Source organism: Streptomyces sp. NPDC001513, assembly GCF_042894695.1.
GTDB lineage: Bacteria > Actinomycetota > Actinomycetes > Streptomycetales > Streptomycetaceae > Streptomyces.
The window spans coordinates 54344-109539 of sequence record NZ_JBIAVU010000006.1; the positions used below are offsets into that span (position 1 = coordinate 54344).

The window sequence follows — 55196 nt, forward strand, 5'->3', positions numbered from 1 at the left end:
GGGTGCCGCGCCAGCGGTGCAGTTCCACCGCGCGCGCCACCGCCTCGCGCCGCAGCGCGGTCGGCCACCGGGGGTCGTCGATGCCGCCCACCCAGGAGGCCAGCCAGGGCAGGAAGTCGGCCGGGGCGAGCCGGGGGTCGAAGTAGGAGGGCAGGTTGTCGAGGGTGGTGAACACCGGGGCCAGGACGGTGTCCAGGCCCGCCGTGAACCGCTGGGCGAAGTCGTCGTCGGCGTACAGCGCGGGCAGCTGCTCGCCGATCGGGTGCGGGCTGGGCAGGCCCGGGACGGCGGCCCGGCTCATCCGCGCACCCCCGGCTCCGGCTCCGGCTCCGTCACGACGACCTGGTGCTGGTAGGAGAAGACGAGCGCGCCCGCGCCGATGTCGATGCGGTCGACGGGGGCGCCGCGCCGCCCGGTGATCGGGTCGGCGGCGAAGAGGCGGATGTCCTCCACCAGGACGTCCCCGATGGCGCGTTGCACCACGCCGAACACCTCGCCGTACTGCACGGGCCGCCCGAACGGCCAGCCGGCGCCGTCGGGTCCGCCGTGCAGCGGGTTGAGGTGGCGGAACAGCGCGGCGAGCGCCGCCTCGCGCACCCGGTCGGCGTCCGCGGCGGGCGCCGACAGCCGGGCGACGACGGTGACGCCCTGGTAGACGGGCGGTTCGACGACGAGGCGGGTGCCGATCAGGCGGCGTTCGTCGAGGGTGGTGGTGATCGCGGCGAGCACCTGGTCGGAGGGGATCAGCTGCTCGAAGCGGAGCCGGTCGTCGCCCTCGTCGGCCACCGCGTCCGGCACCACGAGGACGCGTACCGCGCCCGCGCCGGCGGAGCCGTCCGCGGCGGGCAGGCAGCGGACCCGGCGTACCGAGGGCGCCGCCTGGCGGGCGATGATCTCGTAGTCCTCGGCGGTCACCGCGCGCTCCTGCATGCGCAGGGTCTCCGGCGCCCGCAGCTTGGCGTTGTCGATGGTCTCCCCGGCGACTCCGCCGCGTGCCGCCTCCCGGTTGGTGACGCGGGCGACGTAGGGGACGGAGCTGCGCAGTACGGAGATCGCGCCGCGGGAGACGTTGCCCGCGGGGCCGCCGCCGGTGCGGTAGTGGGCCACGCGGACCTGGGAGCCCTTGGGCGGTACGGCGCCGCAGGCGCGCAGGGTGCCGTCGGCCTCGCGCAGCACCGGCGGAAAGCCGAACTCGCCGGTGGTGGCGTTCACGCGGACGTGCCGGTCGTCGGGCGCGGAGCGGCCGAAGTGGTCCACGACGTCCCAGCGCTGCCATCCCTCGGGCGAGGACACCTCCACCACCGGGGGTTCCCCGTCGAGCAGTACGGGCGGGCGGCCGAGCCGGAAGGTCTGTCCGGCCACCCCCTCCGAGGCGCCGAGCGGTACGTCGGTCACGCGCTCGGCGTGTTCCACGGTCATGGTGCCGCCGACGGTGAAGACGGCGGCCTCGCGCACGGTCGGGGACTCCGAGTAGAACGGCTGGCCGGGCTCGGGTTCGGTGACGCGGCAGCGCAGCCAGCCCGCGCGGGTGCCGCTGATCAGCGACGCGGTGTGCCCGGCCGGTACGTACACGATGATCTCGCCGGGCCGGTTGAGGCCGCCGGTGCTGTCGGAGTCGGTCTCGCACTGCTGCCAGCGGCCGCCGTCCCACGCCTCCCACACGAGCGGGGGCTGGCGCGGGTCGACGCCGACGCCCTCGACGCGGCTGTCGAGGCGGACCGCGACCACGCAGCGCGGTACCGCGGTCGGCAGGCCGAACAGCAGGGCGTCGCCGGGTTCGGGCGTCGCCTGGAAGCACGGTATGTCGCGGCCCTCGGCGAGGGCGCCGGTGCGGTCGGTCTGCTCGCCGGTGCGGGGGGCGGTGACCAGGCGCGTCAACTCGCTGGGCACGATGCGCAGATCGTCGGTGGTCGCGAAGACCACGGCTTCCTCGGTCTCGCCGGCGGCGGTCGTCACCTCGGTGCCGGCGGGCAGCGTCAGCGTCTCGGGCTGCGGGGCGGACAGCCAGAAGTCGACCTCGGCGACGGCGGCCGACGGCGGGTACAGCTGGATGTCCAACAGGTCCAGGAACGCCAGGTAGTTCTTGTCGGGGACCCGGTTCAGCCGGTACAGCAGCTGGTCCACGAGGTAGGCGAACGTCTCGATCAGGGTGACGCCCGGGTCGGAGACGTTGTGGTCGGTCCATTCCGGGGCGCGCTGCTGCACGTAGCGCTTCGCCTCGTCGACGAGTTGCTGGAACCGGCGGTCGTCCAGGTTGGGGGAGGGCAGGGCCATCAGTCCGCGACCATTTCCTCGGCCCCCTCCTCGGAGGGGATCGTGTAGAAGGGGAAGACCAGGTTGCGCCGGTCGTTGGTGGTGCGCACCGTGTAGTGCACATCGATGTAGAGGGTGCCCGCCTCGACGGCGTCGAAGGCCACGACGACCTCGTCCACCGCGATCCGGGGCTCCCAGCGCTCCAGGGCCTCGCGCACCTGCTGGGCGACCCGCCCGGCGGTGTCGCCGTCGCCGGGGGCGAAGACGTACTCGTGGATGCCGCAGCCGAATTCGGGGCGCATGGGCCGTTCGCCGGGGGCGGTGCCGAGGACCAGCCGGATGGCTTCTTCGAGCTCCCGTTCCCGTTCGACCATGGCGATCCCGCCGGTGGGTCCGACCCGCAGGGGGAAGGCCCAGCCGCGTCCGATGAACCGTTCGCTCATCACACACCGCCGATCAGGACGGTGGGGGAGCCGGTGAGGATCATCGCGCCGCACGAGGTCTGGTCGCGTGCCCGGGCGGCGGGCAGCCCGCCGATGAGGACGGTGCCCGTGGCGAGGCCGGCCGGGTTGGGCATGATCACGTTGCCCGGGCCCAGTGCGGCGTGCGGCGGGACCACGCAGACGTGCAGGCTGCCGACGACGGCGGCGGGTTGGCCGCCGATCAGCACCGTCGCCACCGACGCGGCGGCGCCGGGTGGTGGCGTGGCGATCCGGCCACCGTGGTTGGTGGGGTCGCCGGTACGGGCTGCGGCTGGCATCGGGTCCTCCTCGGGGAAAGCGGTCGTGGTGAGAGCGGCTGTGGTGCGCGTGGCTGTGGGCGGGGGTCAGTTGATGCGGATGAGGCGGGCCTTGAGGGTGGCGAGCAGGCCGCCGTTGACGGTGACGTCCGCGGTTCCGTTCACCTTCACCGAGCGGCCGCCGATGCTGACCCCGGCGGTGCCGTCGATGTCCACCTGGCGGCCGGACACCTTGACCGTGCCGCGCCGGGCGTCCAGCGTGATGCCGTTCTTGTCGAGCAGGACCGAGGTCAGCGGGCGCCCCCGCCCCGCGTACACGGTGAGCTCGATGCGGTCCCGGCGGTCGTCCATGCGTACTTCGAGCCGCTCGTCCCCGGTCACCAGCCGCAGCCCGGAGGGGCCCGGCGCCGCCGCGTCGAGCAGTTCCACGCGGTGGCCCGAACGCGAGACGATCGAACGGCGGTTGACCTTCCCGCTGGTCTTGTCGATCAGCGGTACGTCGTGCGGGGAGGGCTGGTCCACACCGTTGTAGAGCCCGCCGATGACGTACGGGCTGTCGAGCAGCCCCTGCTCGAACCCGACGAGCACCTCGTCGTTGACCTCGGGGCTCACCACGCCGCCGCCGCCCTTGCCGCCCCACTGGACGGTACGCACCCAGTCGGTGACGTACGTGTCGTCGAGCCAGGGGAACTTCAGGCGCACCGCCCCGCGCTGGGAGCCGTTCGGTTCGCGCACGTCCGTGACCACGCCGATCGCGAGACCCGGGATGCGGGGGCCGCGTCCCGGCGCGTTGGCGCCGGTCACCAGGCCGGCCAGGGAACGGTCGGGGCTGGAGCTGACCCACACGGTGGTGCGGTAGCCGCCGTGCGGCTCCAGGACGTGCTGCACGGCCGTCGCCGTGTACCGGCCGGAGAACGCCTGCCCCACGTTGCCGAGCGCGATGGCCTTGCCCGCCCGGAGCAGCGGGTTCCCCTCGGCGACGGCCTCCAGCTCGCCGAAGCCGGAGCTGACCTCGTCGGCCGCCGCCTTCGCGACCGCCGTGGTCTCGGCCTGCGTACGGTACGGAGTGTCGGTGACGGCCACGGCCGACTTGCCGAAGCGTGCGGCGAGCGCCGGGCTGAGGCCCGGTACCACCGTGTCGCTGACCACGGACGGCTGCTCGGCGACCAGCGGCCGCTTGGTGGTCACGTCCCAGCCGCGGACCTGCACCTTGGAGGCGCCGTCGGCGGCCGACAGCGCGGCCCGCAGGGCGAGCAGGTTCCTCCCGTACTCCAGGACCATCGGATTGCGCACGGCCGACGTCGACGGGGCGGGCGCCCCGGACGCCTTCACGGGCCGGGTGAACTGGAGTAGTCCCTTGTCGTCCACGCGCACCTGCGCGCCGCTCTCGCCCGCGAGGAACTGCAGGAAGTCCCAGTCGGAGACGTTCGCCTGGGACAGCTGCTTGTACGTCACGGGCGCCGCCTCCACCTTCCCGACGGCGAGGCCCGCTCCGGCGGCCACCTTGCGGACGATGGCGGCGGCCGTCATGTTCCGGTACGCCACGACCTTGCGGCCGCGCTGGAGGCGGTGCGCCTTGGAGTAGGCGCGCACGACGGTGAACGAGCCGGTGCGGTCCCGGTCGATCTCCAGGGCCGTGACCTCGCCGTTGAACAGCCGCTCCCGCGCCTGCCCCTTCACCGTCATCACCGAAACCCGCAGCGGGGAGCCGATGGTGATGCCGGTGGCGCGCAGGAACTCGTGGTCGGGGTCGCGGTAGGTGAGCACCGCCGTGTCCGGCAGGCCCACGTTCTCGTCGACCACGCAGCTCACCAGCTGCGCCGCCCAGATCTGCGGCAGTTCGCCGGGGGCTTCCACGATCGGGTCGGCCGCGAACGACCGGCCTCCGGATTCCGATCCGCTCACCGCTGCTCCTCCTCGCCGTGCTGGTCCTGCAGGGCCGGCACCACGAGTTCGGTGCCGGGGACGAGCGCCATCGGGTCGTCGATCCGGTTGGCCTCCGCGATGGCCCGCCAGGCCGTCGCGTCGCCGTACTCGCGCCAGGCGAGCATCGCCAGGCTGTCGCCCGCCACCACGATGTGCGTGCTGCGGGCGGTGCGGGCGCCGGAGGTCGGGTTCTGGCCCGGCGGGTCGACGCTCGCCTCCTCGATGGACAGCGAGCAGGTGGCCCGTAGCGGCTTGCCGTCCACGTCGAAGAGCGTGTACGACACCGACAGGTTCGACAGGACCCCGTCGAACGACGTCGTCCGCGCGCTGCCCCACTCGAAGCGGACCCAGGGGCTCGCCGGCTTCTTGCGGCCGAGGCTGGCCGGGGTCGGCACGCACGCCTTCATCAGCTTCTCCACCGCCTGCTCCACGGAGTTGTCGTGGGTGGCGGTGGCGTCCAGGAACACCTCCAGGCTCAGCGTGCGCGGCCCGCTGCCCACGAACTCGGGCAGGGCCGACTGCCCCGCCATCCGGGACGGGGAGCGCCGCCACTCGGTGGTCTTGCCCAGTTGCAGGGTCGAGGGGTTGAACTGGAGGTCGAGCTTCGCGATCGTCCCGCCCGGCTTGGCCCCGACCGAGGTCGGGGGCTCCTTGAGGGTGAGCTGGGCCCTGGCGCGGCTGGCGCGTGCCGATGAGGCCATGGCGTGGGCTCCCTTCCGGAGCGGGGACGAAGGTCAGGACGGATGTGGGTGGGCGGGCGGGTGCGGGGCGGGTGCCCGGCCGGTGCCGGGCGGTCAGGAGGGCAGCAGGCCCTGGTGGGCGATCTCCAACGTCTCCACGGCCGCAGCGGAGTTGGCGGGGTCGAAGGAGGGCCCCTGCCACCGCACCGGGACGATCCCGAACACCTGCCAGCTGATGATCCGGCTCAGGTCGGGCCGCAGGGCCACGATCTCCCCGTCCTTGGGCTCGACCCGCCGCAGCGTCTCGTCCAGCCAGCGGCCGATCTTCGCGGTGTCGGCGGTGACGGGCCGGGTGAGGGTGATGTTCGACCAGGTCACGCGGCCCGGCAGCTGCCACGTGAAGCCGTTGTTGCCGCCCTCGGCGTAGGTCTCCATCTCGACTTCGGCGCCCATGCCGGAGCAGGTGTGGAAGGCGCCCAGGTCGTTGCCGCCGATCGCCAGCCGGAAGAACACGCTGGTCGCGAAGATGTTGTCCGTCATCGGTCCGTCGTCCGTTTCTCGTTCTTACGTGGTCTCAGCGACGGCCGTCGAAGGGCCGGCCCGCGCGTTCCCGGCCGCGCCGCAACTCGGTGCGCAGCAGGCGGGAGACCGGATCCAGCAGACGGCGCGCGAGATCGTCCAGATCGGCGTCGGGGACCTGAGGGGCGGCGTGCCGGTCGGCCGGGGCGGACTTGGCGCCGCCGCCGCCGCTGCCGGCCGGCCCGGGGCCGGTCCGGCTGCCGCCCGGGGCGCGCTGCACCGGCGGCGGGCCCGCCGGGTGGGGGACGCCCGCGGCCGGCGCGGGGGCGCTCGTACCCGGGGTGGCGGCGGGGGCCGGTGTTCTGGGGCGTACGACGGGTACGGGCTGCGCAGGCGACGCGGCCGGGGCCGGCTGCACCACGACGGGCGGTGCCTGCGGGCTCGTCACGGGGAGGGGGGTGGCCGCGGCGCGGGCGGGGGCCGACGCGGGCGCGGGACGCGGGCCGGGCGCCGGGCGCACGACGTGCGGCGGGCGCGGGCCGTGGCCGCCGCGCGGCCCGTCCACCGCGGCGCGCTGGACCTGCTGCGGTGCGCCGGACGGGGCGGGCCAGCGCGCCGCCACCACGGGACGGCTCGCCGGGCGGGGAGCGGGCGCGGCCGCGCTCCCCATGTCACGGGTGCCGAGGGACAGGGGCCGCGCCGCCAGGAGCTGGAGGGTGCGGGGCGCGGAGGGCGCTGCCGCCGTGTCGCCCGCGGTGGTGGCGGTGACCGGGCGGGCGACGACCAGCGGGACCGGGGAAGCGGAACCGGAGGGCGTGCCGGGCGTGCCGGGCGTGCGGGGCGGGGCGGATGCGGACGTACGGCGCTGTACGGCGCCCGTGCCGCCCAGCACGGGTGCGTGGCCGGCCGGCGTCGACGCCCCTTGTGCGAGTACGCGCTGGATGTCGGCGGTGGACATGGGCCGAGCCGCCGCCCGGTCCCGGGACGACGGGGAAGCGGGCGGAGCCGCGCTCGGCGGCAGCGCGGCCAGCGGCGCCCCCAGCCCGCTGCGCACGCGCGGCGCGGACCGCCCCGCGGGCTCGGCGGCGGCCGAGGACTCGGCCTGGCGCTGGACCATGGGCAGGGCCGGGGCGGGTGCGGGGGCCGGCGCGGGTCGGCCCGACGGCACGGCCGTGGGCGGCAGTTCGGTGAGGGGCGCGCCGAGCGGTGCGCGGCTGCGTGCACGCTGCACGGGCGCGTCCGAGGCGGCCGTGGCCTGCGCGGGGCGCTTCGGCCCACTGCCGTGCTCGGCCGAGGGCTCGGCCTGGCGCTGCGGGGCGGGCTTCGTCCCCGCGCTGTCTGTCTCGGCCTGGCGCTGGACGATGGGCATGGCCGGGGTGGGCGCGGAGCCGGGGGCCGTTGCCGGGCGGTCCGACGGGGTGGCCGTGGACGGCAGTTCGGTGAGCGGGGCGCCGAGCGGCGGGCGGCTTCCCGCACGCTGCACGGGCGCGTCCGCCCCGGCCGTGGGCTCGGCCTGGCGCGGCCGGGAAGGGGTGGGCTTCGGCCCTGCGCTCTCGGGCTCGGCCTGGCGCTGCACGCTGGGCTTCGCCGGGGCGGCGGGCTTCTCCGGGCGGTGCTGCGGGGCGGGCTTCGTCCCCGCGCTGTCGGTCTCGGCCTGGCGCTGGACGATGGGCATCGCCGGGGCAGGCGTGGGGGCCGCTGCCGGGCGGTCCGACGGGGCGGACGTGGGCGGGAGTTCGGTGAGGGGGGCGCCGAGCGGCGGGCGGCTTCCCGCGCGCTGCACGGGCGCGTCCGAGGTGGCCGCAGGCTCCGCCTGGCGCTGGACGATGGGCAGGGCCGGGCTGGGCGCGGATACGGGGGCCGCTGCGGGGCGGTCCGACGGCACGGCCGTGGGCGGGAGTTCGGTGAGGGGCGCGCCGAGCGGTGCGCGGCTGCGCGCACGCTGCACCGGCGTGTCCGGCCCGGCTGTGGGCTCGGCCTGGCGCTGCACGCTGGGCTTCTCCGCGCGGTGTGCCGGCGTGTGCGAGGTGGCCGTGGCCTCCGCCTGGCGCTGCACCATCGGCATCCCCGGGGCGGGCGCGGGGGGTGCTGCGGGGCGGTCCGACGGGGTGGCCGTGGACGGCAGTTCGGTGAGCGGGGCGCCGAGCGGCGGGCGGCTTTCCGCACGCTGCGCGGGCGCGTCCGGGGCGGCCGTGGGCTCCGCCTGGCGCTGCACGCTGGGCTTCTCTGCGCGCTGCGCGGGCGCATCCGGGCCGGCCGTGGGCTCGGCCTGGCGCTGCACCATCGGCATCGCCGGGGAGGGCGCGGGGGCCGCTGCCGGGCGGTCCGACGGGGCGGCCGTGGGCGGGAGTTCGGTGGCGGTGGTGCCGAGCGGGGCGCGGCTCCCCGCGCGCTGTACGGGCGTGTCCGAGGCGGCCGGGGCCGCGGCCGGGGCCGTGGGTACGGGGGCGGGGCGGAGGGCGGGCACGCGGCGCCTGGGCGTGGCGGGGACCCGGGCGACGGTCAGCGTGCGGCCGACGGCGCGCGGCCGGACCACGGCGGGCGGCTCCTCGCCGGTGCGGCCGGGACGGGCCCCCGCGGCCGCCGGGGCGGACGCGGACCGCTGTACGGGCGGACCCGACGGGGCCGGGGTCGGGGCGGTACCGCCGGCCGACGCTGCCCGGGTCGCCGATGCGGCGGGGACCACCGCGATACGGCGGGCCAGCGGGAACCGCGGAGGCGTCGGCGCACGGTCGGGCGCGGCAGGGGGAACGGCCGCGCCGCTGCCCGTCGCCGCGGCCCGCTGTACGGCGGGAGCGGGCGTGCCGAGTACGGCTGCGGAGTGCGTGGACGCGCCGCGCGTGCCCGGGCTGCCCGGACGGGACGCCGTAGCGCGGGACGACGAAGCACGGGACGGCGACGGGGCTTCGGGGCGCCCCCGGCGTGCGGTCTGCGGGGTGTCGCCCGCAGCGGGCGGCTCCGCTTCCTGCGGCTGCCGCAGCGCCCGCAGGAGCAGCGGGCCGCCGCCACTGGGGGCGGGCGTGGGGAGGGCTCCGGCGGGGCGGGTGACCCCGCCGACGAGACCGGCCGGGGCGGACGGCAGCACGGCGTGGCCCATCCCGGTGTCGAACGACGGGTCGCGCCACGCGGCCAGGCCGGAGCGGAAGGCGAGCCCGTCGCTGACGCCGATGGCCGCGCGGGACACGGTCAGTACGGGCTGCGCCGTCATGCGCCAGCCGCCGTCCCAGTCGCCGGGTGCACCGGTCACCGGTGCGGCGGCCTGCGATGCGGCGGCCGCACCGCCGGAGGGTGCGCCGCCGGAGGGCGCGGACGGCTCCGCTGCCCGGCCGTTCGCGGCCTCCGGCACGGCGGTGCGCCGACGCAGCCTGTCCCGCCATGCCATGCGTTCAACCGCCTTCGTTCACACGGGTGTTGATTCGAGCTATCTCGGTGACCCAGTCCTGGCGCTCGCCGTGGGTCAGGTCGAGGATCTCGTCGCGTTGCCAGTGGAAGTGGTAGGCGATGTACGCGATTTCCTCCCTGAGCCGGGGGAGGGCGTACGTCACGATTCCCCCAGGCGCCCACCGGACAGGTCGACCTCGAAGCCGCCTTCGCAGTGCGGGCAGGTGACCGCCGCGCGGGTGTGGCCCTCGCTGTTGACGCGCCGGTAGAAGTCCTGGAGGAACGCGACGTCGGTCGCGTACATCCGCTCCACGATCCCGGCGTGCACGTCGGTGATGGTGCCGAGCCGGGTGATCACCTGGCTGAGCAGCACCACGCTCAGGTACGCCGGGTTCTCCTTGACCCGAAGGTCGATCTGCGGGCGCAGTTCGTCGCGGGCGGTGGCCAGGCGCATCGAGCCGTGCCGGTGCACCGTGCCCGCTTCGTCGACGTACCCGCGCGGCAGCTCGAACTCGAACTCCGTTCGCAGGCCGTGGTCCTCGCGCGCCGCCGGAGCGGCGGCGGCCGGGGGTGCCGCCACCTGCTCCGGGGCCGTCGTGGGCGCCGTGACCTGGAGGATCTCCTCCAGGCTTCCTGCCGTCACCGTACGACGTCTCATTCGACGATGATCTCCTCGAACACGATGGTCACGGACTCGGTGGCCGCGGCGGACTCGCCGGCCTTGAGGGAGGGGCCCTCCCACTTGGAGGCCCAGCCCTGCATCAGCTGGATGCGGCGGATGGTCGCGCCCGTGGAGTCCTTGATCTCGATGGTGAGGTTCTGCCGAGCGGTGTCGACGGCCCCGTTGTTCAGGGTCTCCTTGATCCACTTGGTGAACTCGCTGCTCTTGTCGAGTCCCCGGGTGATCGTGACCTCGCCGGCCTGGCGGGCGCCGGGCTGCTTGCGGATGATCTGCTTGCCCTCCGCGCTCACCTGGCGGACCTCGACGACCTCTTCCTCGACGGTCAGGCCGCTGATCTCCTGGATCGATTCGACCAGGTAGCCACCGAGCTGGACGCCGAAGATATGGGTGGAAAGAGCATCGCCCTCTGCCATGACTGTCCTTCACCTTTCCTTGCTGCTGCGCTGCTGGTGCCGCTGACCGGCAGGGTCACTCGTCGACGAGGCTGGTGCTGTCGGAGAACTGGGCCAGCCGGAAGACCACGAACTCGGCGGGCTTGACCGGCGACACGCCGATCTCACAGACCACGCGGCCCTGGTCGATGGACTCCTGCGGGTTGTTGTCGCGGTCGCACTTGACGTAGAACGCCTCCGCGGCCGTGCGGCCGAACAGCGCGCCGCGGCGCCACTCCTCGGTGAGGAACGCGGTGACGTTGCGCCGGATGCTCGACCAGAGCCGGTCGTCGTTGGGCTCGAAGACCACCCACTGGGTACCCAGGAGGATGGACTCCTCCAGGTAGTTGAAGAGGCGGCGCACGTTCAGGTAGCGCCAGGCCGGGTCGGAGGAGAGGGTGCGGGCACCCCAGATCCGGATGCCCCGGCCGGGGAAGGCCCGTACGCAGTTCACGCCGATCGGGTTGAGCAGGTCCTGCTCGCCCTTGCTCAGGCGCAGTTCCAGGTCCACCGCGCCGCGGATGACCTCGTTGGCGGGGGCCTTGTGGACACCGCGCTCGGCGTCGCTGCGCGCCCACACACCGGCGACGTGACCGCTCGGCGGGACCGTCGTGTTGCGCCCGGCGGCCGGGTCGAAGACCTTCACCCACGGGTAGTAGAGGGTGGCGTAGCGGGAGTCGTAGCCCGCCTCGTCGTTGCGCCAGTTGCGCACCTGCTGCGCGGAGAGCCCGGGCGGGGTGTCCAGGACGGCCACCCGGTCGCCCATCTGCTCGCAGTGCGAGATCACCGCGAGCTGTACGGTGCGCACGCCCTCGGAGTCGATGTCGCCGCGCTGGTAGGCGCTCATCAGGTCCGGGACCGCGACCATGGTGATCTCGTCGATGGTCTCCAGGCCGGCGAAACCGGTGCGGGCGGCGGAGTCGCCGACGTACTCGGCGGGGTCGAGGCGGGCCACGCCGCCGCGGCCGGCCGGTGCGGGCGACGCGGCGGGGGCGTCGGGCACGGCGACGGTCTGCCCGGCGGGCCGGGTCTGGGCCGCGCCCCGCTGCTCGGTGACCTCGATCAGCTTCGAGGCGCGGGCCTGGGTGACGAGGTAGCCCTTGACGTTCTTGCGGGCGGACACCTCGTAGGTCTCGGCCACCTGCTCGCCCTGGCGGACCAGGACCTTGAAGCGGTCCTCGGGCGGGTTCTCGCCGTCCGAGTCGGCGATCTCCACGGACACGCCGGTGACGCCGGGCCGGGCGGTGATGACGAAGCCGCCGAGCTCGACGCGCTCCACGGCGCGGGGCTGCGGGGCGGAGCCCGCGGCGGCCGGTGCGGAGTTGTCCTGGGCCTGCCCGCCGATGCGGACCACGTAGGCGGCGCCGCCGCCGTTGGCGAAGTACCCGTAGACGGCGTGGGGCAGGTAGGTGCCCTCCGAGAAGCCGCCGAACCGCTGGGAGTACTGGTCCCAGCTGGTGACCAGCGTCGGCTCGTGGAACGGGCCGCTCTGGGCGAAGCCCACGAACGCGGCGACGGCGGTGCCGACCCCTTCGATCGGGCGAGCACCGGACTGCACCTCCTCCACGTACACGCCCGGGGTGAGGTACGTCGGCATGCTCGCTCCTTCGGGTTACGGCTGCGATCAGTTCTGATCAGGTCTGTCCACAGCTTTTCCGGAGGGCGTCGTCGTGGGCAGAGACGTTCGGCCCTGGCCGGGGGCAAGTGCGCTGCCCTCCTGGTCGCCCCCGCCGGACCGGCCAGGCAGCGCGCTCACACCTCGGTGATCTGCCCCAGGTACGGACCGAACTCGCTCTCCAGGACCAGCCGGCCGAGCTTGCGGTACTCCTGGGCGACCGCCGTCACCACCTGGCGCATGGTCAGCGGTTCACCGGACGCGGCCGCGAAGTAGGCGGCCGTCACGGCGCAGGCCCGGATCGAGCCTCCGGCCAGTTCGAAGCGGTCGGCGCAGAAGGCGAGATCGACGTCGCCGGCCCGGGGCAGCCGCCCGCTCAGGCAGCGTTCCCACAGGGCAAGGCGCTGGGTCGCGTCGGGCACGGGGAAGTCCGCGACCACGTCGAGGCGGCGGGTGAACGCCTCGTCGAGGTTGGCCCGCAGGTTGGTGGTCAGGATGGCGATGCCGTCGAAGGACTCCATCCGCTGGAGCAGGTACGCCGATTCCATGTTGGCGTGCTTGTCGTGGGCGTCCTTCACCTCGGAGCGCTTGCCGAAGATCGCGTCGGCCTCGTCGAACAGCAGGACCGCGTTGACGGCCGACGCCTCGGTGAAGATCCGCTCCAGGTTCTTCTCGGTCTCGCCGACGTACTTGTCCACCACGGTGGACAGGTCCACCACGTACAGGTCCATGCCCAGGTCGGCCGCCACCACCTCGGCGGACATGGTCTTGCCGGTGCCGGAGGACCCGGCGAACAGTGCGATCACCCCGCGGCCGCGCCCGCCGCCGGGCCGCATGCCCCACTGGCCGAGGACCTGGTCGCGGTGGCGGGCGCGCACGGCGAGTTCCCGCAGCCGGCGGTGGGTGGGGGCGGGCAGCACCAGGTCGTCCCAGCCCACAGCGGGCTCCACCCGGCGGGCGAGGCGGGCGAGCCCGGCGCCGTTCTGGGCCCGTACGGCCGTGCGCAGGTCGTCGGGGGAGAGCGGGCGGCCGTCGAGTGCGGCGGTGCGCACCGCGGTGTCGGCGGCGCGCCGCAGCTGTCCGGCGTCGAGGCGGTGCGCGGACACGGACCGGGCGAGCGCGTCGGTGTCGCCGGCCGCGCCGTGTTCTCCGGCGGCCCGCTCCAGCGCGTGCCGCCAGCGGGTGGCGTGCCGGTCGGGGGTGGGGGCCGTCACCGTCAGGGTGACGGGGGTGGCGGCCGCCCAGGCGGGTTCCCAGCCGCTCGTTCCGTACGTGAACAGCGGGATGCCGCGCAGCACGGTGCACAGGGTGCGCAGGACGCGGGCCCGCTCGTCGGGTTGGTCGGGCAGTTCCTCCAGCGGCCCGAGCAGGACACCGGCGCCCGTCAGGAGGGCCTCGCGGGCGACGGCGCGGGCGAGTTCGGGCAGGGCGCGGGCGTGGTGGGCCAGGGCCGCCGCGTCCAGGGCCAGCGGAGTGCGCCCGCTCGCGTACAGGGCGGAGACCGCCAGGCCCGAGGGGTCGCCGCCGCGGGCCCGCAGGTGGACGTGGCGGGTGCCGCCGGCGGCCGCGGCGACGGCCCGGTCCAGCTCGGCCGGTTCGACGGCCGGGTCGTCGGTGGCCGCGGCGAGCACATCGGCCAGCCGCGGGTCGGGCGAGGTGGCGCCGAGCAGGTGGGCGGTGACCCGGTCCGGGACGGCCAGCACCCGTGACAGGGGCGGCCGTTCGGGCTCGGTGACCTCCAGCAGGCCGCCCGCGACGAGGGGGGCGGTGGGGGAGAGGCGGAACCGTGCGGCCGCCACGCCGGCGTGGCCGCACAGTTCGAGGGCGAGGCCGACGGTGGGCCGGCGGCGCGTCAGGTCGTCGTTGAGGTAGCCGTAGAGCCGTTCGAAGCGGGCGTCCAGGTCGGGCGCCAGGGCCACGAGGAGCAGGTCCACGTCGAGGGGCTCCAGCGCGAAGCGCGTGGCGAGCACGTCGAGCGGCGAGCCGGGCGGGGGCGCGTCCGGGGCGAGCGCGGGCAGGCCGGGGCTGTGCGGTCCGTCCAGGACGCGGGCGGCGGCCTCGGGCGTGAGGTACTGGCCCCGGTAGGGGTCGTCGGGGTCGGGGTCGACGGCCCGGCGGAGCTCCACGGCCCGGCGTACCCGCTCCTCGACGAGCCGGAGCCGGGTCCACAGGTGGGGGGTGGTGTCGGCCGGGGCCGCGGGCGCGGCCTCCGGCTCGATGGTGTGCGTCATGGCTGCCGTTCTCCCCGTCGGCGGCGCGCGGGTTGGTTCGGCCGTTGCCGGGAGCCGCCGAAGCCCTCCGGTCCCGGCTCGTTCAGCCCGACGTAGCGCAGGCGGCGCCGGCTCTCGGCCTTGTCGGCCTCGGTCCCGTCGGCGTCGGTCCCGTCCGCGTCGGTCCTGTCCGCGTCGGTTCCGTACGCTCCGGGCCCCTTCGGATCGACCTGCGGTACGGAGTTCACCACGAGCCCCTCGGTGACCGGCGGGGCCGTGATCGTGCTGATGCCGGCCAGCGGTGCCTTCACGCGCAGCCCGAGGGACGGCTTCAGGTCGCCGCCCAGCGCCGACCACACGTCGGAGGCGGCGGGTGCGTCCATGCCGGTGCCGCCCGCGTCCACGTCGACGATGAGGCCGAGGTCGGCGAGGGTGCCGGTGAGCAGGCGCGGGGGCAGCGTGTCGGTGTTCACGAGGCAGGAGAGCACCTGGGAGAGCAGCCGGTGTTCGTCCTGCGGCCTGCTCGCCCACGCGGTGACCAGGTACGTCAGCTCGAACCAGCGCGGCGGGGTGCGGCGCGCGACGACGTAGCCGTCCGCGTCGTACACCTCGCCCGCGCCGCTGCCGCGCCGGGTGTGGTCCTCGCGGATGTCGTACAGGAACACGCAGACCGTGGGCGCGCTGCGGCGCGCCGCCCAGTCGCTCGTCGGGGCGTCGAAGACCACCTCGATGCCCGACGCCTCCAGGCCGGACTCCGTCAGCAGTCGCCGCAGCGCCTCGTCGACTTCGTGGATCACCGGCGGCTCACCTCGTCCGGCGGCTGCACCGAGCCGTTGACCACGAGGAAGTCGGTCTGCACCGGCGAGAAGCCGGGGCCGCTCGCGGTGATGATGCGGGGGCCCGTCTGGTCCTTGGCCAGGATCAGCAGCTGGCCGATGAACGTGCCGTCGCGCTGCGGGAACGTCGGTGCCGCGGCCGCCGTGATGCCCGGCTTCCACGCGAACCGCACGGGCACGCCGGGCGGGAAGTCCTCGCCGCGCACCGAGGTGACGAAGCCGGGCTTGCCGATCGGGGGCACTGCGACGATGCGCGGCTGGAGGATGCGCAGCTGCTGCCGGGCGGTGTTGTCGCCGGGGTCGGCGTCCGTGCCCGTCGTCGTCAGGTTGCCGGTCACCTGGGCGGTGAGCGCCTTGTCGGGGTTGAGGACGACCCGCAGGACGGTCCGGGCGCCCGGAGCCAGGTCGGGCAGGGAGCACTCCCCGCTCGTGTCGCAGCCCGGCGGCATCCCGGCGTTGGGCACGCCCTGCGGGAGGCCGATGCGCAGCCGCAGGCCGGTGGCCAGGGCGTTGCGGCCGTTGCGGACGGTGTACGTGACGACGACTCGGCCGCCCACGTAGCCGGGGTTCGGCTGCGCCGTGATGCTCACCCCGGGGCCGGCCGGCGGCGCGGGCGGCTCCGGCTGCGGTGCGGGCGTCGTCGGCGGGGCCGGGGTGGGAGTCGGCGGGGTGGGGGTCGGCGGGGTCGGCTTCGGGGGTACGGGTGCCTCGCGCACCGGCACGAGGGTCCGCCCGGAGTTGTCGCTGGGGCGGGGGTCGATCACGGTGCCGGTGACCGACCAGTCCACGGGCTGGTCCCCGGGGGTGACGCCGGTGAGGGTGACGGTCACCGGGACGGTGGTGCCGGGGCGGACCACGCCCAGGGTGCAGGTCAGTGCAGCCGCGTCACAGGTGGCGCCGGGCGCGGTGAGCGCGGTGACGCTCACGCCGAGCGGGGGCGAGACGGTCAGCCGGGTTCCGGGCGAGGCCGCGGGGCCCTGGTTGACGACGTCCACGCGGACGGTGGAGGAGCCGCCGACGGTGAGCGGCGGGGCCTTCTCGGGGGCCCGTACCGCGAGGTCCACGGACTGCTGCACGCCGGGTTCCTTCTGGCGGCCCGGCAGGCCGGTGACGAGCAGGCTGTGGTCGCCGGAGGCCACGTCGACCAGCTTGAGCTTCTCCGGGCTGTTGGGGGCCCGGGAGCCGCGGGCGCTGAGCACCAGGCTCTTGCCGTCGGCGGTCCACGCGGCGTCGCGGGGCTGGAAGGGTCCCTTGGCCGGGGGCTCGGGCAGTTCCCGGCCGCAGGCCCCCGGTACGTCGCGGGCGGCGTCGGGCAGCAGGACCCGGCAGGCGCCGCCGGCCGCGGAGGCCAGCAGGATGCCGTTGCGCTCGTCGACGCGGCCGCCGCCGTTCTTGCGGTTGAAGGCGATGGTGGCGCCGTCGGGTGAGAACGCCGGGCTGTCGTCGATGACTTCGCAGGCACCGAAGCAGATCGTGGCGCTCAGGTCGCGCTGGCGGTCCAGGCGGTCCACGGGCACGGTCCAGATGTGCTTGTTGCCGCCGTTGCCGTTGATCACGAGGTTGCGGGTGAAGGCCAGGGTCGTGCCGTCGGCGGACCAGGTGGGCTGGGCGTCGCCGCCCCGGGCCTGGCCGGCGGGCGGGGCGATCTCGCCGCGGATCGCGCCGGTGGCGGCGTCCGCGATCAGGATGCGCGCGGGGCCCGCGGCGTCGCCGACCCCGCCGGGCGAGGTCCGGGTGAAGGCCAGGAGCTTGCCGTCGGGGGAGAACGTCGGGTCGGTGTCCCGGTCGCGCGGGCCGCGGCCGGCGAGCGGCAGGGCCGATGCGTTGGTTCCGTCGGCGTCCGCCATCCAGATCCGCTGGATCCGGGCTTCGGGCGTGCCCTCGAAGCGGGTCAGCACGATCCGGCGCCCGTCGGGCGTGTAGTTCTGCCGCTCGGTCCACGGGTCGAAGCCGGGGGCGGGCTGGAACAGCGGGTCCTTGGCCGGGTCGGTGTTGGTGTCGGCCGCCGGGTCCTCCTTGAGGATCTCCAGGCCGAGGTCGCGCGGGTCGGAGCCGTCCATCCGGGCGTCCTGCAGGGTCACCACGTGCGGTCCGGCCGCCGAGGTCCGCTCGACCAGGACGCCGCCGCCGTTCAGCGGACCGATCCAGGTGGGCGAGCCGACCTCGCGGTCCTCGCTGAGCACGAGCTGGGGCGTGTCCGCCGAGTGCGCGGGCACCCGGAAGACGTGGTCCCAGTCGCCCTTGCAGTCACAGGTGCGGTCGGGGCTGAGGAACAGCACACCGTTCCCGTCGGGCAGCCACGCTGCCCCGCGGGTGCGCCAGTTCGCCTGGGCGCCCGCCAGCAGCGGACCGCCGCCGCCGCGCCCGTCGGTCCAGCGCAGCCGGGGCCCGGCCGAGTCGGCGGTGGTCGGGGTGGCGGTGTAGGCGATCACGTCCCGGTTCGCCTTGTCGTCCACCGGGTTCCACACGGGCTCGGTGGCCGCGCCGTTGGCGGGGTCGGTGACGCGGGTGGCGGCGCCGCCGCCCAGGGGACGTACGTAGACCTGCCGGCCGGCGGCCCCGTCGCTGTCGGAGGAGTACGCCAGGCGGCCGCCCTCCGGCGAGACCGTGGGGTGCTCCTCGTTCGCGGGGGAGTCGGTCAGCCGGGTGAGGCCGGTGCCGTCGGTGCGCACCAGCCACAGATCGCGCTGGATGCCGCCGGCGGGGGCGGGCTGGGCCGCGTCGAAGACGACGGAGCGGCCGTCCGGGGTCAGCCGGGGGTTCGCCGCGTCGAGGCCGCTGGTCAGGCGCCGTACGGAGCCGTCGGCGGCGCGCAGGTAGACCTGCGGGGTCCTCTCGTCGCGGCGGCCGGCGAAGACCAACTGGTCGCCCAGCGCGGAAGGCTGGGTGTCCAGGTGCGCCGGACCCTCACCGAACAGCGGTGTGCTGGACGTGCCGGTCGCCACCCGGCCGAGACTCCGGTGGCGCGTACCGGCGTACACGACCCGGCCGTCACCGGCGTCGGCCGCCAGGGGGCGCGCCTCGGCGTCGCCCGGGTCGGCGGCCGCCGTCACCGCGAGCAGGGGGACCAGCAGCAGCAACGGCGCGCCGGCCCTCCCCCAGCGGCGTCGACGACTGCCGGAGCCACCCGTGCCCATCACGGTCCACCTCACAGTCCGGTACAGCATTCACGTATGACTTCGTCACCCTGCTGCCCGGCGCGTGCCGCCGGCAGGGCCGAGGGGCCGCACCCGGGGGAAGCGCGCGGTGCGCTTTCGGGCAGTGGGGGTGCGGCCCGCCCGGGCCGGCGGGCCGCCGGCTCCGGTGCGCGGGGTCAGATCAGCCCGTTGCGCAGGGCGTAGCCGACGGCGTGCGTGCGGTTGCGCAGGTGCAGCCGCGTGATGATCTCGTGCAGCACGTTCTTGACGGTCCGTTCGGAGTACGAGGTCTTGCGCGCGATCTCCGAGGTGTCCAGGCCCTCCGACACCAGGCGCAGCATGTCGGCCTCGCGCGAGGTCAGCGTGGACAGGGACACGGAGTGCGGGTCGAGCGTCGAACGCTGCAGGCTGCCCACGTGGTCGAGGAGTTTCGCGAGCAGGTCGCCGGGGAGTACGCCCTCGCCGTTGGCTATCGCCAGGACCAGGCGCAGGAGCCGGTCCTGGTCGGCCTCGGAGCGCCGCAGCACTGCGGTGACCCCGCATTCGATGGCGCGCTGCAGGGCGTCCCCGGACTCGAACGTGCCGACCACGAGCCCGGTGCGGGTGCGGGAGTTGTGCCGCAGCCGGTACAGCAGGGCGGCGGTCTCGTCGTCCACGCTGTCCACGGCGACGAGGGACACCTGTGCGTCGTCGGCGTCGGCGAGGTCGACGAGTTCGATCTCGGGTCGCTGGCGCAGCTGGTGGACGACTCCGACGTGCAGGACCGGGTCCGGCGCATACACGGCCACGGTGACCCGTTCGCCGGCGCCGGAGGAGGAGGCGGGTCGGTTGTTCTCAGGCTGGGTCATGTGTGTCGTACCTGTTCCGTGATGCGTATGTGGGGTTACGAATGGATGGGAAGGTCAACGAATGGATCGGAGCGGTGAGTTGGTGGGCGTCCCCGGGGGCATCAGGGCTGCCCGGAGGCTTGCCCTCGCGTCCGTGGAAGTGGCCGGAGCGGCGCCGTAGCGTCGTGGTGTGATATCCCCAGCAGCCTCTTCCAGCCCTGGCGCGCCCGGCCTCGACATCCCGCCGGTCTCCGTGACGCCTGGCGGTACCGCATCCACGAGCCTGACCGTCCGCAACGACAGCGACATCGTCGAGGCGTACCGCCTGGAGGTCGTCGGCGACTGCGCTGCCTGGGCCACGGTGGAGCCCGAGCGCGTCTCCCTCTACCCCGGCACCTCGGAAACGGTGACGATCCGGCTGGCGCCGCCCCGTTCGCCGCAGGTGCGGGCGGGCGACGTGCCGCTCGCCGTGCGCGTACTGCCCACCGAGCAGCCCGAGGCCGTGCGGGTCCCCGAGACCACCGTGCACGTCGAGGAATTCCGGGAGCTGAGGGCTGAGAGCGCTCCCAAACGGCGCCGCGGCTGGCTGCGCGGACGCTATCGACTGGCCGTGCGCAACGAGGGCAACTGCCCCGTACAGCTGGGCTTCACGCCCGCCCAGCCCGGCGAGGAGCTGAAGTTCGCCTTCACCCCCGCGACGCAGAAGCTGGAGCCGGGAGAGTCGGCCGAGGTGGGACTGCGGGTCCGCACCGGCCAGCCGGTGTGGTTCGGGACCCCCGTGACCTGGCCGTTCACCGTGGACGTGGCCGAGGTCGAGGCCGAAGCCCGCGACGGTGCCAGTACGAGTGCCAGTGCCAATGGCAGTGGACGTGCTCGTGAGGAGGGCGCGGAGCGGCCCGAGTCGGAGCGCGTCCGGGTGCCGCTGGACGCGGAGTTCGTCCAGATCCCGATCTTCCCGAGGTGGCTGCTCGCGGTACTGGCCGCGCTGCTCGCCCTGCTGCTCGCCTGGTTCCTGCTGGTCCGTCCGGCCGTGCGCAGTACGGCGAAGGAGGCGGCCGAGGCGGTCCAGAAGAAGCCCACGCCCAGTGCGGACCTGAACGGGCAGACCCCGGTGACCGGCGACGGCAAGCAGCCGGCCGGCGGCGGCAAGGGCACCCAGCCCGGTGCGGGCGGTGCCGGTACGGGAACCGGGACCGGCACCGGAGCGGGTGGCGGCGGGGGCGGTACGGGAGGCGGCGGCCAGCAGAGCTCGGCCACCATCGACCTGCAGACCGGCACCGGACAGTCCAAGACCGGCACCTACACGGTGCCCGCGGGCAAGGTCTTCGGGATCACGGACATCGTCGTCGCGAACTTCCAGGGCGACGAAGGGGTGGTGACCATAGACTTCGGCGATCGCAAGATCACGACGATCGCGCTGGAGACGTTCCGCAACCAGGACTACCACTGGGTCACCCCCATCAGCATCACCGAGAGCCAGACTGTGACCGTGCAGGTGACCTGTGCGAAGCCGGGCACCCCGGCCACCGGCCGTCAGGCGCAGGAGTGTCACGAGGTGCTCAACGTCAGTGGTGTGCTGAGCAACCTCCGGTGACCCGAGCGGCACGGACATAGTCGGTCAGGTTCCACGCCGGGGCAAAGGAGGCCTTTGCCCCGGCGTCCGGAAATCGTTACTCCCGGGTATCGATCGGACGTTCTCCGAACGTCTGCGCGCTTTCGTTTCGAGCAGTGCCCAGAACGGTTAACCCCGGTACGCACGGCACCGGCTGACGGTGCGCCAAAGTTGGCTTGATTTCGACTCTCTCTTTTGGTCCGGTCGGTGCGTAGGGACTCCCACCCGCTGACCGGACTCCAGGACCACCGCGGCCCCGCCGAGGCCGATGTCCCGCCCCGTCAGGGTGTTGGCCGCAGCCCCCGCGCCGATGTCGAACTTCCGTACCGGCAGCGTGAATCCGGGGGAGAAGCCGTCCTCGCGGGTGTTCGGCCTGCTCTCCGTCCGCGCCGGGTCCCCGGGCCTCGCCCGTACGGTCGGGTACGCGCGCCGCGCGAAGTCGCCGAGCAGCCCGGTCTTGGACTTCATCTGCCCCCGGGCGACCATCGCCTCGGCCCGTGACCTGCCCGTGTAGTGGCACAGCACGCTCCGCTGGAGCGCGTTCGTCGGCTTGGTCCGGACGTCGGGGACCCAGTTCCGGCCACCCGGCCGACAGCGTGGGACCGAGCTCCTCGGGCCCCGTTGCTGGATCACATGGGTGGGCTCGTGGGCGAGGGTGTGCGGGTCACCGCCACCCGCTCCGAGGACGACGTCCCCCGCCGGAGGTGTACTCCCGGGCCCCGATCTCGGCCGCGGACCGCTGCGCCAGGGGACCGGAGTGCACCCGTACGTCGAGAAGTCGGCGCCGAGCCGGCTCTCCATCTCCTCGCGCACCGGCCCGTCGGGGGGCCGCACACCTGCCTACCCGCGGCGGTCCGACGCACGGGACGCCCCTTCGGACACACCCGGGGGAGGACCGCCCGTTCCCGGGGCGTGCGGTCGGGTTCGGCCACCTACGCGCCTGGCATATTGCGCAGAAACCTGCACCGGATCGCGGCGGTCATACGGATGTGCAGCCGCTCCCCGCCCGACTCGAAAGACCGTGCACGACACGGCGTGGAGGCCGATCCAGCAGCTCCCGGCCGTGACAATCTGCTGGCCAGCACAAGGTGTTGGAGCGGAGGAGAGCACGTCCCGTGGGTGTCACTGTCAATCCCACCGTCAGCAGGCGCCGACTGGGTTCGGAACTGCGCCGGCTCCGGGAGATCAGCGGTATGACGACGCAGCAGGTGGCGACAAGGCTGCTGATTTCCCAGCCCAAGATCAGTCTGCTGGAGAACGGCCGCCGCCTCATCAAGCCGCGCGATGTGCGAGATCTGTGCGGGCTGTACGGACTCCGGGACCAGCGACGTGTCGACCATTTGATGCAGCTGGCCAGGGAATCGGGCCGGCAGGGCTGGTGGAACACCTACGACGACATCCCGTACGGCGCCTACATCGGCCTGGAGGCCGAGGCCGCCGCGATCCGCGTCTACGAGCCCTTGGTGATCCCCGGCCTGCTGCAGACCCGCGCCTACGCCCGGGCGGTCATCGCAGGAACGATCCCGCATGCCACTGCCGAACAGGCCGCCACACGCCTCCAGGTGCGGATGCGGCGCCAGAACCGGCTGCGCGAGCCGGGCAAGCCGCTGCGCTTGTGGATCGTGCTGGACGAATCGGCGCTGCGGCGCGTCGTGGGCAGCCGCGAGGTCATGCACGAGCAGCTGGACCATGTGACCCGCCTCAGCGCCCAGCCGCGCGTCACCCTTCAGGTCCTCCGCCACGATGAGGGGGCGCACCCGGGTGTCTCGGGACAATTCTCGCTGCTCGAGTTCGCCGATGCCGCCGATCCGACCGTGGTGTACCTGGAGAGGTTCACCAGCGACCTCTATCTGGAGAAACGATCCGACGTGCGGCGGTACAGCGACATGTACGCGCATTTGCAGGCCCGGGCGCTGAGCCCGGACCGTAGCCGGAGTTTCATCGAGGAAGTCATCGAGGAGCACGCGGGCCCGGAGTTCCGGCCGGACGCCCGCTGAGCCCCTGGACGGCGCGTCCAGGGGCTCAGTCGCCGAACGGCGGACCGGATGGGAAACGGTCACGCCTGCGACAGGCTAGTCCTGTCGGGTTGTTGCACCTCGGCGGGTCCGCTTCATGGCGAAGAAGGCCGAGCCTCCGATGAAGGCCAGCGCGACTGCCGTGGCGGTCGCGATGCTCGCCTCGCTGCTTGAGCCGGTCGTGGCGAGGTTCTGCGACGCCGCCTTCGGCTGCTGGTCGGTCGCGGCGCTCACGGGCGCGAAGTTGACGCTCTTGGCGGTGTGGTCGGGGCGGAATTGCCCCAGAGCGTCGTCGAGGCCGCCGGGCAGGAAGTCGGCCCACGGGGGCTTGCCCTGGTCGGGGCCGTCGTGACCGTGGCCGGGAGGCTTGCCGTGGTCGTCGTCGTGACCGTGGCCGGGCTTGCCGTGGTCGTCGTCGCGACCGTGGTCCTCGTCGCGACCGTGCTCGCCCTCGTCGCCCTCGTCGCCCTCGTCATCGTGACCGTGGTCGTGGTCGCCCGAGTCACCCTTTTCGCCCTTGTCACCGCGAGGCCCCTTGGGACCGGCGGGTCCAGCCGGTCCGGCAGGTCCAGCCGGTCCGGCGGGTCCAGCGGGTCCCGCAGGTCCTACGGGTCCGGCAGAACCGGTGGGTCCGGCCGGGCCGGGGGCGCCGGGGCTACCGGACGGGCCAGGGGCGCCGGGTGCGCCGGGGGCACCGGGGCTGCCGTCAGGACCGGGTGCGCCGGGGGCACCAGGGGCGCCGGGGCTGCCGGACGGGCCAGGGGCACCGGGGGCACCGGGGGCGCCAGGCGCGCCGGGGCTGCCGGACGGGCCGGGTGCGCCGGGGCTGCCGTCAGGACCGGGTGCGCCAGGGGCGCCGGGGGCACCGGGTGCGCCGGGGCTGCCGGACGGGCCGGGGGCACCGGGTGCGCCGGGAGCGCCGGGTGCGCCGGGGCTGCCGGACGGGCCGGGTGCGCCGGGTGCGCCGGGTGCGCCGGGGCTGCCGGACGGGCCGGGGGCACCGGGGGCGCCAGGTGCGCCGGGGCTACCGGACGGGCCAGGGGAGCCCGTCGGGCCGGGGGGGCCGGGCTCACCCGTCGGGCCGGGAGAGCCGGTGGGGCCGGGAGAGCCGGTGGGGCCAGGCGAGCCCGTCGGGCCAGGCGAGCCCGTCGGTCCGGGCGGGCCGGCGGCGCAGGTCGGCCTCGTAATGGTGTTGTTGTCCATCGTGACCGCGGCCTCACGCGCCAGGGCGCGGCCTTCGATCACGGCGCTGTTGTTCAGCGTGATGGACTGCATGGCCAGGATGGTGCCCTTGAACTGGGTGGTCGTGCCGAGGGTGGCGGAGCTGCCCACCTGCCAGAACACGTTGCAGGCATTTGCTCCGTTGATGAAGGCCACGGAACTCGACGAAGCCGTGGTCAGGGTCGAGGGGATCCGGAAGATGAAGACGGAGTTGGGGTCGTTCTGGCCGTCGAGGGTGACCGTCCCGGTGAGTTGCAGGGACGGCGGGGACGCCGGGGCCGTGTAGACGCCGGGCGCCAGCGTCAGTCCGCCGATCTCGTCCGAAGCGAGAATGGTCCCGGGCCCCCGGCCTGCCGCGTCGTCGTAGGCGACGACGAGGTCGGACTTCGCCTGAGCGGCGGCGGCGTTGGGGGCTACGCGCGTCACTCCGTTGACGATGCCGGGCGGGAAGCCGGTCACCGATGTGCCCGGATAGAGGCCCAGGTCGCCGTTGATGACGGTGGGGTTCGTGTTGGTGACCGTCGAACCGGCCAGGACCCCGTAACTGGCGGTGGTCCCCAGCAACACGGGGGCTTCTGCGGCGTGGGCAAGGGTCGGGACCAGGGCGGCCGACGCCACGAGCGCTGCGGGGAGGAGGGCAAAGGCTCCCCGTTTCAGCATGGTGCGGTGAGGTCTTCTGTCGGGTGGACCCGACCGGATGACATCCGATGCCATAGCAGGACCTTTCTTGTTGCTTCGGGTCTCAGACCTCCCGAAGGAGAATCCCGAGCGCCCGCGACGATGGCGACTCAGGGCCGCGAGCCCCCCTGCCCGCGCCGGCGTGCGGACTCCCCCTGAGCGGGGACCGAGAGCGACTCCTTGCCCGAGGTAGTGATACGCCGTCACGCGGGAGTAGTCACGCATATTTCGCAGCAATAGGCGTCAAATCGGAAAAAATGGTCTATGTGAGGGACGTGACGTCAGGATTCGCTGATGCAGGGCAACGCAAAGACGGGCAGCCCCCGCGGGGGCTGCCCGTCCTCGGCGAAGGTCAGGTCAGGTCAGGATGGGTCAGGGCCAGACCAGGCAGTACGGCTGGTGGCCCGCCTCGTGCAGGCGGTGGGAGAAGTCCTGCCACTCGTGGAGCAGCTGGTAGACGTTGAAGGCGTCGCTCGGGCCGCCGCGGTCCGGGACCGTGGACCAGATGAAGGCCGCCGCGCCCACCGACTCCTCGCCGATGCCGCGCAGCGGGTCGACCACCGTCATGGGGAGCTTGACCACCGCGTAGTCGGGGTGGAGGACGACCAGCTCCAGGGGCGGGACCTTGTGCAGGGGTATGCCCTCGATGCCCGTCAGGACCATCGCGGCCACCGTCTCCGGCTTGATCTTGGTGAAGAGGCCGCCCATGCCGAGCTCGTCGCCGCCCAGCTCCTCGGGCCGCATCGTGACCGGGACGCGGGCTGCCGTGGCGCCGTCGGGGGCGCCGAAGTACTTGTACGTCACACCCATGCCGCGGCCCTTGGGCAGATCCTCCGCGGGCGTCGTGGGGCCCGGAACGGCGTCCGCCGCCTCGGTGCCACGCCGGCGGTGCTTGCCCCGGCGGCGGGCCTCGCGGGCTTCGCGGGCGCGCTGCGGATCGAGGCCGTCCGTACCCTCGCCCGGTCCACCACCGCGTTGCATATCTCCACCCGACTGGTCTTGCTTGCCACGGCCCCGCGGCCCCCGCCACGCAGCCTGATCATCATGGCAGTGACCTCCCCCGCGGCGACGCGGTGAAACGCCCGTCCGCAAGTCTGTCGCGGCCCTCTGAGACCATGGCTGGTGTGAGCTACCCGTACCCGTATGAAGCCCCAGTTTCGCAGACGCTCTTCGAGCGCGCCTCCCTCGTGACCCCCGGCGGCGTGAACTCTCCCGTGCGCGCCTTCCGCGCCGTGGGCGGTACGCCCCGGTTCATGGTGTCCGGCACCGGTCCGTACCTCACCGATGCCGACGGGCGCGAGTACGTCGACCTCGTGTGCTCGTGGGGACCGATGATCCTCGGCCATTCCCACCCCGAGGTGATCGCGGCCGTCCAGGCGGCCGTGGCCCGCGGCACCTCCTTCGGCACGCCCGGCGAGGGCGAGGTGGCGCTCGCCGAGGAGATCGTGGCGCGCATCGAGCCCGTCGAGCAGGTGCGGCTCGTCTCCTCGGGGACGGAGGCCACGATGTCGGCGATCCGGCTGGCGCGCGGCTTCACCGGCCGTGCCAAGGTCGTCAAGTTCGCCGGTTGCTACCACGGCCATGTGGACGCGCTGCTGGCCGCCGCCGGTTCCGGCCTCGCGACCTTCGCGCTGCCGGACACCCCCGGTGTGACGGGCGCGCAGGCCGCCGACACGATCGTGCTCCCCTACAACGACCTGGAAGCGGTCCGGGCGGCCTTCGCCGCGCACCCCGGCGAGATCGCCTGCGTGATCACCGAGGCCGCGCCCGGCAACATGGGCGTCGTGACCCCGGCCGAGGGCTTCAACCAGGGGCTCGCGGACCTCTGCCGCGAGAACGGCGCCCTGTACGTCTCCGACGAGGTCATGACCGGCTTCCGCACCTCCCGCGCCGGCTGGTACGGCGTCGACGGGGTCAAGCCCGACCTGATGACCTTCGGCAAGGTCATGGGCGGCGGCTTCCCGGCCGCGGCCTTCGGCGGCCGCGCCGACGTCATGGGCCACCTCGCGCCCGCCGGCCCGGTCTACCAGGCCGGCACCCTCTCCGGTAACCCGATCGCCACCGCCGCCGGCCTCGCGCAGCTGCGGCTGCTCGACGCGGCCGCGTACGAGAAGGTCGACGCGGTCTCGAAGGAGATCCAGGGCCTGGTCAGCGGGGCGCTGGCCAAGGAAGGCGTGGCGCACCGGCTGCAGACCGCGTCGAACATGTTCTCCGTCTTCTTCACCGAGGACGAGGTGCGCAACTACGACGACGCCAAGAAGCAGGAGAGCTTCCGCTTCAACGGCTTCTTCCACTCGATGCTGGCGCAGGGCGTCTACCTGCCGCCGTCGGCCTTCGAGTCCTGGTTCGTGTCCACCGCCCACGACGAGCGGGCGATCGAGCGCATCGCGGCAGCGCTGCCCGCCGCCGCCCGAGCCGCCGCGGAGGCCACCGCATGAGCAGCAGCGAGATCACCGTCGTACACCTGGTGCGCCACGGAGAGGTGCACAACCCGGACGGGGTCCTGTACGGGCGCCGGGAGGGCTACCACCTCTCCGATCTGGGCCGGCAGATGGCGGACCGGGTCGCCGAGCACCTCAAGGGCCGGGACATCTCCTACGTGGTGTCCTCCCCGCTGGAGCGGGCGCAGGAGACGGCCGAGCCGATCGCCAAGGCCCACGGCCTGGGCCTGGCGACCGACGCCCGGCTGCTGGAGGCGGAGAACGTCTTCGAGGGCAAGACCTTCGGCGTCGGGGACGGCGCGCTGCGCAAGCCCGGCAACTGGAAGCACCTGACGAACCCGTTCAAGCCCTCCTGGGGCGAGCCGTACGTCGACCAGGTGGTCCGGATGATGAGCGCGCTGGAGGCCGCGCGCGACGCGGCCCGCGGCCACGAGGCGGTGGCCGTCAGCCACCAGCTGCCGATCTGGATCGTGCGCAGCTTCGCGGAGAAGCGCCGGCTGTGGCACGACCCGCGCCGCCGCCAGTGCACCCTCGCCTCGCTGACGTCCTTCACGTTCCAGGGGGACAAGCTGGTGTCGGTGGGCTACAGCGAGCCGGCCCGGGACCTGGTCCCGGCGCACCTGCTGGCCGGGGCGAAGCCGGTGAAGGGCGCGTCCAAGGCGTTCGGCGCCTGACGGATCGTTACGCCGTTCCGGACGCCGTCCTTCCTTGATCGACGCTCTGTTACGAACCGTTACGGTTTTACCTAAATAAATACAAGTTGCGCCGGGAATCACCCTTCCAGTGCCGCAAGTCGCTCCGAATTGTCCGTTTATATGGATTTCGACGTGGGCTTGCGAGGGACGACGGGGAGGGTGACGTGCGCGACTTCAGTCGAAGGGGAGTGCTCGGACTCGGACTTGGGGCTGCCGCCGCGGTGGGGATCGCGGGCTGCGGCGCGCCCGGCGGGGCCGGGCCCGGCACCCCCGGTCCGGTCAAGAACCCCAAGCCCGGCGGGAAGCCGGCGGTCAGGCTCATCGGGGACGGCTCCACCGCCGACACCGGCCCCCAGCCGAACCAGCCGGAGCGGCCCGTCCCCCTGCAGTCGGGCGAGACCCCGCCGCAGTTCGTCGTCTTCAGCTGGGACGGCGCGGCGGAGATCGGCAACGGCCTCTTCCCGCGCTTCCTCAAGCTCGCCAGGGACCACGGCGCGGCCATGACCTTCTTCCTCTCCGGCATCTACCTGCTGCCCGAGTCGAAGCGGAGCCTCTACCGGCCGCCGAACAACCCCGTCGGGGCCTCGGACCTCGGCTACCTCAAGGACGAGAACGTCCGCTCCACCCTCAGGCACCTCCGCGAGGCCTGGCTCGACGGGCACGAGATCGGGACGCACTTCAACGGCCACTTCTGCGACGGGACCGGCTCCGTGGGCCGCTGGACCCCGGAGGACTGGCGCAGCGAGATCGACCAGGCCGTGTCGTTCGTCACCAACTGGCGCACCCACACCGGCTTCGCCGACCTCGACCCCCTGCCCTTCGACTACCGCAAGGAGCTGGCCGGCGCCCGCACCCCCTGCCTCCTCGGCCGGGACAACCTGCTGCCGACCGCCCAGGGGCTGGGCTGGCGCTACGACTCCAGCTCGCCCGGCGGCCTCCAGGTCTGGCCGGTGCGCCGGTCCGGCCTCTGGGACCTGCCGCTGCAGTCGCTGCCCTTCCCCGGGCACTCCTTCGAGGTGCTGTCGATGGACTACAACATCCTCGCCAACCAGTCGAAGAACACCACGAGGGGCGTGCCCGCCAACTACCCGGCCTGGCGCAGCCAGGCCACGGCCACCTACCTCGGCGGCTTCCGGCGGGCCTACGAGACCAACCGCGCGCCGCTCTTCATCGGCAACCACTTCGAGGAATGGAACGGCGGCATCTACATGGACGCCGTCGAGGAAGCCCTCAAGGGTATGGCGGACAAAAGGGACGTACGGCTCGTATCCTTCCGCCAGTTCGCCGACTGGCTGGACGTCCAGGACCCCAACGTGCTGGCCAGGCTCCGCGGTCTCGGCCCGGGCCGGGCACCGGCCGGCGGCTGGAACACGTACCTGACCGCGACCTGACGCGGACCGGCGCGCGCCCGGCCGTGGCCGGTCTCCGCCCGTCCATTGCCTGACCAGGGCATTGACAGCCCCGCGGGGGGCGCGGTAGATCCGCGAATTGCTCATGCGAAACTTTTCACATGAGCCTTAGCCGCGCCCGTGCCCGACGAAGTAGCTGCCGCTCGACCGGCGGCCGTGCCACCCTGCTGACCGCGGTGGCCGTCGCCGGCGTCATGACCCTGACGTCCTGCACCGGCTCGGACGGCGGCAAGACGACCTCCACCGGTGGCAACTACGTCACGGGCGCGACCGGAATCACCACGGCCGCCAAGGGGGAGCGCGACGAGGCCCCCAAGCTCGACGGCGAGACCGTCGACGGCAAGACCCTCGACGTCACCACCCTCAAGGGCAAGGTCGTCGTCCTCAACATCTGGGGCTCCTGGTGCCCGCCGTGCCGCGCCGAGGCCCCCGACTTCGCGAAGGTCTCCAAAGAGCTGGCCGACGCCGGCAAGGACATCGCCTTCGTGGGCATCAACACCCGCGACAGCAGCCCGCAGAACGCGGTCTCCTTCGAGGAGACCTTCGGGATCACCTACCCGAGCCTCTACGACCCCGCCGGGAAGCTGATGCTCCGCTTCCCCAAGGGCACGCTCAACCCGAACGCGATCCCCTCCACGATCATCCTCGACCGGGAGGGCAGGATCGCCGCCCGCACCCTGGCCCCGCTGGGCGAGGAGCGACTGCGCTCGATGATCGACCCGATCCTCGCGGAGCAGTGACCTCGTGGTCGAGTACGTGCTGGCCGCCGAGGCGACCGGGGTGAACACCACCGTCCTGAACGGGGCGCTGCTGCTGGCGCTGCCCATCTCGGTCCTCGCCGGGCTGGTCTCCTTCTTCTCGCCCTGCGTCCTCCCGCTGGTCCCCGGCTACCTCTCCTACGTGACCGGCGTCAGCGGCGCCGACCTCGCCGAGGCGCGGCGCGGGCGGATGCTGGCGGGCGCGGCCCTGTTCATCGCGGGCTTCACCGTCGTCTTCGTCTCCACCGGCGCGCTCTTCGGCTACTTCGGGGAGACCCTCCGGGAGAACAACGAGATCATCTCCCGGGTCCTGGGCGGCCTGGTGATCGTGCTCGGCCTGTTCTTCATGGGCGCGATCCCGGGTCTGACGATGCGGGAGTTCCGCTTCCACAGGAAGCCGACGGCGGGCCTGATCGGCGCCCCGCTGCTCGGCGTGCTCTTCGGCGTCGGCTGGACCCCCTGCATGGGCCCGACCCTCGCGGCCGTCACCACGCTCTCCCTCGACCAGGCGAGCGCCGGCCGGGGCGCGCTGCTGACCGTCGCCTACTGCCTCGGGCTCGGCCTGCCGTTCATCCTCACCGCGATCGCGTTCCGCAAGGCGCTCGGTGCGTTCGGCTGGGTGAAGAAGCACTATGCGTGGGTGATGCGCATCGGCGGAGGCATGCTGATCCTGACCGGTCTGCTGCTCGTCACAGGAATGTGGGCCAGCATCGTCAGCGACATGCAGAGCTGGACCCAAAGCTTCACGGTGGGGATCTGAGGACTACACGGACATGAGTACGACTGACAAGGCACCCACCGGGGCGTCGCCCGAGTCCGCCGCGGCGGACGCCACCGACGCCACCGACGCGATCGACTCCGCCGCCGCGGACCCCGCCGAGGCCGTGGCCGGAGCCCAGCTCTCCACCGCCCCGCTGGAGGACAGCCCGAGCGGGCCGGCCGTCGGCATCGGCGTGATCGGCTGGGCCCGCTGGTTCTGGCGGCAGCTCACCTCCATGCGGGTGGCGCTGATCCTGCTCTTCCTGCTCTCCCTGGGCGCCATCCCCGGCTCCCTCATCCCGCAGAGCAACGTCGACGAGATGAAGGTCGTCGCCTGGAAGCGGACCCACGCCTCCTGGGTGACCGTCGCCGAGAAGCTCCAGCTCTTCGACGTCTACAGCTCGGTGTGGTTCTCCGCGATCTACCTGCTGCTGTTCATCTCGCTGGTCGGCTGCATCCTGCCGCGCTCCTGGCAGTTCGTCGGCCAGCTCCGCGGCCGTCCGCCGGGCGCCCCCAAGCGGCTCGACCGGCTCCCCGCCCACACCACCTGGCGCACCGGCAAGACCCCGGACGAGGTCCTCTCGTACGCCACGGCGGTGCTCCGCGGGCGCCGCTTCCGCACCGAGGCCGGCAAGGGACACGTCGCGGCGGAGAAGGGCTACCTCCGCGAGGCCGGCAACCTGATCTTCCACGTCGCGCTGATCGTGATGCTGGTGGCCTTCGCCTGGGGCCAGTACTTCAAGTCCGAGGGCGGCAAGCTGGTCCTGCGCGGCACCGGCTTCTCGAACACCCTCACCCAGTACGACGACTTCAAGGCCGGCAACCTCTTCCACCCCGACGACCTGCCGCCGTTCAGCTTCACGCTGGACCGGTTCGACGCCACGTACGAGCTGAGCGGCCCGCAGAAGGGCACCCCGCGCGACTTCAAGGCGTACGTCACCTTCAGCGAGGGCGCCGACGGCACGCCGCAGAAGCGCGAGATCCAGGTCAACAAGCCGCTCCAGGTCGACGGCTCCAAGGTCTACCTGCTGGGCCACGGCTACGCGCCGATCCTCTCGGTGACCGACCCCACCGGCAAGGTGATCTACAAGGACGCCGTGCCGATGCTCCCGCAGGACTCCAACCTCACCTCCACCGGAGCCGTCAAGGTCACCGACGGCTACAAGGACAAGGACGGCAAGGCGGAGCAGCTCGGCTTCAACGCCGTGTTCGTGCCGACCTACGCCGGCGAGGGCATGGGCACGATGTTCTCGCAGTTCCCGGCCCTGCTCCAGCCGCGCCTCATGCTCAACGCCTGGCACGGCAGCCTCGGCGTGGACTCGGGCCTGCCGCAGAACGTGTACGTGCTCAAGACGGACAAGATGCAGTCCTTCAAGGACGAGTCCGGCGAGCCCTTCAAGCAGAAGCTCAAGGTCGGCGACACGATGACCCTGCCGAACGGCGCGGGCACCGTGAAGTTCGAGGGCATCGAGCGGTGGGCCACCTTCTCCGTCACCCACCAGCCCGGCAGCGGCCTCGCCCTCGCGGGCGCGATCGCCGCCATCGCGGGCCTGGCCGGGTCCCTGTTCATCCAGCGCCGCCGGATCTGGGTCCGCGCGGTGGCCGGCCCGGACGGCGTGACCGTCGTCGAGATGGCGGGCCTGGGCCGCAGCGAGTCCACCAGGCTCCCGCAGGAGCTGGCGGCCCTCGCCGCCGCGCTGCACCAGCAGGCGCCGACCGCGCCCGCCGCACTTGCCGAACCACGTGTCGAAGAAACCCCTGAAGGAGAGCGCGGATGACGCCGCTCGCAGCCGCAGCCAATGAGAACCTGGCTCAGATCAGCAACTACCTGATCTATTCGTCGATGGCGGTCTACACGCTCGCCTTCTTCGCGCACATCGCCGAGTGGACCTTCGGCAGCCGCAGCAAGGTGGCCCGTACGGCCGCCGCGCTGACCGGGTCGGAGCAGGAGCGGGCCGCCGGCGCCCCCGCCGTGCAGGTCCGCGGCAAGGGAGGCAGCACGGCCGTCCTCGACCAGCCGAAGGTCGTCACCCGCTCGGCCGCCGGCACCCGCGACGTGCCGGACGGCCCCGGCGCCGGTGGCGGCACCGTCCAGGGCGACCTCTACGGGCGGATCGCGATCTCGCTGACCGCGCTCGCCTTCCTCATCGAGGCGGGCGGCGTCCTCGCCCGCGCGATGTCGGTGCAGCGGGCCCCGTGGGGCAACATGTACGAGTTCTCGATCACCTTCTCCACGGTGGCGGTCGGCACGTACCTGGCGCTGCTCGCGCTGAAGAAGAACGTCCGCTGGCTCGGTCTGATCCTGGTCACCAGCGTGCTGCTGGACCTCGGCATCGCCGTCAAGGTCCTCTACACCGACAGCGACCAGCTGGTTCCGGCCCTGCACTCGTACTGGCTGTGGATCCACGTCTCCACCGCGATCTTCTGCGGCGCCGTCTTCTACATCGGCGCGGCCGGCGCGGTCCTCTACCTCTTCCGCGACGCCTACGAGGGCCGGATCGCGAACGGCCGGACCGCGGGGAAGTTCTACGCGTCCGTCATGGAGCGGCTGCCCTCCGCGGCCTCGCTCGACAAGTTCTCGTACCGGATCAACGCGGCCGTCTTCCCGCTGTGGACCTTCACGATCATCGCGGGCGCGATCTGGGCGGGCGACGCCTGGGGCCGCTACTGGAACTGGGACCCCAAGGAGGTCTGGTCCTTCGTGACCTGGGTGGCGTACGCCTGCTACCTGCACGCCCGGGCCACCGCCGGCTGGAAGGGCCGCAAGGCCGCGTACCTCGCGCTCTTCGCCTTCGCCTGCTGGATCTGGAACTACTACGGCGTGAACATGTTCCTCAACGGCCTGCACTCCTACTCGGGCGTCTGACCGCCGGGAGTGGGACGCTGGTGGCATGTCTCTCGTGAGCCATGCCACCAGCGAGCGCCGCGGCGAGGACCGCTGGCTGCTCCGCTTCGAGCTGCACCTGCCGCACTCCTACGCGGCGCTCTGGCCCGCCCTGACCACGCCGGAGGGGCTGCGCGGCTGGCTGGCCGCGGCGGACGTCCTGGAGCGCAGGCTCGGCGGCGCGGTCACGCTGCGCTGGCTGAACACCGGGACCACGGTGACCGGGCGGGTCACCGCCTGGGACGTGGAGCGGGTCGTGGAGTACACGGTCACCGAGCACGGGCGGATCCGCTTCCACCTGGAGGCGGTCGGCACCGATTCGACGGTGATCCGGTTCGTGAACGAGCGGGGCGGGCCGGAGGAGGAGCGCCTCGACTGCCTGGCCGGCTGGCACGAGCACTTCGAGCTGCTGGAATCCGCCCTGTCCGGGCGTCCGGCGAACTGGGCGGCCTGGACCGACGACCGCTGGTCGCAGCTGCGCGAGGCCTACGCCTCCTTCACCAGGGCCTGAGGGCAGCCAGGGCCTGAGCAGGCCGGGCCTGAGCCGCCGGGGCCGCCGCCCTCACCACACCGGGCGCAGGGGCGGCAGCCCGCCGTCCCCGTGGAGCGCGCGCACGAGGTGCCCGAGCTCCCGGCGCAGGACCGTGAGGTCGGCGCTGCCGGCCAGCTCGGCCTCCAGCTCGTGCAGGATCCGGCCCGCGACGGCGAGGTGGGCATGGGCCGCCGCCGTCAGCACGACCAGTTTGCGGCGGCCGCCCCCGGGGTGCGGCTCGCGCCGGACGTAGCCGCGTTTCTCCAGGTCGTCGACGATCTGCCCGGCGGCCTGCTTGGTCACCCCGAGCCGTTCGGCGAGCTCGGTGGCGGTGGCGCCGGGACCCTTCAGGGCCTGGAAGGCCATGCCGTGCAGGGGGCGCAGGTCCGCGTATCCGGCCTCGGCCACGCGCCGGGTGAACTCTCCCAGCAGCAGCTGGAAGCCCAGGCCGAGCAGGAAGGTCAGCTCGACGCCCTCGTTCTCATCTCTCGTCACGCAAATATGGTGACACGACTGAGTCAAGCTGCTTTACTCACCCCTGTCGAGTAAAGCAGCTTGACTCAGTCGCGCCCGAGAAGACGAGGACCGCCTTGCACGTCATCACCGTTTCGCCCGAGCACGTCACCGCCACCCCGAACGCCACCATGACCGGCCGCGCCGCCCCCAGCCGCGGCAGCTCCGAGCTCAGCACCTGGCACGTCGACATGGCCGCCGGCAGCACCGGACCCGAGCACTCCGTCAACCGCGAGCAGGTCTGGCTGCTCACCGCCGGCTCCCTGGAGGTCACCTGCGAGGGCCGCACCGAGAAGGTCGCCGCCGGCCGGACCCTGGTCCTGCCGCCCGGCGTACCGCGCCGCATCCACGCCCCCGAGCGCTTCGAGGCGTACGTGGCCATGCGCGCCGACGGCGTGGTCACCGTCCCGGGCACCGAGGGCACCCGCGTCCTGCCCTGGGCGCAGTGACCCGGACGGCTCAGGAGCGCGCGGCTGCCGCTCCGGGGGCCTGGGCGGCCGGGTCAGCGGCCGCCGCTTCGGACCCGGCGCCCGCCCCGGACACCACCCGGCCGGCGCCCGGCCGGCGCAGCCCCGGCGCGCTGACCGCCGCCGCCACGAGCACCGCCGCGAACGGGATCAGCAGCGCGGCCCGGTACCCCTCCAGCGGGACGGCGAAGGAGGCCGACACCGCCGTCACCGCCGACAGCCCGAGCGCCGCCCCGAACTGGAAGGCCGTGTAGAGCAGCCCGCCCGCGAGCCCCTGCTCGGCCTCCGCCACGCCCTCGGTGGCCACGATGGTCAGCGGCCCGTAGACGAGCGCGAAGGCGAGCCCCAGCAGGACCAGGCTCGGCAGCATCGCCAGGTACGACCAGTCGGCGCCCAGCGGCAGGAACAGCCCGTACGACAGCGCCGCCAGCAGCAGCCCGCCGAAGATCAGCCGGCCGTTGCCGAACCGGGCCACCAGCTTCGGCACCACCGTCGGCGAGAGCACCGCGTCGATCCCGATCACGATCATCGCGAAGCTCGTCTGGAGCGTCGACCAGCCCCGCAGTTCCTGGAGGTAGAGCACCACCAGGAACTGGAAGCCGAAGAACGCGCCCGCGAACAGCAGCCCGGCGGCATTGGCCCGCCGCAGCGGCCCGGAGCGCAGGATCCCGAGCCGCACCAGCGGCTCCGCGGCCCGCCGCTCCACGGCGGCGAACACCCCCAGCAGCACCAGCCCCGCCGCCACCGTGGCGGCCGTCGCCCAGGTCCCGGCGTGCGCCGCCCGCTCGACGCCGAGCACCAGCAGCACCACGGCGGAGGTGATCAGCAGCCCGCCCGCCAGGTCCAGGCGCTGCCCCGGTGCCCGTCGGGGCCGGGGCGACTTCGGTACGAGGACCAGCGCCGCCGGCAGGATCAGCGCGGCCAGCGCCACCGGCGCGAAGAACACCGAGCGCCAGTCGGCCGAGGCCAGCAGCCCGCCCGCGACCAGGCCGACGGAGAACCCGCCGGCCGCCGTGCCCGAGTAGACGAGCAGCGCCTTGTCCCGCTGCGGCCCCTCGTCGAAGCCGGTGGTGATGACCGACAGGCCCGCCGGGGTCATGAAGGCCGCCGCGACCCCCGTCACGAAACGGGCGGCGATCAGCTGCCAGCCCTCGGTGGCGAGCCCGCCGAGGCCGGAGAAGAGGAGGAAGACGGTGAGCCAGCCGACGAACATCTGCCGCCGCCCGAACAGGTCGGCCGCCCGGCCGCCCAGCAGCATGAAGCCGCCGTAGCCGAGGACGTAGGCGCTCATCACCCACTGCAGTTCGCCGGTGGCGAGCCCGAGGTCGGCGCGGATGGACGGCAGGGCGACGTTCAGCATCGCGACGTCGATGCCTTCCAGGAAGATCGCGCCGCACAGGACAAGCAGCACGCCGAGACGGCGTCCGCGGATTCTCTCTTCGGTCATGACCACCACCCTCGTCCGCGGCCCGAGGGGGAACAACGCCGAAGAAAGCAACGTTCGTTCAGTCATGCTGACCGATCGCGACGAGCTGGACTGCTTCCTGATCCTCGCCGAGGAACTGCACTTCGGCCGGACCGCCGAGCGGATGCTGCTCTCCCGGGCCCGCGTCAGCCAGCTCGTCCAGCGCCTGGAGCGCCGCGTCGGCGCCCCGCTCTTCCTGCGCACCAGCCGCAGGGTCGCCCTCACCGCCCTCGGCCGGCAGCTGCGGGACGACCTCGAACCCCACCACCGGGGCATCGCCGCCGCCCTGGAACGGGCCGCGGCCACCGCCCGCGCCGCCGACGGCGTCCTGCACGTCGGCTTCACCACCCCGCCCACCGGGGAGCTCGTCCTCAGGGCGGCCGAGGCCCTGCGCACCACCCACCCCGGGCTGGCGGTCGAGGTGTGCGAGGTGCCGCTCTCCGACCCGTACGGGCAGCTGCGCAGCGGCGACTTCGACGTGCAGGTGGCCGAGTTCCCGGTCCGGGAGGCCGATTTGGGGGAGGGGCCCGCGCTGCTCACCGAGGCCCGGGTGCTGGCCGTGGCCGCCGGGCACCCGCTGGCCGGGCGGGACTCCGTATCGCTGGAGGAGCTGGCCGGGGTGGAACTGCTGACCATCGCCGGGGACCTGCCGCCGTACCGCCGGGAGGCCCAGAGCCCGGCGCGCACCCCGGCCGGGCGGCCCATCCGGCGCGGACCGGAGGTGACCAACATGCAGGAGGCGCTGATGCTGGTCGCGGCGGGCCGGGGCGCCCTGCTGACGGCGGCCCACACGGCCACCTACCACGCCCGCCCGGGCGTCTCCTACGTCCCCTTCGCGGACGCCGAGCCGGTCGGCTACGGCCTCGTCTGGCGGGCGGCCGACAACTCGGGCGCCGTCCGGGCCTTCGCCCGCGCCGCCCTCGCGGCGGCGGGCACACATCCCGGGCCGCCGGCCGGTTAGGCCGGAAGACAGGCCCTAGTCCTGGTCCTGGTCCCGGCCCTTGTCCTTCTTCTCGTTCTTGTCCTTGTCCTTGTTCTCCTGCTCGTCGCGCAGGGACTTCAGGAACTCCGGATTGTCGTCCGGCGCGACCCACTGGGTCCGCCCGCGGGCCCCGCGGCCGCCGCTTCCGACGGCCGAGCGCTTCTTGCCCGCGAACAGCCACACCACCGGCCCGACGATCGAGAAGAGCAGGATGATGATCACCCAGACCACCTTGGGGAGGTGCTTGACCTCTTCCTCGGGCGTGTTCAGGCAGTCGATGAAGGCATAGATGGTCAGCGCGAGGATCAGCAGGAACGGCAGATAGCGCAGCACGGTGTGGAACCGACTCCCCGGCAGTGACGGCAGGCCCGCTCGGGCCCCGGTGACACCTCCAGAGTAGTTGGTGACGGATACTTGCCCCTATGGCTTACGACGATCTCCGCTCGCTGCTCCGGGCTCTGGAGCGGGAGGGCGACCTCAAGCGCATCAAGGCCGAAGTCGACCCGTACCTGGAGGTCGGGGAGATCGTCGACAGAGTGAACAAGGCGGGCGGCCCCGCGCTCCTCTTCGAGAACGTCAAGGGCTCGGCCATGCCGCTGGCCATGAACGTCTTCGGGACCGACCGCCGCCTCCTGAAGGCCCTCGGCCTCAAGTCGTACGGCGAGATCAGCGAGAAGATCGGCGGCCTGCTCAAGCCGGAGCTGCCGCAGGGCTTCATCGGCGTCCGCGAGGCCTTCGGCAAGCTCGGCTCGATGGTGCACGTGCCGCCGAAGAAGGTGAAGGGCGACTCCGCGCCCGTCCAGGAGGTCGTCCTCACCGGCGACGACGTCGACCTGGACCAGCTGCCGGCCCTCTTCACCTGGCCCAAGGACGGCGGGTCCTTCTTCAACCTGGGCCTGACCCACACCAAGCACCCCGAGACGGGTGTGCGCAACCTCGGCCTCTACCGCCTCCAGCGCCACGACAAGCGCACCATCGGCATGCACTGGCAGATCCACAAGGACAGCCGCAACCACTACGCGGTGGCCGCCAAGCGCGGCGAGCGGCTGCCCGTCGCGATCGCGTTCGGCTGCCCGCCCGCGGTGACGTACGCGTCCACCGCGCCGCTGCCCGGTGACATCGACGAGTACCTCTTCGCCGGCTTCGTCGCCGGCAAGCGGATCGAGATGGTCGACTGCAAGACGGTCCCGCTCCAGGTCCCGGCCAACGCGGAGGTCGTGATCGAGGGCTGGCTGGAGCCCGGCGAGATGCTGCCGGAGGGTCCCTTCGGCGACCACACCGGCTTCTACACCCCGCAGGAGCCCTTCCCGGCGCTGAAGATCGACTGCGTGACGATGCGCAAGCGCCCGCTGCTCCAGTCGATCGTCGTCGGCCGGCCGCCGACGGAGGACGGGCCGCTGGGCCGCGCGACGGAGCGCTTCTTCCTGCCGCTCCTCAAGATCATCGTGCCGGACATCGTGGACTACCACCTGCCCGAGTCGGGCGGCTTCCACAACTGCGCGATCGTCTCGATCGACAAGAAGTACCCGAAGCACGCGCAGAAGGTCATGCACGCCATCTGGGGCGCGCACATGATGTCGCTGACCAAGCTGATCATCGTGGTGGACGCCGACTGCGACGTCCACGACCTGCACGAGGTGTCCTGGCGGGCGCTCGGCAACACGGACTACTCCCGCGACCTCACCGTCGTCGAGGGGCCGGTGGACCACCTGGACCACGCCTCGTACCAGCAGTTCTGGGGCGGCAAGGCGGGCATCGACGCGACGAAGAAGCTGCCCGAGGAGGGCTACACCCGAGACGGCGGCTGGCCCGACATGGTCGAGTCCGACCCCGCGACGGCGGCCCTCGTGGACCGCCGCTGGAAGGAGTACGGCCTGTGAGTTCCGACTTCGGTGGACCGGCACTGTTCATCGGCGAGGACACGACGTTCCTCCTCCTCGTGCGCCCCGAGCTCGACCCGGCGGACCCGGGTGTCCGCGCGGCCGCCGAGCAGGCGGGCATCTCGCCCGAGGAGTTCGCCGGTCCGGGCAACATGTGGACCCTGGTGCTGGACGACGACTTCGACTCCGACGGCGGCTTCGAGCTGCCCGGCGTGCGCGACTCCGAGGTCGACGACTTCGCGGAGCGGCTGCAGGCCGCGCTGGTTACCGGCGAGCCGTTCACCGTGGAGGCCGGTGCGGTGCTGCGGCTCGACGGCCGCCCGAACACCGACGCCCGCACGGGCGAGGGCTACGTGTTCACGGTCCACGCCACCCCGCCCGAGCCGGAGGGCGCGCCCACGGTCTCCCTGGAGACGGGCACGATCTCCCGGGCGAGCCTGCTGGCCGACCTCGAAGAATTCCGGAGAGCCCTCGCATGATGACGACCGCCGAGGGTGTCCTCGGACCGGGACCCGCGCCGGAGGCGGGCAACAAGGTCAAGGCGTTCCTGCGGCTCGTGATGATCGAGCACTCGGTCTTCGCGCTGCCCTTCGCCTACATCGCCGCGCTCACCGCCATGTTTCGGCTCGACCGGCACGTGCACTGGGACAAGCTGCTGCTCGTCACGGTCTGCATGGTGGGTCTGCGGACCTTCGCGATGGCCGCGAACCGGATCATCGATCGCGAGATCGACGCCCGCAACCCGCGCACGGCCGGCCGCGAGCTGGTCACCGGCGCGGTGTCGGTCCGCTCGGCCTGGACCGGCGCCGGGATCGCGCTCGCCGTCTTCCTCGGCTCGGCGGCGCTGCTGAACCCGCTCTGCCTGATGCTGGCGCCCGTCGCGGTGATCCCGATGGTGGTGTACCCGTACGGCAAGCGGTTCACGAACTTCCCGCACGCCATCCTGGGCCTGGCGCAGGCCATAGGGCCGATCGGGGCCTGGCTGGCCGTCACCGGCGAGTGGTCCTGGGACGCGGTGATCCTGGGCCTGGCGGTGGGCGTGTGGATCGGCGGCTTCGACCTGATCTTCGCCTCGCAGGACGTGGCATCGGACCGCGCGGACGGCGTCAAGTCCGTCCCGGCCCGCTTCGGCGTCCCGGCCGCCCTGTGGGGCGCCCGCGGCGCGCACGTCGTGACCACGGCCCTGCTGGCCTGGTACGCCCTCGCCACCGACGCGGGCCCGCTGTTCTGGGTGGGCCTGGCGATCGTCGTCGCCGCCTTCTTCTACGAGCACTCCATCGTGACCCCGCACGACCTGTCCCGCCTGAACCGCGCCTTCTTCACGGTCAACGGCTTCATCGGCATGGCCCTGTTCGTGTGCGCCTCGCTGGACCTCGTGGTCCGGGGTCTGACCTTCTGAGCGGTCATCAGCCCCCAGCCCGCCGGCGTCAGACCGTGAGGGCGGGGCGGCGGCGGCCCGGGCGGCGGTAGAACAGGGCCGTCAGGACTCCGCCGACCAGGCCGCAGAGGTGGCCCTGCCAGCTGACGCCCGCGTCCGTCGGGAGGATGCCCGTCACGATCGTGCCGCCCCAGACGGCCCCGATGCCCACGGCCACGGCGACGCCCAGCACCTTGCGCTCCACGAAGCCGCGGACCGCCAGGTAGCCGAAGAGCCCGAAGACGACGCCCGAGGCGCCCAGGGTCATGGTGTCCGGCGGGGAGATCAGCCAGGTGCCGATGCCGTCCGCCAGCATGATCAGCCCGCACACCACGAGGAAGTGCCGGATCCCGGACAGGGCCGCTATGAAACCGAGGACCAGCAGCGGAACGCTGTTGGAGGCGACGTGGTCGAAGCCGAGGTGGAGGAAGGAGCCGGTGACGACGCCCGTCAGGCTGTCCGGGTCGCGGGCCACGATCCCGTACGCGTCCAGCGCGTGCCCGGTGGCGTAGTCGACGGCCTCCAGGACCCACAGCAGGGCCACCCAGCCCAGCATGAGCTTCGCGGCCGTCTTCGCGCGGTCGCTCTGCCGAAACTCGCCCTGATGGACCGTCGTGCTCGTCGTGCTCATCCTGTCCGTCCCCCTCACAGCGTCCCGGTACGGGAACGTCCGGGCACCTTACCGAGTGCCCGCCCGGGGTGGCCGGATAGTCTCGGAGGTATGACTGAGCGCAAGCGCACCCCGTGGGTGGTCGGGGTTTCCGGGGCGTCCGGGACGCCGTACGCGGCGGCGGTGCTCCGCGGACTGCTGGCGGCGGGGGAGAGCGTCGACCTGGTGGTCAGCCGGGCCTCGCGGCTCACCCTGTTGGACGAGACCGGGATCGCCTTCCGCGACGCGCACTGGCGGGACGATCTGGGGGAGTGGCTGCAGCGGGGGGCCGACGGGAAGCCCGGGACCTTCGCGCGGCCCGAACTGGACGACGTGCGGTACTGGGGCGCCGGGGACCTGGCCGCGGGCCCGAGTTCGGGCTCGTACCCGGCCAAGGGGATGCTGATCGTCCCCGCGTCCACGGCCTGCGTGGCGGGGGTGGCGCTCGGACTGTCGAAGGACCTGCTCCAGCGCGTGGCGAGCGTGACGCTCAAGGAGCGGCGCCGGCTGGTGGTCGCGGTGCGGGAGACCCCGCTGAACGGACAGACCCTCAAGGCCCTGGTGGCGCTGGACGAGGCGGGCGCGGTCGTGCTGCCCGCCTCTCCGGCGTTCTACGCGGGTGCGACGCACATCCAGGATCTGGTGGACTTCGTCGCGGGGCGGGTGCTGGACGCGGCAGGGGTGCCGCACCGGCTGTACCGCCGTTGGGAGGGGGAGCTGGGAGGGTCCCGAACTCCCCGGGGGGCGAACGGTGGTGACTAGGCCTTCTTGCCGGACAGCGGCTTGCGGGCCTTGTCGACGCGGTAGGCGGCGGCGGGCTGGTGGGCACGGGATCGGTTGGCCAGCTCCTGGAGCTGTCGCATGTGTGCGTGAGCCATCTCGATCGTGAACACGGTGTACCACTCCTGAAGATCGTTATTGATCTGCTGAAAGATTTCACAGGGTGTTGACCCTGTGTGCCTTAGATTCTATACCTAGACTTGCAGGATCGCCGAATAATGGAAGGCTCCACGTAATGGACACGGTGGACAGGCAGCTCATCCAGGCACTCCGGGAGAACGGTCGTGCCTCGTACGCGGAGCTGGGCCGTCTCGTGGGCCTCTCCGGCCCCAGCGTCACCGACCGCATCAACCGTCTGGAGACGGCCGGCGTCATCACCGGCTACCGCGCGACCGTGGACTCGCGTTCGCTCGGCCTCGGCGTCACGGCGCTGATCGGACTCTCCATGTCCGACGCCGCCGACCACGAGGACGTGGCCCGGCGGCTGCGCGACCTCAACGAGATCGAGGACTGCTGGTTCATCGCGGGCGACGACTCCTTCATGCTCAAGGTGCGCGCCAGCGACGTGGACGGCCTGGAAAAGATCATCCGCAGGCTCTCCGGAACCAAGGGCGTCTCGCGCACCCGCACCACCATCGTGCTCTCCACGAAGTGGGAGAACCGGGTCGGGGAGCTGCCCGAGGAAGCCTGAGAGTACGGTGGGGCAGGGTTCGCAGGACAGGCAGAGGCATCTAGAGGAGGCGACCGGTACATGGACGCTGGGCTCAAGCGTGAGCTGGAGGAGAAGGTCCGCTCCGGCGAGCGGCTGACCCGTGAGGACGGCATCGCCCTCTACGAGTCGGACGACCTGGCCTGGCTCGGTGGCCTCGCCCACGAGGTGCGCACGCGCAAGAACGGTGACGTCGTCCACTTCAACGTCAACCGGCACCTCAACATGACGAACGTGTGCACCGCCTCGTGCGCGTACTGCTCGTTCCAGCGCAAGCCGGGCGAGAAGGACGCGTACACGATGCGCATCGAGGAGGCCGTGCGCCTGGCCAAGGCCATGGAGAACGACAACCTCACCGAGCTGCACATCGTCAACGGCCTGCACCCCAACCTGCCGTGGCGCTACTACCCGCGCTCGCTCTCGGAGCTGAAGAAGGCGCTGCCGAACGTCTCGCTGAAGGCGTTCACGGCGACCGAGATCCACCACTTCGAGACGATCTCCGGCATGTCGGCCTCCGACATCCTGGACGAGCTGATCGAGGCCGGTCTGGAGTCCCTCACCGGCGGCGGCGCGGAGATCTTCGACTGGGAGGTGCGGCAGCACATCGTCGACCACCGCACCCACTGGGAGGACTGGTCGCGCATCCACCGGCTGGCGCACTCGAAGGGCCTCAAGACCCCCTCGACGATGCTGTACGGGCACATCGAGGAGCCGCGCCACCGCGTGGACCACGTGCTGCGGCTGCGCGAGCTCCAGGACGAGACCGGCGGCTTCCAGGTCTTCATCCCGCTGCGCTACCAGCACGACTTCGTGGACATGCAGGACGGCAAGGTGCGCAACAAGCTCCAGGCGCGCACCACGATGGCGACCGGCGCCGAGGCGCTGAAGACCTTCGCCGTCTCGCGCCTGCTCTTCGACAACGTGCCGCACGTCAAGGTCTTCTGGGTGATGCACGGCGTGCAGACCGCCCAGCTCGCGCTCCAGCACGGCGCGGACGACATGGACGGCTCGGTCGTCGAGTACAAGATCACGCACGACGCGGACAACTACGGCACCCCGAACAAGCTGGGCCGTGACGACCTGCTGGAGCTGATCCGGGAAGCGGGCTTCCGCCCGGTCGAGCGCAACACGCGCTACGAGATCATCCGCGAGTACCCCGGCCCGGAGGCGGGGCTGCGCGAGACCCCCCAGGCCATGCGCGTCTGACGTCCTGTCGGCCCTGTCCGACCCCTCTCCTCGCGAGTTAACCCCGGCCCATGGGCCGGGGTTTAGCTTTGTCTGGACGGGCCGATGAGGTAATGGGTAAACTTGCAGAATGACCCTTACTTTCACTCTGGATCCGGTCGTCGACCCTTCCCTGCGTGATGGAATCCTCGGGCTGTGGGCCGACGTCTCGAACGCGGGCGGCGCCGTGGGCTTCGTACCGCCGGTCACCTTCGACGACATCCGCCCCGCACTCGACAAGCACCTCGTCGGCGTCGCCGACGGGAGCTGCCGCCTGCTCGTCGGGCGCGACGAGGACGGCTCGGTCGCCGCGACCGCCTTCCTCACCCGCAACGCCCACCGGCTGCAGCTCCACTGGCTGTGGGCGTACACGGTCATGGTTCATCCCCGCCACCAGGGCAAGGGCTACGGGCGCGAGCTGATGGCCGCGACGGAGGCCGCGGCCCGCTCCCTCGGCGGCGTCGACGCGATCCGCCTCACCTGCCGCGGCGGCCACGGCCTGGAGCACTTCTACGCGGGCTGCGGCTACAAGGAGGTCGGCCGCGTCCCCGGCGCCGTCCGGGTGGCCCCCGGCGACGACCGCGACGACATCACGATGCTGCTGCCGCTGTACTGACGGGCGGGGTGCCGCGGGGGGCGGGGTGCCGCCCGTCCCCACCCCGGAGGGCCGCGGCGCGGGCCCGGCGTGCTTCACTGGACGGGCACCAGCCGACGTACGACCACGACGAGAGAGAAGGGGTCACCGTGTCCCTCAAGCCGAGCGCAGCGATCCGCTACACCGCGATGCGCCTGGGCATCTTCATCGGATGCCTCGTCGTCGTCGCCGGCCTCGTCCGGCTCGGCTGGGTGCCCTCCGGCCTCGGCGACGCCAACGCCGCCTGGATCGTGCTGCTCGCCCTCGTCCTCTCCGCGCCGCTCTCCTTCGTCCTCCTGCGCAAGCAGCGCGACGCGATGTCCCAGCAGATCTCCGGGCGCGTAGCGGGTGCGAAGGAGAAGCTCGCCGCGAACCGCAGCCAGGAGGACGAGGTCGACGACGCGGCGCGCGTGCGCTCGTAACGCCACAGTTGGCTTCATCACACATCGAACCGCCCCAGCACCGGGTATACCGCCCGTAACGCTGGGGCGGTGGTGTTTTCCGGGTCGGCGCAAGAGGGCCTCGTGCGCCGTTGTCTCAAAGGGCCCCTTTGAGATTCCCAAAGGAGAAGTGTTAGCGTGTCGAACATGTTGACCACAGCCGCGCACCCGATGACCACGAGCGTCCCGCTCGTGATGCGCCTGCACGTCGACCTCTGCCGCCGCGCGTCCGCGGCCTGTTGCTGTTGAGCTGAATCGATACAGCAGCGGTCCCGGCCGGCTCCTTCCGGCTGCTGCCGCACCGCATCACCACCGCAGCATTCCCCCCTGTCTTTGTGCGCCACCTCCGGAGAGTGTCCGTGTCCGCGACCCCCCAGGCCCCTGCCAAGGCCTCGTTCAAGTTCCCCTTCTGGGCCCAGATCGTCGCCGGTCTCGCCCTCGGTGTCCTCTTCGGCTGGATAGCCCGCAGCCAGGACATCAGCTGGCTCGCCACCACCCTGGAGAAGACCGGCGACATCTTCGTCCAGCTGCTGAAGCTGGCCATCGCCCCGCTCGTCTTCTTCGCGATCCTGGTGTCGATCACCAACCTGCGGAAGGTGAACAACGCCGCGCGGCTCGCCACCCGCACGCTGCTCTGGTTCATGATCACCTCGCTGATCGCGGTCGGCATCGGCCTCGCGATCGGCCTGCTGACCGACCCGGGTTCGGGCACCGGCCTCACCGCGGCCGACGGCAAGGAGCCCAAGAAGACCGGCTCCTGGATCGACTTCCTGACGGGGATCGTGCCGACGGACATCGTCACGCCGTTCACCGACCTGAAGGTCCTTCAGATCGTCTTCCTGGCCGTCGTCGCCGGGATCGCCGCCCTCCAGCTGGGTAGCAAGGCGAAGCCCGTCCTGGACCTCGCCGAGTCCGCCCTGGAACTGCTCCAGAAGGCCCTGTGGTGGGTCATCCGCCTCGCCCCGATCGGCACCATCGGCCTCATCGGCACCGCGATCGCCACGTACGGCTGGGACCTGATCGGCAAGTACGCGACCTTCACCGCCGACGTCTACATCGGCTGCGCCCTCGTGATGTTCGGCGTCTACCCGCTGCTGCTCGCCACGGTCGCCAAGGTCAACCCGATCCAGTTCTTCAAGGGCGCCTGGCCCGCCATCCAGCTGGCCTTCGTCTCCCGCTCCTCGGTCGGCACCATGCCGGTCACCCAGAAGGTCACCGAACGCCTCGGCGTCCCGAAGGAGTACGCCTCCTTCGCCGTCCCGTTGGATAGTACCAGTTAACGCACTTGTACGCTGACCTGCGGAAACGCCCCTCAGACGCCCCCCGGACCCACTCCGGCAGGGGCTCTTGTTGTGTCTGGGGGCGGACAGCAGAAAGCCCCGCCGGTAGCTACTCCGGCGGGGCCTGTTCCACCACTTAAACCGGTCCGGACCGGTGGGCGTGCGTCCAAGTAGGCGCCGGGGCCAGGAGCTACCCGACCACGCGACCCCACAAGGGGAACGGACGTGATCCTAGCGGCCCCAGGGGCCGTTTGAGGGGCGAACGACAAAGCCCCGGCCGCCCGTGTGGGGGACGGGCAACCGGGGCTCTAGGATGGGCTCAGGGGCCCCCGGGTAATACGACTGTCCGGGGGCCCTCTTTTACTTCGTCACCGGCTCCACAAGGGCAACGTCCTCATAGCGCCGAGCAAACGTGGGATGACCCGTCCGGCCGGTGTGCGCCATGCAGGCGCGATCGACCATGGCCAAGTCTGCCGACGCTTCGCAGGCCCATCCACAGTCACCGTCAAGGCACTGAGCGGTGAGCGTGAGTTCCCCTTTCGGGTGGCTCACTATGCGGTGCTCTACGTAGCGCATTACTGCCTTGACGGTCATGTGAGCGGCCTTTCCTCGGCGCCATGGGGGTGGGCGGCAATCTCCTTGCTTCGGGCCCGTACAAGCCCCATGTGCCCGCACCTGCGGGCGACCTCGCGCCACACGTACTGATCCGCGCAGTACCGGCACCCGGATACGGGCACCGGCTCTAATGCGGGAGTGTGTTCGGCAGGAAGAGTCACGTGACCGTCACCCCCGCACGCAGCAACTGACCAACCTTGGTCTTGAGCTTGGGTTCCGCGTGCGGGTGGTTGTTGATCTCAAGCAAGAGATCACGGTCTCGGGTTTCGGCGTACTGCTTGGCCAGTGCGCCACACACGCCGCACCCGTGAGCCGGGGTTGCAATGATCGTCACGCCGTGGCGCGTGGAAGTGATCTTTTCTGTCATGCCGAACCCCCGGGCCAAGTCCGGTCAAAGATCGCTTGACCAGACCCACCACGGGGGCTCCGGTGCAGCGACATTCCCAACGCCTGAGCGTTGTCCGCTAGCGGTGCGTACATGTTCGGTTTTCCTCACTGGTGAAGGTGAGTTGATCACTCGTCAGCCGACGAGTGGGGTTAGCACGTTACGCGCTACGAAACGGGATTGTCAGCCGTTTCGTCACGCTGTCCACGCTGGTCGGGTAGGGAGTCGTCCGCGTTGACAGCCGTTTCGTCACCGGCCGCGCGGTTCCCCGGTACAGCGGCACCCGCGACCGTGTAGATAGTCCTACCCACCCGGACGCTGAAAGACCCGTCCTTGAGGGACTGCACTGCCTCAAGGGCCCGGTCCCGCTTCTTATCGCTCGCCATGTGATGCCACCCCGTCGCGCGCTCCTCAAGCTCTTCAATCAGCTCTTCGCGCGTGCCGGTCACTAGGTCGTAGCCCCTGGTTTCATCCATGGGCGCAGGATAGGACCCGCGTACGCCTGAGCCCCCGCCACCCTTGGCAGGTGACGGGGGAGTTGGCCACGCTCAGTAAAATTTTGAGGCTCAGCCGGCATTCTGGGCAGGGGGGTGAAACGGACATGCAGGTACATGACCGGCCCCGCGGAAATAACCCTAAGTGATCACGGGCTCAGTCGGGGTCAGCACTCCGGCCGCTTCCTTCACAGCCGCGCTGAGCGTGCCGCAGGACGTACCGGCGACCGTGTTGGGGTCCGTGATCTCTGCGGACTCAGTGACCGTCTCAGACGTCGCTAGGTCCGTTGCCGTGACCGTGACCTCAGCCGGTGTCTCCGGTGTGGCCGTGGTCGGGTCAGTGACCACCAGGACCACGTCTAGCCCCTCAGGGGCGGGTGTTGCCGACCACGCCACGGCAAGCCCGCTCAGGTTCAAGGCGTGGTTGTGGTCGGCCCTGAGCCTGCCCCGGATGACAAGCGTGCCGTCCGGCATAACCGACGCGTCCAGCACCGTGCCGGGCATAGAGCGCTCTTGCATGTCGGCAACGATCGGCAGGGCCCAACCGGGGATCTTCTCGATGCCCGGAACGGCCTCTTCTAGCTTGTCGCGCAGCTTGTCTTTCATCTTCTGCGTGAGCGGCTTGTCCGGGGTCCTACTGGGCTTTGGGGACGGGCTAGTTGGGCTTGGTACTGCCTTGGGTGAGGCAGGGGCGCTAGGCGCCTTTGTGAGGGGCGCTGAGGGCTTGGACGTCCCCTTGGGTGATACGGGGCTCAGCGGGCTCTCGGGGGCCCTGTAGGGGCTCGCGCTGGCAGTGTCACCCGGCAGGGGTGACGGGGTTTCAGGCTCCACCACGGACGCGGGACGTTGCCTCTCAGGTGCGGCAGCAACCGCATAGCTGAGTAGGCAGAAAACCCCGGCCGTGGCAGCGGCAGCGGGTATGACGATGCGTCGCGTAGACACAAGGCGCCTCACAAGTGGAACGGGTGATTCCGCAAGATAGTTTCACATTCAAGTCTTGATCGGTAAGAGACGGGCCCTAGGTCCCGACCCGGGGCACTACGTGCGAAAGGCCCGTAAGCGCCACAACCGGACGATCCCCCCAGGGGTTGAGGGGGAACAGCCCCTCGGCCGTCCAGAGCATCGAAGCGCGATGCTCGCCAGACTCGGCGGACTTGATCCACTCCCCAACCCCCAGCAACCGGCGGGAGAGTTGACCCCGGGCGGTGATTCGGAAACCCCAGTACGGCAGGCGCCGGAGGATGCGGCCCACGGCATGGCCATGGGCTTTGAGTACAGGGTCAACGTCGGCCCACGTATCAATGAGGTCAACGGCCGTCAGCGTCTCTAGCTGAGGGCATGTCAGGTACTCAATACGTCCGTCCGCAGACGGCACGGGCACGGTGACCGAAAGTTCAATTTCGAACGGCGCGGCAGGCATGGCCTAACCATGCACAACCGGAAGCACTAGTTCCGTCAGCCATAAGGGAGGGTTAAGGAACCTGAAAGCTCATCCTTGAGACGGACAACCCGATCAGCCCCAGGGTGGAAGATCACGCGCACTCGCCCAACGCGTTCCGCTCATCCCACAGCACCCATGGTGCGTGGCTTGGCACGTATTGCCGTAGCTCGCTGGACATGTGCCACTCATGGACCCCCACCACGGCGCCGGACGGCAGCGCGTGAGCCACAAGCCGGAAGCGGGAGTGATCCCCGGTCATAAGCCGGGCCACGGCAGCAGAGCACGCGTACAGACCACGGCCTAGCTGAGCCGATCCGGTAAGAGCGTCGGGCATGTCGGGGAAGTCGTCTCCGGCGGCCCCCCAAGCCCACCGGTCCACGGCTACCCGCTCGTAAATCTCTGTCTTGAACGTGACCGTAGGTTCCCATCCATTTGTGATCATTGCGCCCCCCATGGCTCGAACACGTGAGCCAAAAACCTACACCCAGCCACTGACAATCAGCCAAGAGTTATTGATCATGGCAGGGGCATGTCATGTGACTACCCGTCAGTGAGCATACGAAAAGGGACCACCTACTAAATTAGTAGGTGGTCCCTCTGGGGTGTTGCCTAGATGGCGCTCACGCGTTCCATCCACTTGAGCGCGCCATCACGCTCAGCCTTGCTTGACTCCTCGGCGTCGAATTGGAGCACGGTTTCCGCGTACTCAGTGAAGATAGCCAGGATGCGACGGGATGCGGTCACGGCCACGCTGTAGCCACGCTTGCCGTGCCTGCGACGCTTGCCGCCCTCAAAGGCCAGACGGGCAGCCTTGCATTCTTCGTCGCTGTCGTCGCCACCCGCAGCGATGTTGGTTCCGGCGAAGAAATCCGCAAACCCGCCCGGCATGGCAACCGTATGCAGCGCTTCACCGGATACGACCCGGTGAAACGCGTTGGCAACCTCTTCGGTCGTGGCGAACTCAGCAGCAATCGACTCGTTGGCCTCAGCCGACACCATCACGTATTCGACGTCAGCATGTCCGGCACCGTTGCGGACGCGTCGCAGCAGATCAGCGGCCACGGTGAGCGGCAGGGGGCTAGAGAACTCAGTGCCCTCAGCCCACACCGTCCAGCCTGCCTCAGTCTGTCGCAGTTCGCCGGTCTCGCTCATTCCCAACCCCTTCGTTGTGTTGCTCTGACATGACAGACCATACGGGAAGGACCACCTACTAATCTAGTAGGTGGTCCTCACTCGTTCGGGTGGTCTAGCTCACTCGTTGGCGTACGTCAGCCACGTACGGCCCTGCTGCGCTGCCCAGACTCGCCCGTCATCGTCGGTCTGCTCTTCGTAGTTCTTGATCAGCCACTCTACGGCGCTCTGCCAGTTGACCGACGTGCCCAGGGTTGGACCCTCGGCCTTGACGGTCTCGTATACCTCACGCGCCGTCTCGGCGGTCGGGGGAATGCCGATCATCTCGCCCAGTCGAACCAGGAATGCCGCGCGGTCAGTCTTGTTAGCCATGCTGCCTCTTCTGTGTGATGGGGACCGGTAGGGCCCCCGGGGGATACGACCACCCGGGGGCTTCCTACTCAGTAGCGGTACTTGCTGCGGTCGATGTTGTCGGAGTGGGCAACCAACTTAACGTTGCTGTAGTTCTGGAATCCGGTGCAGCGGATCGCTTCGAACTCCGTTGCGTAGGTGTGCTTGATGAGTTCCGTTACCCCGGTCTCAGTGTCCGTGAAGTTGAACTCTACCCAGTAGGGGCCGTAAGGCTCAAGGTGGGCCGGGACCTTAACGCTCATTGTCTTGCCTTCCGTTCGGGTTGCTCTTACAAGGAGGACACTACGGGTTCGGAACCATCCGATCAAGCCCATTCGGCGAAAGACCACCTACTAATTTAGTAGGTGGTCACCCCCGCTTGTATGCCCGTCCGGGTGTCACCACGCGGGCAATGCCGGAAGCCAGGATGAGCGTCCAGCACTGCGGGCACGGCTCACGCGTCACGTAGAGCGTGGACCCGGGAAGTTCGTTTGGGGGAGTGTGTTCAATCGCGTTGCGTTCCGCGTGGTCGGCAATGCAATTGCTGTAGTCGCTATCAGGCTCGGATGCGTTGGGGCAGGGCCACGACTCCCCGCATGTGCATTTCCAGTCTTCGAACGGCCTACGCGTGCGCGCATGCTGGCCACGCGGGCAAGACCCGGTAGACGCGCACCCCGGAACACCGGCAGGGGCGCCGTTGTAGCCCGTACCCCGAACCTCATGGTTCGCATTGACCAGCACCGCCCCAACCTGAGCGCGGGTGCAGTCGGCACGTGTGGCAACCCACCTAGCACCGTTCAGGAAATACTCATCCCAAGAAAGCCGCCTACTGGCCACGCTTGAACTCCCTAATCCATGCACGCTCTTCGCGGCGCCGCTCAAACCATCTGCGGATCATCTGCGCTCGCTCGGGGTGATTGCGGTCTTGAGTAGTTCCATTGCGTCATCGGGCATGAACCCCTCACGCACTAGAGCCATGTACAGCGCGCGAATGCATCGCGCGGCTTCCTGTGCTTGAAGGGTCGAAAAGCTGTGCACCGTGATCTCTCCTTTACCGAAAAAGGGGACCACCTACTACTTAAGTAGGTGGTCCCCCGTGGGAGCGGTTACGCCTGAGCGTCACCGGCTAGGAACTGAGCCACGCCTAGAACGTCCTCAGGGAAGTAGCCCTCAGGCCACTCGTACGCGTCCAGTAGGGCCCGTGCCGCTCGCCATATGTCGGACCGGTCAGCTATGTACTCCGCTGCCCGCTGAGCCTCGCTAGTCAGCTTAGGAGGCTTGAAGCCGGTCACCAGCGCGGACGCGGGGTGAAGGTGGCGCGGCCAAGCTCCGCTTCAAGACGCTTCACGGCCTCATGACGGGCGGCAGCAGACGCACGCATGTTCAGCGGGTCCGGCTTAGTGCGTGTCGTCTCGCTCGCCTCAATGAGCCACAGCCCGAACGCGCGGGCCTGAGCCGGGGTCATCTTCGCCCGGTCACCCGGGACGGCAACCGAAATGAATCCCTCTTCCTTGTCGGTGAACCAAGCCAGGATTCGGCCGGTCTCTGCGCTGAGCGTGGCTTCGGTCTTCTTAACGATGTTGAGCATGTCGTCTCTCTCCGGTGTCATGAATGCGAGGAAGGGGGAGCGGCCGGTAAGGCCCGGCATTAGAGCGTTGCCCTGAGATCAGCCACCAGGGCCGAAGCGTCGTCGTCGTTCATCTCTACCGTGGCGACCGTGCGCCCGGCAGCATTCCGAACGTGCATGTCCACGATGTAACCGCGCCGCGTGATCTCGATGGTGGAACCGTCAGCCGTGGTGTAAATGGTGGGGCGCATCGCGTTCTCTCCTGAGCGTGTGAGGGTCTCTACCGGGGCTTGGGTGCGAGGGATTCCACTCACACGGTTTCGCCCTTGAGATACAGCTCAGCGAAGCGAGCGTGACCCTTGGCGCGGTTCTGCCGGACCTGAGCCTTGGGCATGTCCAGCCACGCGGCAAGCATGTCTTCGTTGTCCGTACCGAACGCCATGGGTGCGGGGGCTATGCCGTACGTCCCTCGGATGACGTCGCCCTTGCGCTTACCCATCTTGTCCAGCGTGCGGCGAACGCGGGTGCGGGTTTCCTTGCGACGGGCCGACTCAATGTCAGATGCGGTCACAAGGTCATCCGGCACGCCGTACGTGCTCACGATGGTGTCCCCAAGGGTTCGTTCCTCCCCGCCCTCAGAGTCAGCGCCAAGGGGGGCGTCCAGCGAGTCAGTACCCTGCCAAGCCATTCGGGCCGAGTAGGCACGCTCAGGGGACATGCGACGGTCGCCCATAAAGTCAGCATCCTGCACAAGCCGCTCAGCCTCATACGGGTCACCAGCGGCAGCGCTCAGGGCCGTCTCAAAGAACTTGCTGGTGGTGGTGCTGACACCCTGCCGGGTCTCTTCGCGACGGGCAGCGCTGATAGCGCCGGACACGTGGCGGTCAATGTAGGTGAAGAACTGCGCCGGGTCCTCGCCCTCAAAAGTGGAGATCACTTCCCAGACGGTTACGCGGCCAACCTGGGCAAGCTCTTCGGCAAGGCTGTGGTTAACGCTTCCGCCGCTCGCAGCGTGCTTGCGGGCTATCTGAATGACCCGCTCTTCCGTCTCCCGAATCAGGTGGGTTACGGCGTCAATCTCGTTGTTCTTCGCTGCGGTGATCTGCTCAGCGGTGATGTTCAGCATTGGGACTCTCCAGCGCGTTCGTTGGGTTCCCTGGCCCTTGGGGGCGAGGGATTCCAGAACGGGGCTGTGAGAGCCGCTGATCAGGTGTGAGCTAGGCCACACTCTGTTTTAGGCAAGGGGGTGCCATGGAAACCGAGCGTGAGACAACGACAGACCTAGCCCCGTCTGGGGTGCCGACGGGGCTTGATCAGGGCCGTTCGTCTTTGCTGACTGGAACCTACGTCCGGCATATGACAACGGCAACGGCGATTCGGAGCGCTCAGGCGCCCACCGTGAGGGGCGGTAGCGAACGGATCAAAGGGCAGGTGGGGGGCTCATCCTCAAGATTGAAGGAACCATGCGGCGTGTCACGGGACCGTAACCGCAGTTTGCAAGGTTCGATCTTGGTCGGCACGTCAGCAAACCGGACGGCAACGTTTCGGTCACACACACCAAAGGGACCACCTACTAAATTAGTAGGTGGTCCCTCTGTAGTAGGACGTGCACGCTCCGTAGTAACGATGTGAGCACGGTCACAGGTATGACTAGTAGTCGGCCCCGTACAGGGACCCCCATGAGCGCTTCCCAATCTCCGCTTCCGCTTCGATGGGCACTCCGAAGAGTTCGAACGTCATGCACCGCTCGATCTCACGCGCGATGTCCGTTGCGTCCTCCTTCGGCACACTTGCCAACACTTCGTCATGGATAGGCAAGCGGAGGTAGTCCAGTAGACCGGCTTCCTGCATGTTCAGCATGGACTGACCCAAGACGTCCCGGGCGGTGCTTTGGCATGCGTAGTTGACCACGGCGTATGTGCGGTCACGGTCTAGGGGGAGACGTCGGCCCGTTGCCGACACGTGGACCATGCCGGTCTGAAAGGCTTCCCGCTGCCACCGGGTAGAGGCGCGCTTCACTTCCGGGTACACCCGGTCATAAGCGGCCATGGCTTCCCGCACTTCGTCTACGGGGGCGCCGGTCTGCCGCTGGATAGTGGCGAGGCCACCGCCGTAGACCTTTCCGAAAGCGATGCCCTTGGAAATCTTGCGGTGCTTGTCGGTGAAGTTCGGGCCGAACACCATTCGGGCCGTAAAGGAATGGAGGTCTTCCCCATTCCGGATAGCCGATTTCATTTGCTTGACATCGGCAAGCGCAGCCAATACCCGGAGTTCTACGGCAGCAAAGTCCGTAGAGACCATGACGTGACCCTCTTCGGCAAGCAATGCCCGCCGGACCATTTGGTCTGACGACGGAAGAGTCTGCAATGCCGGACGGGTGATAGACATACGGCCTGTGCGTGCGGCCATGGAATGGATGAACGGGTGTATTCGTCCATCGTCATCCACGGTCTCAAGGAAGGTATCCGCGTACGTGGTGCACCACTTGCCCGC

55 protein-coding genes and 2 pseudogenes (2 of these 57 running past the window's edge) are annotated in these 55196 nt (G+C 71.1%); 22 read left to right on the forward strand and 35 right to left on the reverse strand.

The window, feature by feature from the left end; genetic code table 11:
• The 16 genes from ACFYZ4_RS14790 to ACFYZ4_RS14865 all read right to left on the reverse strand — a co-directional run.
• Window positions 1–301 carry the 5' portion of a phage tail protein gene (locus ACFYZ4_RS14790; RefSeq protein ID WP_390784045.1) on the reverse strand. 272 nt of this gene lie to the left of the window's left edge, so 301 of the gene's 573 nt are visible here — the first part of the coding sequence; it begins with the start codon at window positions 299–301; the stop codon falls past the left edge of the window.
• Window positions 298–2274, reverse strand: coding sequence for a putative baseplate assembly protein (locus ACFYZ4_RS14795; protein ID WP_390784046.1), 1977 nt, complete (start codon window positions 2272–2274; stop codon window positions 298–300). Before ACFYZ4_RS14795 ends, ACFYZ4_RS14790 begins: the two co-directional genes overlap by 4 nt.
• Window positions 2274–2696: a GPW/gp25 family protein gene (locus ACFYZ4_RS14800; RefSeq protein ID WP_190184825.1), complete on the reverse strand. Its 423-nt coding sequence runs from the start codon at window positions 2694–2696 to the stop codon at window positions 2274–2276. The genes ACFYZ4_RS14795 and ACFYZ4_RS14800 overlap by 1 nt, the downstream gene beginning before the upstream one ends.
• Window positions 2696–3013, reverse strand: a complete 318-nt coding sequence (locus ACFYZ4_RS14805) for a PAAR domain-containing protein (protein WP_351301467.1) — start codon at window positions 3011–3013, stop codon at window positions 2696–2698. Before ACFYZ4_RS14805 ends, ACFYZ4_RS14800 begins: the two co-directional genes overlap by 1 nt.
• A 66-nt stretch (window positions 3014–3079) precedes the next feature.
• On the reverse strand, window positions 3080–4897 hold the full coding sequence (locus tag ACFYZ4_RS14810) for a VgrG-related protein (RefSeq protein WP_351301470.1): 1818 nt from the start codon (window positions 4895–4897) through the stop codon (window positions 3080–3082).
• Window positions 4894–5619, reverse strand: a complete 726-nt coding sequence (locus ACFYZ4_RS14815; RefSeq protein WP_351301473.1) for a LysM peptidoglycan-binding domain-containing protein — start codon at window positions 5617–5619, stop codon at window positions 4894–4896. The genes ACFYZ4_RS14810 and ACFYZ4_RS14815 overlap by 4 nt, the downstream gene beginning before the upstream one ends.
• A gap of 93 nt (window positions 5620–5712) precedes the next feature.
• Window positions 5713–6138, reverse strand: coding sequence for a phage tail protein (locus ACFYZ4_RS14820; protein WP_351301476.1), 426 nt, complete (start codon window positions 6136–6138; stop codon window positions 5713–5715).
• A 34-nt stretch (window positions 6139–6172) separates the two neighbouring features.
• A complete protein-coding gene (locus ACFYZ4_RS14825; RefSeq protein WP_390784047.1) occupies window positions 6173–9499 on the reverse strand; it encodes a hypothetical protein in 3327 nt (1108 codons plus the stop codon).
• Window positions 9500–9503: 4 nt separating this feature from the next.
• A complete protein-coding gene (locus tag ACFYZ4_RS14830) occupies window positions 9504–9662 on the reverse strand; it encodes a DUF6760 family protein (protein ID WP_351292197.1) in 159 nt (52 codons plus the stop codon).
• The gene (locus tag ACFYZ4_RS14835) at window positions 9659–10156 is read right to left on the reverse strand and encodes a hypothetical protein (protein WP_351292199.1); all 498 of its coding nucleotides are present in this window, start codon (window positions 10154–10156) and stop codon (window positions 9659–9661) included. The genes ACFYZ4_RS14830 and ACFYZ4_RS14835 overlap by 4 nt, the downstream gene beginning before the upstream one ends.
• On the reverse strand, window positions 10153–10593 hold the full coding sequence (locus tag ACFYZ4_RS14840; RefSeq protein ID WP_030031999.1) for a phage tail protein: 441 nt from the start codon (window positions 10591–10593) through the stop codon (window positions 10153–10155). The genes ACFYZ4_RS14835 and ACFYZ4_RS14840 overlap by 4 nt, the downstream gene beginning before the upstream one ends.
• 55 nt (window positions 10594–10648) lie before the next feature.
• Window positions 10649–12208, reverse strand: coding sequence for a phage tail sheath family protein (locus ACFYZ4_RS14845; protein WP_351292201.1), 1560 nt, complete (start codon window positions 12206–12208; stop codon window positions 10649–10651).
• A gap of 155 nt (window positions 12209–12363) precedes the next feature.
• Window positions 12364–14457: an ATP-binding protein gene (locus ACFYZ4_RS14850; protein WP_390784048.1), complete on the reverse strand. Its 2094-nt coding sequence runs from the start codon at window positions 14455–14457 to the stop codon at window positions 12364–12366.
• Window positions 14454–15233 (reverse strand): DUF4255 domain-containing protein, encoded by a 780-nt coding sequence (locus tag ACFYZ4_RS14855; RefSeq protein ID WP_390784049.1) that lies wholly within the window; start codon window positions 15231–15233, stop codon window positions 14454–14456. The genes ACFYZ4_RS14850 and ACFYZ4_RS14855 overlap by 4 nt, the downstream gene beginning before the upstream one ends.
• Entirely contained in the window at window positions 15230–18409 is a 3180-nt protein-coding gene (locus ACFYZ4_RS14860; protein WP_390784050.1) for a hypothetical protein, read from the reverse strand. Before ACFYZ4_RS14860 ends, ACFYZ4_RS14855 begins: the two co-directional genes overlap by 4 nt.
• Before the next feature lie 176 nt (window positions 18410–18585).
• Window positions 18586–19257, reverse strand: a complete 672-nt coding sequence (locus ACFYZ4_RS14865) for a response regulator transcription factor (RefSeq protein WP_351292209.1) — start codon at window positions 19255–19257, stop codon at window positions 18586–18588.
• A 169-nt stretch (window positions 19258–19426) separates the two neighbouring features.
• Here ACFYZ4_RS14865 and ACFYZ4_RS14870 point away from each other — a divergent pair, with 169 nt between their 5' ends.
• A complete protein-coding gene (locus ACFYZ4_RS14870) occupies window positions 19427–20830 on the forward strand; it encodes a hydrolytic protein (RefSeq protein ID WP_390784051.1) in 1404 nt (467 codons plus the stop codon).
• A gap of 328 nt (window positions 20831–21158) precedes the next feature.
• A complete protein-coding gene (locus ACFYZ4_RS14875) occupies window positions 21159–21362 on the forward strand; it encodes a hypothetical protein (RefSeq protein WP_390784229.1) in 204 nt (67 codons plus the stop codon).
• A 98-nt stretch (window positions 21363–21460) separates the two neighbouring features.
• Here ACFYZ4_RS14875 and ACFYZ4_RS14880 read toward each other — a convergent pair.
• Window positions 21461–21676, reverse strand: a pseudogene (locus tag ACFYZ4_RS14880) (DUF4157 domain-containing protein); the annotation flags it as partial.
• A 287-nt stretch (window positions 21677–21963) separates the two neighbouring features.
• On the opposite strand from ACFYZ4_RS14880, the gene ACFYZ4_RS14885 reads away from it, so the two are divergent.
• Window positions 21964–22845, forward strand: coding sequence for a helix-turn-helix domain-containing protein (locus tag ACFYZ4_RS14885; protein WP_390784052.1), 882 nt, complete (start codon window positions 21964–21966; stop codon window positions 22843–22845).
• A 75-nt stretch (window positions 22846–22920) separates the two neighbouring features.
• On the opposite strand, the gene ACFYZ4_RS14890 is transcribed toward ACFYZ4_RS14885, so the two are convergent.
• Both ACFYZ4_RS14890 and ACFYZ4_RS14895 read right to left on the reverse strand, forming a co-directional pair.
• Window positions 22921–24744, reverse strand: coding sequence for an ice-binding family protein (locus ACFYZ4_RS14890; protein WP_390784053.1), 1824 nt, complete (start codon window positions 24742–24744; stop codon window positions 22921–22923).
• 390 nt (window positions 24745–25134) lie between these two features.
• Entirely contained in the window at window positions 25135–25743 is a 609-nt protein-coding gene (locus ACFYZ4_RS14895; RefSeq protein ID WP_351292216.1) for a hypothetical protein, read from the reverse strand.
• Between the two features lie 134 nt (window positions 25744–25877).
• Between ACFYZ4_RS14895 and hemL the strand changes: the two genes are divergently transcribed.
• The 8 genes from hemL to ACFYZ4_RS14935 all read left to right on the forward strand — a co-directional run bounded on the left by hemL (window position 25878) and on the right by ACFYZ4_RS14935 (window position 34219).
• The gene (gene hemL, locus ACFYZ4_RS14900; protein ID WP_351292217.1) at window positions 25878–27200 is read left to right on the forward strand and encodes a glutamate-1-semialdehyde 2,1-aminomutase; all 1323 of its coding nucleotides are present in this window, start codon (window positions 25878–25880) and stop codon (window positions 27198–27200) included.
• Complete coding sequence (locus ACFYZ4_RS14905) at window positions 27197–27877, forward strand: histidine phosphatase family protein (RefSeq protein WP_351292218.1); 681 nt, start codon at window positions 27197–27199, stop codon at window positions 27875–27877. The genes hemL and ACFYZ4_RS14905 overlap by 4 nt, the downstream gene beginning before the upstream one ends.
• 185 nt (window positions 27878–28062) lie before the next feature.
• Entirely contained in the window at window positions 28063–29289 is a 1227-nt protein-coding gene (locus ACFYZ4_RS14910) for a hypothetical protein (protein ID WP_390784054.1), read from the forward strand.
• A 119-nt stretch (window positions 29290–29408) separates the two neighbouring features.
• Entirely contained in the window at window positions 29409–30047 is a 639-nt protein-coding gene (locus tag ACFYZ4_RS14915) for a TlpA disulfide reductase family protein (protein WP_351292220.1), read from the forward strand.
• A 4-nt stretch (window positions 30048–30051) separates the two neighbouring features.
• Window positions 30052–30825 (forward strand): cytochrome c biogenesis protein CcdA, encoded by a 774-nt coding sequence (locus ACFYZ4_RS14920; RefSeq protein ID WP_351292221.1) that lies wholly within the window; start codon window positions 30052–30054, stop codon window positions 30823–30825.
• A 13-nt stretch (window positions 30826–30838) separates the two neighbouring features.
• The gene (locus ACFYZ4_RS14925) at window positions 30839–32602 is read left to right on the forward strand and encodes a cytochrome c biogenesis protein ResB (protein ID WP_351292223.1); all 1764 of its coding nucleotides are present in this window, start codon (window positions 30839–30841) and stop codon (window positions 32600–32602) included.
• Window positions 32599–33690 (forward strand): c-type cytochrome biogenesis protein CcsB, encoded by a 1092-nt coding sequence (ccsB, locus tag ACFYZ4_RS14930; protein WP_351292225.1) that lies wholly within the window; start codon window positions 32599–32601, stop codon window positions 33688–33690. The genes ACFYZ4_RS14925 and ccsB overlap by 4 nt, the downstream gene beginning before the upstream one ends.
• A gap of 25 nt (window positions 33691–33715) precedes the next feature.
• Window positions 33716–34219 carry an SRPBCC domain-containing protein gene (locus tag ACFYZ4_RS14935; RefSeq protein WP_351292227.1) on the forward strand — a complete coding sequence of 168 codons (504 nt, stop codon included), beginning with the start codon at window positions 33716–33718 and terminating at the stop codon, window positions 34217–34219.
• Between the two features lie 51 nt (window positions 34220–34270).
• Here the strand turns inward: ACFYZ4_RS14935 and ACFYZ4_RS14940 are convergent, their stop codons facing one another.
• Window positions 34271–34735 (reverse strand): MarR family transcriptional regulator, encoded by a 465-nt coding sequence (locus tag ACFYZ4_RS14940; protein WP_351292229.1) that lies wholly within the window; start codon window positions 34733–34735, stop codon window positions 34271–34273.
• Between the two features lie 95 nt (window positions 34736–34830).
• Here ACFYZ4_RS14940 and ACFYZ4_RS14945 point away from each other — a divergent pair, with 95 nt between their 5' ends.
• Window positions 34831–35202 carry a cupin domain-containing protein gene (locus ACFYZ4_RS14945; RefSeq protein WP_351292231.1) on the forward strand — a complete coding sequence of 124 codons (372 nt, stop codon included), beginning with the start codon at window positions 34831–34833 and terminating at the stop codon, window positions 35200–35202.
• A gap of 10 nt (window positions 35203–35212) precedes the next feature.
• Here the strand turns inward: ACFYZ4_RS14945 and ACFYZ4_RS14950 are convergent, their stop codons facing one another.
• Window positions 35213–36667, reverse strand: coding sequence for an MFS transporter (locus ACFYZ4_RS14950; protein WP_390784055.1), 1455 nt, complete (start codon window positions 36665–36667; stop codon window positions 35213–35215).
• 64 nt (window positions 36668–36731) lie between these two features.
• Here ACFYZ4_RS14950 and ACFYZ4_RS14955 point away from each other — a divergent pair, with 64 nt between their 5' ends.
• Complete coding sequence (locus ACFYZ4_RS14955; RefSeq protein WP_351292235.1) at window positions 36732–37646, forward strand: LysR family transcriptional regulator; 915 nt, start codon at window positions 36732–36734, stop codon at window positions 37644–37646.
• Window positions 37647–37661: 15 nt separating this feature from the next.
• On the opposite strand, the gene ACFYZ4_RS14960 is transcribed toward ACFYZ4_RS14955, so the two are convergent.
• The gene (locus ACFYZ4_RS14960; protein ID WP_390784056.1) at window positions 37662–38000 is read right to left on the reverse strand and encodes a PLD nuclease N-terminal domain-containing protein; all 339 of its coding nucleotides are present in this window, start codon (window positions 37998–38000) and stop codon (window positions 37662–37664) included.
• A gap of 89 nt (window positions 38001–38089) precedes the next feature.
• Between ACFYZ4_RS14960 and ACFYZ4_RS14965 the strand changes: the two genes are divergently transcribed.
• From ACFYZ4_RS14965 to mqnP, 3 genes are read left to right on the forward strand one after another with little or no spacing between them, the layout of a single operon-like run.
• Window positions 38090–39547 (forward strand): menaquinone biosynthesis decarboxylase, encoded by a 1458-nt coding sequence (locus ACFYZ4_RS14965; RefSeq protein WP_053789440.1) that lies wholly within the window; start codon window positions 38090–38092, stop codon window positions 39545–39547.
• Window positions 39544–40026, forward strand: coding sequence for a hypothetical protein (locus tag ACFYZ4_RS14970; RefSeq protein WP_351292239.1), 483 nt, complete (start codon window positions 39544–39546; stop codon window positions 40024–40026). Before ACFYZ4_RS14965 ends, ACFYZ4_RS14970 begins: the two co-directional genes overlap by 4 nt.
• Window positions 40023–40946 carry a menaquinone biosynthesis prenyltransferase MqnP gene (mqnP, locus tag ACFYZ4_RS14975; RefSeq protein WP_351292241.1) on the forward strand — a complete coding sequence of 308 codons (924 nt, stop codon included), beginning with the start codon at window positions 40023–40025 and terminating at the stop codon, window positions 40944–40946. Before ACFYZ4_RS14970 ends, mqnP begins: the two co-directional genes overlap by 4 nt.
• 28 nt (window positions 40947–40974) lie before the next feature.
• Here the strand turns inward: mqnP and ACFYZ4_RS14980 are convergent, their stop codons facing one another.
• The gene (locus tag ACFYZ4_RS14980) at window positions 40975–41595 is read right to left on the reverse strand and encodes a rhomboid family intramembrane serine protease (protein ID WP_390784057.1); all 621 of its coding nucleotides are present in this window, start codon (window positions 41593–41595) and stop codon (window positions 40975–40977) included.
• A 90-nt stretch (window positions 41596–41685) separates the two neighbouring features.
• Between ACFYZ4_RS14980 and ACFYZ4_RS14985 the strand changes: the two genes are divergently transcribed.
• Window positions 41686–42375: a UbiX family flavin prenyltransferase gene (locus ACFYZ4_RS14985; RefSeq protein ID WP_351292245.1), complete on the forward strand. Its 690-nt coding sequence runs from the start codon at window positions 41686–41688 to the stop codon at window positions 42373–42375.
• On the opposite strand, the gene ACFYZ4_RS14990 is transcribed toward ACFYZ4_RS14985, so the two are convergent.
• Entirely contained in the window at window positions 42372–42506 is a 135-nt protein-coding gene (locus ACFYZ4_RS14990; RefSeq protein ID WP_267884487.1) for a hypothetical protein, read from the reverse strand. The two genes, ACFYZ4_RS14985 and ACFYZ4_RS14990, sit on opposite strands and share 4 nt — an antisense overlap.
• A 122-nt stretch (window positions 42507–42628) precedes the next feature.
• On the opposite strand from ACFYZ4_RS14990, the gene ACFYZ4_RS14995 reads away from it, so the two are divergent.
• From ACFYZ4_RS14995 to ACFYZ4_RS15015, 5 genes and pseudogenes are all read left to right on the forward strand, one after another.
• On the forward strand, window positions 42629–43084 hold the full coding sequence (locus ACFYZ4_RS14995) for an Lrp/AsnC family transcriptional regulator (RefSeq protein WP_351292247.1): 456 nt from the start codon (window positions 42629–42631) through the stop codon (window positions 43082–43084).
• A 60-nt stretch (window positions 43085–43144) separates the two neighbouring features.
• Window positions 43145–44308, forward strand: coding sequence for an aminofutalosine synthase MqnE (mqnE, locus tag ACFYZ4_RS15000; RefSeq protein ID WP_351292249.1), 1164 nt, complete (start codon window positions 43145–43147; stop codon window positions 44306–44308).
• Window positions 44309–44417: 109 nt separating this feature from the next.
• A complete protein-coding gene (locus ACFYZ4_RS15005) occupies window positions 44418–44942 on the forward strand; it encodes a GNAT family N-acetyltransferase (RefSeq protein ID WP_351292252.1) in 525 nt (174 codons plus the stop codon).
• A gap of 167 nt (window positions 44943–45109) precedes the next feature.
• A complete protein-coding gene (locus tag ACFYZ4_RS15010; RefSeq protein WP_384341593.1) occupies window positions 45110–45382 on the forward strand; it encodes a DUF4229 domain-containing protein in 273 nt (90 codons plus the stop codon).
• A gap of 371 nt (window positions 45383–45753) precedes the next feature.
• A pseudogene (locus tag ACFYZ4_RS15015) lies at window positions 45754–46677 on the forward strand (dicarboxylate/amino acid:cation symporter); the annotation flags it as partial.
• 775 nt (window positions 46678–47452) lie between these two features.
• Here ACFYZ4_RS15015 and ACFYZ4_RS15020 read toward each other — a convergent pair.
• From ACFYZ4_RS15020 to ACFYZ4_RS15070, 11 genes are all read right to left on the reverse strand, one after another.
• The gene (locus ACFYZ4_RS15020) at window positions 47453–47662 is read right to left on the reverse strand and encodes a hypothetical protein (RefSeq protein ID WP_390784058.1); all 210 of its coding nucleotides are present in this window, start codon (window positions 47660–47662) and stop codon (window positions 47453–47455) included.
• Window positions 47663–47847: 185 nt separating this feature from the next.
• Window positions 47848–48156 (reverse strand): hypothetical protein, encoded by a 309-nt coding sequence (locus ACFYZ4_RS15025; RefSeq protein ID WP_390784059.1) that lies wholly within the window; start codon window positions 48154–48156, stop codon window positions 47848–47850.
• A 159-nt stretch (window positions 48157–48315) separates the two neighbouring features.
• Complete coding sequence (locus tag ACFYZ4_RS15030) at window positions 48316–48780, reverse strand: hypothetical protein (protein ID WP_390784060.1); 465 nt, start codon at window positions 48778–48780, stop codon at window positions 48316–48318.
• A 1444-nt stretch (window positions 48781–50224) separates the two neighbouring features.
• The gene (locus ACFYZ4_RS15035) at window positions 50225–50767 is read right to left on the reverse strand and encodes a hypothetical protein (protein WP_390784061.1); all 543 of its coding nucleotides are present in this window, start codon (window positions 50765–50767) and stop codon (window positions 50225–50227) included.
• Window positions 50768–50866: 99 nt separating this feature from the next.
• Window positions 50867–51118 (reverse strand): hypothetical protein, encoded by a 252-nt coding sequence (locus tag ACFYZ4_RS15040; RefSeq protein ID WP_390784062.1) that lies wholly within the window; start codon window positions 51116–51118, stop codon window positions 50867–50869.
• Window positions 51119–51186: 68 nt separating this feature from the next.
• Window positions 51187–51399: a hypothetical protein gene (locus ACFYZ4_RS15045; RefSeq protein WP_390784063.1), complete on the reverse strand. Its 213-nt coding sequence runs from the start codon at window positions 51397–51399 to the stop codon at window positions 51187–51189.
• Between the two features lie 106 nt (window positions 51400–51505).
• The gene (locus tag ACFYZ4_RS15050) at window positions 51506–51997 is read right to left on the reverse strand and encodes a deoxycytidylate deaminase (protein WP_390784223.1); all 492 of its coding nucleotides are present in this window, start codon (window positions 51995–51997) and stop codon (window positions 51506–51508) included.
• Between the two features lie 427 nt (window positions 51998–52424).
• The gene (locus ACFYZ4_RS15055) at window positions 52425–52724 is read right to left on the reverse strand and encodes a hypothetical protein (protein WP_390784064.1); all 300 of its coding nucleotides are present in this window, start codon (window positions 52722–52724) and stop codon (window positions 52425–52427) included.
• A 59-nt stretch (window positions 52725–52783) separates the two neighbouring features.
• Window positions 52784–52954, reverse strand: a complete 171-nt coding sequence (locus ACFYZ4_RS15060; protein WP_390784065.1) for a hypothetical protein — start codon at window positions 52952–52954, stop codon at window positions 52784–52786.
• A 59-nt stretch (window positions 52955–53013) separates the two neighbouring features.
• Window positions 53014–53829, reverse strand: coding sequence for a hypothetical protein (locus ACFYZ4_RS15065; RefSeq protein WP_390784066.1), 816 nt, complete (start codon window positions 53827–53829; stop codon window positions 53014–53016).
• 524 nt (window positions 53830–54353) lie between these two features.
• Window positions 54354–55196, reverse strand: partial view of a DNA polymerase gene (locus ACFYZ4_RS15070; RefSeq protein ID WP_390784067.1) — the final stretch only. The gene runs 984 nt beyond the window's last position; the window shows 843 of its 1827 coding nt (coding positions 985–1827); its start codon lies off the right edge, out of view — the gene reads right to left on this strand; it ends in the stop codon at window positions 54354–54356.

Excerpts from the sequence above, each read along its gene's own strand:
- ACFYZ4_RS14935 (WP_351292227.1), top strand. The coding sequence starts at position 33,716 with ATGTCTCTCGTGAGCCATGCCACCAGCGAGCGCCGCGGCGAGGACCGC.
- ACFYZ4_RS14805 (WP_351301467.1), bottom strand. The coding sequence starts at position 3,013 with ATGCCAGCCGCAGCCCGTACCGGCGACCCCACCAACCACGGTGGCCGG.
- ACFYZ4_RS15055 (WP_390784064.1), bottom strand. The coding sequence starts at position 52,724 with ATGCTCAACATCGTTAAGAAGACCGAAGCCACGCTCAGCGCAGAGACC.
- ACFYZ4_RS14835 (WP_351292199.1), bottom strand. The coding sequence starts at position 10,156 with ATGAGACGTCGTACGGTGACGGCAGGAAGCCTGGAGGAGATCCTCCAG.
- hemL (WP_351292217.1), top strand. The coding sequence starts at position 25,878 with ATGGCTGGTGTGAGCTACCCGTACCCGTATGAAGCCCCAGTTTCGCAG.
- ACFYZ4_RS15010 (WP_384341593.1), top strand. The coding sequence starts at position 45,110 with ATGCGCCTGGGCATCTTCATCGGATGCCTCGTCGTCGTCGCCGGCCTC.
- mqnE (WP_351292249.1), top strand. The coding sequence starts at position 43,145 with ATGGACGCTGGGCTCAAGCGTGAGCTGGAGGAGAAGGTCCGCTCCGGC.
- ACFYZ4_RS14850 (WP_390784048.1), bottom strand. The coding sequence starts at position 14,457 with ATGACGCACACCATCGAGCCGGAGGCCGCGCCCGCGGCCCCGGCCGAC.
- ACFYZ4_RS15045 (WP_390784063.1), bottom strand. The coding sequence starts at position 51,399 with ATGAGCGTTAAGGTCCCGGCCCACCTTGAGCCTTACGGCCCCTACTGG.
- ACFYZ4_RS14985 (WP_351292245.1), top strand. The coding sequence starts at position 41,686 with ATGACTGAGCGCAAGCGCACCCCGTGGGTGGTCGGGGTTTCCGGGGCG.
- ACFYZ4_RS14860 (WP_390784050.1), bottom strand. The coding sequence starts at position 18,409 with ATGGGCACGGGTGGCTCCGGCAGTCGTCGACGCCGCTGGGGGAGGGCC.
- ACFYZ4_RS15030 (WP_390784060.1), bottom strand. The coding sequence starts at position 48,780 with ATGAAAGACAAGCTGCGCGACAAGCTAGAAGAGGCCGTTCCGGGCATC.
- ACFYZ4_RS14865 (WP_351292209.1), bottom strand. The coding sequence starts at position 19,257 with ATGACCCAGCCTGAGAACAACCGACCCGCCTCCTCCTCCGGCGCCGGC.
- ccsB (WP_351292225.1), top strand. The coding sequence starts at position 32,599 with ATGACGCCGCTCGCAGCCGCAGCCAATGAGAACCTGGCTCAGATCAGC.
- ACFYZ4_RS14815 (WP_351301473.1), bottom strand. The coding sequence starts at position 5,619 with ATGGCCTCATCGGCACGCGCCAGCCGCGCCAGGGCCCAGCTCACCCTC.
- ACFYZ4_RS15020 (WP_390784058.1), bottom strand. The coding sequence starts at position 47,662 with ATGACAGAAAAGATCACTTCCACGCGCCACGGCGTGACGATCATTGCA.
- ACFYZ4_RS14995 (WP_351292247.1), top strand. The coding sequence starts at position 42,629 with ATGGACACGGTGGACAGGCAGCTCATCCAGGCACTCCGGGAGAACGGT.
- ACFYZ4_RS14825 (WP_390784047.1), bottom strand. The coding sequence starts at position 9,499 with ATGGCATGGCGGGACAGGCTGCGTCGGCGCACCGCCGTGCCGGAGGCC.
- ACFYZ4_RS14955 (WP_351292235.1), top strand. The coding sequence starts at position 36,732 with ATGCTGACCGATCGCGACGAGCTGGACTGCTTCCTGATCCTCGCCGAG.
- ACFYZ4_RS15035 (WP_390784061.1), bottom strand. The coding sequence starts at position 50,767 with ATGAGCGAGACCGGCGAACTGCGACAGACTGAGGCAGGCTGGACGGTG.
- ACFYZ4_RS15040 (WP_390784062.1), bottom strand. The coding sequence starts at position 51,118 with ATGGCTAACAAGACTGACCGCGCGGCATTCCTGGTTCGACTGGGCGAG.
- mqnP (WP_351292241.1), top strand. The coding sequence starts at position 40,023 with ATGATGACGACCGCCGAGGGTGTCCTCGGACCGGGACCCGCGCCGGAG.
- ACFYZ4_RS14905 (WP_351292218.1), top strand. The coding sequence starts at position 27,197 with ATGAGCAGCAGCGAGATCACCGTCGTACACCTGGTGCGCCACGGAGAG.
- ACFYZ4_RS14895 (WP_351292216.1), bottom strand. The coding sequence starts at position 25,743 with ATGCAACGCGGTGGTGGACCGGGCGAGGGTACGGACGGCCTCGATCCG.
- ACFYZ4_RS15060 (WP_390784065.1), bottom strand. The coding sequence starts at position 52,954 with ATGCGCCCCACCATTTACACCACGGCTGACGGTTCCACCATCGAGATC.
- ACFYZ4_RS14795 (WP_390784046.1), bottom strand. The coding sequence starts at position 2,274 with ATGGCCCTGCCCTCCCCCAACCTGGACGACCGCCGGTTCCAGCAACTC.
- ACFYZ4_RS15065 (WP_390784066.1), bottom strand. The coding sequence starts at position 53,829 with ATGCTGAACATCACCGCTGAGCAGATCACCGCAGCGAAGAACAACGAG.
- ACFYZ4_RS14950 (WP_390784055.1), bottom strand. The coding sequence starts at position 36,667 with ATGACCGAAGAGAGAATCCGCGGACGCCGTCTCGGCGTGCTGCTTGTC.
- ACFYZ4_RS14890 (WP_390784053.1), bottom strand. The coding sequence starts at position 24,744 with ATGCTGAAACGGGGAGCCTTTGCCCTCCTCCCCGCAGCGCTCGTGGCG.
- ACFYZ4_RS14820 (WP_351301476.1), bottom strand. The coding sequence starts at position 6,138 with ATGACGGACAACATCTTCGCGACCAGCGTGTTCTTCCGGCTGGCGATC.
- ACFYZ4_RS15005 (WP_351292252.1), top strand. The coding sequence starts at position 44,418 with ATGACCCTTACTTTCACTCTGGATCCGGTCGTCGACCCTTCCCTGCGT.
- ACFYZ4_RS14965 (WP_053789440.1), top strand. The coding sequence starts at position 38,090 with ATGGCTTACGACGATCTCCGCTCGCTGCTCCGGGCTCTGGAGCGGGAG.
- ACFYZ4_RS14925 (WP_351292223.1), top strand. The coding sequence starts at position 30,839 with ATGAGTACGACTGACAAGGCACCCACCGGGGCGTCGCCCGAGTCCGCC.
- ACFYZ4_RS14915 (WP_351292220.1), top strand. The coding sequence starts at position 29,409 with ATGAGCCTTAGCCGCGCCCGTGCCCGACGAAGTAGCTGCCGCTCGACC.
- ACFYZ4_RS14840 (WP_030031999.1), bottom strand. The coding sequence starts at position 10,593 with ATGGCAGAGGGCGATGCTCTTTCCACCCATATCTTCGGCGTCCAGCTC.
- ACFYZ4_RS14800 (WP_190184825.1), bottom strand. The coding sequence starts at position 2,696 with ATGAGCGAACGGTTCATCGGACGCGGCTGGGCCTTCCCCCTGCGGGTC.
- ACFYZ4_RS14980 (WP_390784057.1), bottom strand. The coding sequence starts at position 41,595 with ATGAGCACGACGAGCACGACGGTCCATCAGGGCGAGTTTCGGCAGAGC.
- ACFYZ4_RS14845 (WP_351292201.1), bottom strand. The coding sequence starts at position 12,208 with ATGCCGACGTACCTCACCCCGGGCGTGTACGTGGAGGAGGTGCAGTCC.
- ACFYZ4_RS15025 (WP_390784059.1), bottom strand. The coding sequence starts at position 48,156 with ATGGATGAAACCAGGGGCTACGACCTAGTGACCGGCACGCGCGAAGAG.
- ACFYZ4_RS14875 (WP_390784229.1), top strand. The coding sequence starts at position 21,159 with ATGTCGAACTTCCGTACCGGCAGCGTGAATCCGGGGGAGAAGCCGTCC.